The following is a 47240-nucleotide window of genomic DNA, read 5'->3' as shown; positions in this document are numbered from 1 at the left end:
CCTGATTGGAGCCAACCAGACAATGAGTTACGACGAAATTCGAACCGCACCTAACCGAGCAGGATGCTGTGGAAAACTTCCGGTATACTCCTCACACGAATTTTTAGCGTGTGTCTTGGCGCGTGTGTTTGAGACTATTTTTGAGCGTATCTGTAAGAGTATCTTTGAGGGTGTTTTGATGTACGGGATGATTCGCAACCTGCTGTTCAAATTGCCGCCAGAGCGGGCGCACAATCTTAGCTTGAAAGGGCTGGATATGGCCCATCGGTTGGGCGTGCTGAAGTATTTGGCGCCGGCTGTTCCTGCACACCCGGTAACGGTGATGGGTCTGGAGTTTCCCAACCCGGTGGGATTGGCGGCGGGGCTGGATAAAAATGCCGATCATATGGACGCTTTGGGCGATCTCGGCTTTGGTTTTATTGAAGTGGGCACGGTCACGCCCTTGGCTCAGCCCGGCAACCCCGAGCCCCGACTGTTTCGCTTGCCCGAACACCAGGCCATTATTAACCGCATGGGTTTTAATAACCAAGGCTTGGGGCGTTTACTGGCCCAGGTAGACCGCCGAAAATTTCGCGGGGTGCTGGGTATCAACGTGGGTAAGAATAAAAACACCCCGGACCAAGACTCGGCGCTGGATTACCGCAAGTGCATCACCGCCGTGTATAACCGCGCCGACTATATTGCGGTCAACGTTTCATCGCCCAATACACCAGGCCTGCGGGACCTGCAATTTGGTGATTCGCTGAAGCAGTTGTTGGCCGCTGTAAAAGATGAACAACTCAGCTGCCAAAAAGAGCATGGCCGTTATGTGCCCATCGCGGTGAAAATTGCGCCGGATATGGACGACGCCGGCATCCGGTTTGTGGCAACGGCGCTGGTGGAAAGCGGACTGGATGGGGTGATTGCGACTAACACAACTATTAGTCGCGAAGCCGTGGCCGGCCACAATCACTGTAACGAAGCCGGTGGCCTAAGCGGTGCGCCGGTACGCGAACCCTCATTACGCGTTATTCGCGGACTGCACGCCGAGTTGGGTGAACGGCTGCCGATTATCGGTGTGGGCGGAATTACTGATGGCGCCAGCGCGGCGGAGAAAATTCAGGCGGGTGCTAAATTGGTGCAAATCTATACCGGTTTTATATACAGGGGTCCTGGGCTGATTGGCGAAGCGGCAGCGGCGATTAAAGCGTTGGGTTGAGGGAATGCCCAAATGTTACCCATAAAAGAAGGGCCCGCTAAGCGAGCCCTTTTTGGGGAACTACAGTCCCCTGCGGTTTACCGCGATTTTACGGGGCGGGTGGCCCCGTTCGGTTTTATCGACTACTCATCCAGTTTTCAGATTGCTCCGATTAGTGGGTTGCGTACAAACACCGAACTTAATTATGTAATGTCGTTAATGATAAACTTAACCACTACGTCCATCACGCAGTGGTGACGGTGGCTAATCGATGGATGCCAGAGACACCGGTCAAACCATCCCATTGATCTGTGCGGCCTTCTCGCCACCCATTTAGCCATTCTTGACGAATTTCAGCTTGTTCAATGGGACAGCTGTCTTTTGATTTACCGGACACTCCTGCGAGATAACCCCGCTTGAATGCTCGAGCGACCATGTCTCTTTTCTGTCTTTTCATGCCGTTCCTCACTGATGGATTAACAGAAACAAGCGTGTACACATTCTGCAGAGGTATCGACAAACGGAGTGGCGAAATGGTTTTCGCTACAACCCACTATTGCCAGCTCACACCAGAGCAGTCAGGATCCTGTTACTGGGGGCAATTGCCCCGAAACGACGCGTCAAGTACAAGGTATGCCGAACTGACTGTTAAAGTACAACACTATTTCGATCTAAGAAGTTTATTTTTTAGATGCTATACGCATAAAAATTAACCCTAAAGTGGTTAATGAGCCCAATTCCAGAAACTTAGCCGTCCCGACAAAACCAGGAGTTCCACTTGTCCCTACCTCTCTTTTTTGTAACCTGCCCAAAAGGCGTTGAATATTTGCTGGCGGACGAGCTGGACGGCTTCGGTCTAAGCTTGGTTCGCCACGCGCCCGCTGGTGTGTGGGTGGAGGGCACGTTGGAAGGGGGATACCGCGCTTGCGTGTGGTCACGCCTGGCGAACCGGGTCATCCTGCACGTGGCGGAAGTCGCCGCAACCAGCGATGACGAGTTGTATGACGGCGTGGTGCATCTGGACTGGCAGCAGCACATTGCGGTTAGCGGCAGCTTCAAAGTGAATTTTATTGGCGAGAACGAAGCTATTCGCAATACCCAGTATGGCGCACAACGGGTGAAAGACGGCATTGTCGATCGCTTTACGGCCAACGGAGGTAAGCGCCCGGCGGTAGAGGCCAAAACGCCCGATGTGATTGTGTCGGCGCGCTTGCACCGCGGCCAATTGACTCTCGGCATTGATTTGAGTGGGCACAGTCTGCATCAGCGAGGCTATCGCGCCGAGCAGGGCCAGGCGCCGCTTAAGGAAAATCTGGCAGCTGCGCTGCTGATTCGGTCTGGCTGGCCCGAAACGGTCGCCGCCGGCGGTGATTTTATTGACCCAATGTGCGGCTCCGGCACGCTGTTGATTGAAGCTGCGCTGATGGCTCTGGACATTGCGCCGGGCCGCCGCCAAGACGGTTTTGGTTTCGAAAAATGGCTGGGCCACGATGCTGAACTGTGGATGTCGCTACGCCAGGAAGTGGAACGCCGTGCCCATGCCGGCAAACAAGGTCGCATACCGCGCATTGCCGGCTTTGACGAAGATCGCCGGGTATTGTCAACGGCACGCAACAACTTGCAGCGGGCGGGGCTGGACAGCATTGTTGAGCTCACAGAAATACCGCTGCAAGAGCTCGAACTCAGCGGTGACTGGGCCGAACAGGGCCTGGTAATGACCAACCCTCCTTACGGTGAACGCCTGAGTGAGCGTAAGTCACTGGCAGAGATTTATCAGGCCTTAGGCGCGGCGGTAAAACGGGTAACGCCAAACTGGCGGCTGGGAGTGTTTACCGGAGCGCCGGAATTCGGTAAATCCATTGGCTTGCGCAGTTTTAAACAGTACAAGCTGTTCAACGGTAAGCTGCCGGCCCAACTGCTGTTGTTCACGGTAGATGAGGCCAGCGCGCGTATTCCGAAAGATCCGGCAGCGCCGGGTGAAATCCTGCCGCGCATTGCCAACGAAGAGCGCGCGGCCATGCTGGCGAACCGCTTGAAAAAGAACGTCAAAAGCATTGGTCAGTGGGCACGCAAACAGAACATCAGCTGTTACCGCCTGTACGACGCCGACATGCCGGAATACGCATTGGCGATTGATATCTACAATGATTGGGTGCACGTGCAGGAATACATGGCGCCCAAAACCATCGACGAGCGTGCTGCTCGTGAGCGTCTGTCAGAAGCCCTGGCGGTGATCCCCGAAGCGCTGGGCATTGCGCGTGACCGCTTGGTGTGCAAGCAGCGCCTGCGTCAAACCGGCACCAGTCAGTATGAAAAGCAGGCGGCCAGCGGCGAGTTTTTCGAGGTACAGGAACACGGCTGTACGCTAAAAGTGAATTTGAAAGACTACCTGGATACCGGTTTGTTTCTAGACCACCGCCCGCTGCGCCAGTGGATTCAGCAGAATGCCCGCGGTAAGCGCTTTCTGAATCTTTTCTGTTACACAGGCGCGGCCACGGTGCACGCGATTGCCGGCGGTGCCAGCCGCTCTTTGAGCCTGGATATGTCGCACACCTACGTCAGCTGGGCCAAAGATAACCTGGAATTGAACCACGCTGATCCGCGCAAGCATCAGGTGGACGCCGTAGATTGTCTGGCGTGGCTCGCAAGCAAGCCCAAGCCAGACCAGCGTTTTGATTTGATTTTTATGGACCCACCCACTTTTTCCAACTCGGCGAAAATGATTGGGGTTCTGGATATTCAGAAAGATCATGCCAAGCTGATTCGCCAGGCCATGCAGCGCTTGACCAATGATGGCCTGCTGGTGTTCTCCAACAACTTCCGCCGTTTCAAGCTAGACGACGAAGTCAGCGCGGAGTTTGCGGTGGAGGAGATCAGCAAAAGCACCATCGACAAAGATTTTCAGCGCAACCCGCGTATTCACCGCTGCTGGAACATACGCCACCCGCTGCAAGCGCGAGATGCGAGCGCCTTTTACGTTGGCTAAGGCTGAGGGAACAGCGCCAGACCGGGGACAGACCGGGGACAGATTTCAAATCTGTCCCCTAGAGACCATGACCAGGACAGGGACAGATTTCAAATCTGTCCCTAAGGGATCAAGATCAGGACCGGGGACGGATTTCAAATCCGTCCCCTAGGAATCCGTCCCTTCGGTGAATCCGTCGTCGCCCAATACGCCGTAGTGTTGGGCCAACATTAGCAGCGCATACACGCCGTTTTCCGGCAGCTGCGGTTCCAGACCTTCCTCAATCAGCAGGGCGCGGCGTTCGTCTTCCAGGGTTTCGCTGTCTACGCCGATGATCAGGTCGGTGATCGGTGCGATTTCAAAAGGCGCATCCTGGCCGATCGCCGTGAAAATCCGGTCGATCAGAATTTCGTCCGGATCCAGACCGTCTACGTAAACCGTCTGGTCGGGCAAGTCCTGGTGCAGTTCGCGGGTCAGTTCTATCAGTGGTACTCCTTGTTCTTCAAGGTAGTTCAGGTCGATACCGCCGGTGTCGCCGTCTTCTGGCAGCCAGTCGTCTTCTGGTGCAATAACCACGGTTTTCATGGTGCCATCCACCAGCGACCAAGCCATGGCAGTGGGGAATAGGGTGTCGTCATCCTGATAGTATTCAATATCGAGAAAACACGGTTTGGCCAAGGGCTGGGCTCCTGTAGGATTGAGTATCTGGGGCTGCATAACATAGTGTTGGCGCTATTATTATTGAATTAAGGACACCATGGAACACATTGATTTCAACAACGATCTGCTTTCGTTTCTGAACCAGTCACCAACGCCGTGGCACGCTGTTGCTACCATGAAAAAGCAGCTGGACAGCGCGGGTTTTCATCCGCTGGATGAAAAAGATGACTGGTCACTGCAAGCCGGCACCGGTTATTACGTCATTCGCAACGGCTCGTCGATTGTGGCCTTTCGTACTGGCAATACGGACACAACCAAAGCCGGCGTGCGCATGGTTGGCGCTCACACTGACAGCCCGTGCCTGAAAGTAAAGCCCAATCCGGTACTCCGTCGCAAAGGCTTCTTGCAGCTGGGCGTTGAAGTCTACGGCGGTGCCTTGCTGAATCCGTGGTTTGATCGCGATCTTTCCCTGGCCGGGCGAGTCACTTACGTTGACGGCAACGGGCAAGTGCAAGATGCGCTGATCGACTTTCGCAAGCCGGTGGCGTTTATACCCAGCCTGGCCATTCATCTGGACCGCGAAGCCAACAGCAACCGCACGGTGAACCCGCAAACCGATTTGCCGCCGGTGCTGATGCAGGTGCCTGAAGACGACACCACCGATTTTTCCAGCCTGTTGATCACTCAGCTGAAAGCCGAGAAGGGCGTTACCGCAGAGCGTATTCTGGGCTACGAACTGAGCTTTTACGATGTGCAGCAAGCGGGCTTTGTAGGTCTGCGCAATAACTTTATTGCTTCAGCTCGGCTGGATAATTTGTTGAGCTGTTACATCGGCTTGCAAGCATTGCTGGAAGCAACCGGTGAACAGCCGGCGTTACTTGTGTGCAACGACCACGAAGAAGTGGGCAGTATGTCTGCCGAAGGTGCCCAGGGGCCTTTTTTAAGCTCGGTGCTGGAGCGCTGGTGTGGCGCCGGAAAAAACCGTGCGATTGCCCATTCAATGATGATTTCGGCGGACAACGCCCACGGCATCCATCCGAATTTTATGGACAAGCACGACGAGAATCACGGCCCGCAGCTAAACGCCGGCCCGGTAATCAAAGTAAATCACAATCAGCGTTATGCGACCAACAGCCGTTCGGCGGCGGTTTATCGTCACCTGAGTGACCAGTTGGGCCTGCCCCATCAAACTTTCGTTGTGCGCAGCGATATGGGCTGTGGCAGCACCATAGGACCGCTGACAGCCGCGAATCTGGGTGTGACCACCCTGGATATTGGCGTGCCCCAGTTTGGTATGCATTCCATTCGCGAGATGATTGGTGCCGACGACGCCTATACGTTGTTCAAAGTATTGACCGGTTTTTACCAAAGCCCCCAGGTTTTTTGAAGGCCAGAACGAAAAATGCCGCTGATTCTTTCGAATCAGCGGCATTTTAAAATAATTGGCTCCCCGAGCTGGGCTCGAACCAGCGACAAACGGATTAACAGTCCGTTGCTCTACCAACTGAGCTATCAGGGAACAGCATCAAGTCGGCGCGGATGTTATTCGCTTTGAGCCCCGGAGTCAACACCCTGAAATAAAAGGTTTGTTAGCGGTGGCTCAAAGCAAAGGTACCAGGTGGGGCCACACATTATCCAGCAAAATGCTTTGGGCCGGTTCCGTAGGGTGAATGCCATCGCTTTGCATTAAGCTGTCAACGTTGTAAATGTCGTCCAGAAAAAAGGGCACCAGTGCGGAATCGTAGCGTTGCGCCAAATCTCCGAAAATAGCGGCGAAAGCTTGGGTGTAACGGTCGCCGTAATTGGGGGGTATTTGCATACCCACCAGAAGGGTTTGGGCGCCGGCCTGCTGGCTGTTTTTAAGCATCAAGGCCAGGTTTTTTTCGATCACCTGCGGTGGAAAACCGCGCAGGCCATCGTTGCCACCCAGCTCCACAATCACCAGTTGCGGTTGGTGCTTGCTCAATAAACCCGGCAGCCGGCGGGCGCCGCCGTCGGCGGTTTCGCCACTGATGCTGGCATTCACCACGCTCCAGTCGCTGTGGCCATTATCGGCCAGGCGTTGGCGCAGCAAATTTACCCAGGCGGTTTCTTCCGGTACGCCGTAGGCCGCGCTTAGGCTGTCGCCCATTACCAGCAGGGTGTTGGCACTGATAAAACCAGGCGTCATAACCAGCACAAGCAGCAGTGCAAATGATCTGACCGCCGGTAAAACCGTATTCTTAAACACTGCGTAGTCTCCCAAATTTTTCGCCACAGGACAGGATTAACCAGAGCCGTGAATCAATCTAATGACCAGACGCCACCGAACCCCCACGTGATATTGCGGATCAGCAAGCTGACACACAAGGTGGACCTTGAATCCAATACGCTAACGATCTTGCAAGGAGTCAACCTGGAAATCAATCAGGGCGACTCCGTCGCTATTGTCGGGCGCTCCGGCTCCGGAAAAACCACCTTGCTGGGCTTGCTGGCCGGGCTGGACACGCCGAGCGAAGGCAGTATTGAACTGGATGGTGCAAACATCAGCGCTCTGGGCGAAGACGAACGCGCCGCGCTGCGGGCCCAAAGAGTTGGCTTTGTGTTTCAGTCATTTCAATTATTGCCGGCTCTGACCGCTCTTGAAAACGTGATGTTGCCGCTGGAACTGGCCGGTCGCCAAAATGCCGAAGCGCGAGCGCGGGAGCTTTTGCAACGGGTAGGCTTGGGCGAGCGTCTGACGCATACCCCGCGGCAGTTATCCGGTGGCGAGCAGCAGCGGGTGGCTATCGCCCGCGCCTTCGCTTGCGAACCTGCGATCCTATTCGCCGATGAACCTACCGGCAATCTCGATAACCGTACCGGCAAAGACGTATCGGATTTGCTGATGGCACTGAACCGCGAGCAGGGCACCACCCTGGTGATGGTTACTCATGACGAACAGCTGGCGGTCCGCTGTGGCCGACAGTTCCACATTGAGGGTGGCGTGTTGAGCGAGCCGGAAACCCGCCAGAAGGCAGTAAGCTGATGGCGGCTACCGGTAAATTGCAGTCGGTGCGCCGTGAATGGCGCGAGCGGGATGTTCGGGTGGTGCTGGCGGCGCTGATTATTGCCGTGGCCACGGTGGCCACCATCGCGCTGTTTGCCAGCCAGTTGCAACGCACTCTGGTGTCATCGGCCAGCTCGTTCCTGGCGGCTGACCGCCAGCTGGAATCGGAAAACGGCCAACCACTGCCGCCGGCCTGGCTCGTTGAGGCGCAGCAGCGTGGATTGGAAACGGCTGAAATGACCCAGTTTTCTACCATGGTGTTTGGCGGTGGCAACTTCCAACTGGTTTCGGTGAAAGCGGTGAGCGATGGTTATCCGCTGCGTGGCGAAGTCGAAATTCGCACGAGTTTGGATGAGCCACGGCAAACCCTGAAATCTGGCCCTGCTCCCGGTGAGGTTTGGATAAACCCGCGCTTGCTGCGCTTGCTGGAATTGAATGTGGGCGATGAACTTGAGTTGGGCACTCGCAAGTTGGTGATCGGCAGTCTGCTGGAGCGCGAGCCTGACGGTGGCTTCAGCATGGCAGCGTTGGCGCCACGGGTGATGATGCACCAAGCTGATGTAGCATCGACCAGCGTTCTGCAAGAAGGCAGCCGGGTCAGCTTTGTGTATCTGTTCGCCGGCGGTGCGGCTGAGCTATCGGGTTTTGAGCAGTGGCTAAAACCCCAGCTGCAATCCAGCCAGGAATGGCGCAGTGTGCGCGACGGTGAAACCCTGTCGGCCTCACTGGAGCGGGCCGAAAGCTTCCTGCTGCTGGGCGGCAGCCTGGCCGTACTCCTGGCCGCGGTGGCGGTGGCAGTGGCCAGTCGTCAATACGCCTTGTCGCAGCGCGATACGGTAGCTTTGCTGAAAACCTTGGGCGTCGGCAGCCCTCGCATCGGCCGTTTGTACCTGCGCCGACTGGCCGTTTGGGGCGTTGTCGGCATGGTCGGTGGTTTACTGGTGGCCTTACCGCTGTTCTGGGGCCTGAGTCGGATATTAGGTGATGTGCTGGATCAGCCTGTTGACGTTTACCTTGACCCAAAGGCTCTAACGCCGGCGGTTCTGACGGCCCTTGTGTCGCTGTTCGCTTTTGCTTACCCGCCCATACGCCGCCTGCGCAAAGTTCCCGCTATGCGGGTGCTGCGCAGCCAGCCAGGGGAATCCCGGCGCGAGCTGGTGCCCGACTTTATCATCGGTATCGTGGGTGTGTTTGGTTTGGTGTGGGCTTACGCCGGCGATGTGCAGTTGGTGCTGGCGTTATTAGTGGGCCTGGGCCTACTTCTGTCCACTTTGGTGTTGCTGGGCTGGATGTTGGTGCTGGGCTTGCGCACAGTGCGCGGCGGCGGCAACGCCTGGCGCCTGGCGTTGTTGGGTCTTTACCGACACCGTCAGGCGAGCTTGTCGCAAATTGCTGTATTCGCCATGACGCTGATGCTGGCCACCACCCTGATTTTGGTGCGCACCTCTTTGCTGGACGACTGGCGTGCGCAGCTGCCTGAAGGCGCGCCCAATCACTTTATGGTGAATATAAGCCCTCAGGCCGTGAACGATATCGACGAATTCTGGAACAGCCGCGGCCAGCCTCTGGACGCTATGTACCCCATGGTGCGTGGCCGCCTGACGTTGCTCAACGGCAAACCGATAAAAGAAGCGGTGAGTAAAGACGAACGGGTGAATGCGTTGAACCGCGAGCTGAATCTGACCTGGATGGATACGCTGCCAGAAAACAACCGCATTGTGGATGGTGAATGGTTCGCCCCGGGCAAAACGGATGGCGTATCGGTGGAATCTGAGCTGGCTGGCAAGCTTGGCATTACGCCGGGTGACGTACTGACCTTTACCATTGGTTCGGAGCAGATCACTGAAACCGTGACCAGTATCCGCAGCGTGCAGTGGGACAGTATGACACCCAACTTCTACGTAGCGTTTTCGCCAGATAGCAGTCTGCGCCAGTTGTCGGCAACCTGGATCACCAGTTTCTTTTTGCCGAAAACGGCGAAAAATGAACTGAACGCATTCTCCCGCCAATTCCCCACAGTATCGGTGCTTGAGGTTGACAATATTATCGAACGCATTCAGCTGATTGTGGTGCAAATTACCCAAGCCATCGAGGCTATTTTAGGGTTGATTTTAGCAGCTGCGCTGGTGGTGATGGCGGCGGTAGTCAGCGCCACCTTGCAGGATCGCCAGCGCGAAGGGGCGCTGCTGCGTACCTTGGGCGGTCGTCAGAGTTTGCTGGTGCGGGCAACCATGCTGGAATTCGCGTTGCTAGGAGGTTTTGCTGGTATTCTCGGCGTTGTTGCGGCTGAAGCCGCGGTCTTTGCGCTTCAGATGAAAATGTTTGAAAGGGATTTCCGTGTTCACTGGCTGGTCGTGCTACCAATTCCATTTATCAGTGCGGTGGTGCTGTCGCTGTTCGGACGCTGGCAGTTGCGTCCGGTGTTAACCGTGTCGCGATGCTGCTGTGCGGCGGCTGGAGTAGCTTTGCAACTTTAACGGCGCAGCCATTTGGCTGCGCGCAACCCAGTCACGTACCGTCATGGTAGAGTCTTCATAAAGCGTCCTGTATTACTGGGAGATTCTTTATGAACAGATCATCGGGAAAACTGATCGTTTTTTATGATGGCTCGTGTCCTGTCTGCATCCGCGATCGCCGCTGGTACGAAAAGCTGGCGGGTAGAACAGGAGAAGCCGTTGAGTGGCTGGATATTACCGGACGTGATGAGGAGCTTCTTCAGCAGGGTATTCATCCAGATAAAGCGTTGCGGGAATTACACGTTAAGGATGCACAAGGCCAAGTGCATCGCGAAATAGACGCCTACATCCTCTTAATGTCTCGAGTTACAATTTTAAAGCCATTGGCATGGTTAATCGCCTTGCCTGTGGTGCGCCCCATGTTGGCGTGGTTATACCATCGGTGGGTCGCGCAGAGGCTCCTGTCCCGTGCCTGACTTTCATTAATCCGCACCCCTCCCTTCGGGAACGACCATGTGTTTGGTGGAACGCGCCAACTTTTGGTCTTATGTCGGTGCCGACTGGCTACCGCACGTTGCAGATTCTGACACAATGATTTGGAGTCCGGTTGATGACACAAAACGTGCGGGAGGTTCTTGCCTCTGTAAAATCTCTTCTGGTTGGTACTGTTGCCTTCACTGCCGGCAACAGTCTACTGGGCGTTGTCCTGCCGCTCCGCATGGAGGCTGCAGGCTATCCGGTTGCGCTGATCGGTGCGATCATGGCGGAGCAGGGGTGGTTTTGATGGACTTCCTGCGCTGCCAAGCCGGTCACTCGTCAAATAGATCCGTGTGCCGGCCCGTGCGCTCGAAGCGCACATCATCACCATCGATCTTGTAGATGAGCAGCCAATCCGGTTCGATGTGGGCATCGCGGAAGCTGCGCCATTCCCCCTTGAGCGGATGGTCTTTGTACTCCGCTGGCAAGGGCTGACCCTCAAGCAGTAGTCGCATCGGCTGTTTGATCTTTTCCATATCCTTGCCGCGCTTCTTAGCGGCCTTCAGGTCACGCTTGAACTGGCCGGAATAGACGGGATTGAGCATCAGATGCCTAGCTCATCGAACAGTGACTCGGCGCTTTCGGCTCGGTGCAAATCCTCGCCGCGTTCGCTTTTGACGAGAGTCTCGGCGGTCAGCCGGTTGGGTACGCGCATCTCGAACGGCAAACCTTGCTCGCTGACCACTTTAGTCAGGCCGATGCGTACGAAATCAGACACGGTAAGCCCCATAGTGGCCAGTATCGCGGTGGCCTCATCTTTTAGGTGCCGATCAATTCGAGCGCGGACAACGTCGTTAGCAGCCATGATATTTTCTCTGTATAAGTGACTCTAATAATGTAGCTCAGATGAGCCACGCTATCAAGATCACTTCCTAAATGCCGCTCCCTCGGCTGCGCTGCTTCTGAGTCTGTGTGCAATTTTTTGTGTCAGTGGTGGGTTATTCAGGCTCAGGACACCGCTTGTTGTACAGCATCTTGTACGGAATAGTATTGAAAGTGTGACAGTCTTACAGTCTTACAGTCTTACAGTCTTACCGTCTTACCGTCTTGGCGTCTTGGCGTCTTGGCGTCTTGGCGTAGCGTGGGTAGAGGTTTGCCAAGTTTTGCGGGGCCGAACATGGCGTTTAGATGAACAAGGATGAAATCATTGGATACGGGGTTTAGATTTTGCCCGGTAAGGAATGCATTGATCGCTGGGAAGATGAGGGGGGTGCGACATTGACGCATCTGGTCGATAAGCACCGCCTTGAGAGAAGAAAATAAATCTTTCGCAGTTCTCAACGTTGCAGCCTTTCGACTGCATCGCCGATTTCCATGAAACGCCCGGGCTTATCCGGCCCAAGCGTTTTCCAATACTGCACGCACGTCTTTCAAATCGGCTTCTTTCGGGTTGAACATGATGGCGCCGTCGTCCAGCGCCATTTGGGCAATGGCTTCCAGCTGGTCGTGGGTCACCTTGCCGCTTTCTTTCAGGGTGCGCGGCAATTCACACTGCTGATACAGGGTGTTGCGCATCTTGCGAAGGGCGGCAATGCTGGCTTCGGCTCGGCGACTGGAAGGCGTGGCGGAATACACTTCCGGGCCATCCAAATAGAGCAACAGCTCACCCAAAGGCTGGCGAATGGTTTCCAGGTTGTATTCCAGCACGTAGGGCAGGTACAGGCTCATGCACAGGCCGTGGGGCAGGTGGCAGATAGCGCCCGTGGCGTGGCCAAGCGCGTGTACCAGGCCCACCATGGAGTTGGAAAATGCGATGCCCGCCATAGTAGATGCCTGCGCCAACTCCAGGCGGCCGTCGACGTCTTTGGGGTTGTCCATCACCTTGGGCAGAAACTGGCTGACCTTTTTGATGGCTGCTGTGGCATAAGCGTCGCTGAGCGGGTTCTTCGCCATGCAGGTGAAGGCTTCCACCGAGTGAGTCATGGCGTCCATGGCCGTGGCTGCAGTGATGTGCGGCGGCAGGGTGACGGTCATTCGTGGGTCGATAATTGCGGCGTTGGGCAGCAAAAATGACGAGGTAAAGGGCAGCTTTACGCCTTTTACCTCGTCGGTGATCACCGCCACAGACGTCACTTCCGAGCCGGTGCCTGCCGTGGTAGGCACCACAAAAAACGGATTCAACGGTTTCTTGATCACACCGGCACCGCTGTATTTGGCCAGGTCATCGCCGCCTGCGGACACCAGAATGTTCACCGCTTTACCGGTATCAATGGCCGAGCCACCGCCTACGGCGATGATCGAGTCGCACTTCTCTTTGCGGTAAAGCGCGGCAATGGTACGCACCACGCTGATAGACGAATCGGGTGGCACGTCATCAAAAATGCAGACGATTTCTAAACCGCTGTCTTCGCAGGCGGCAATTACCGGGTCTAGCAAGCCGGCCGCGCGCACGCCCTTGTCGGTCACAATCATCGGGCGCTTGGCTCCAATGCTGGTCAGCTCGTAGGGGATGTGTTCCAGAGCGGCTTTACCGGCAATAACTTTGACCGGGCAGAAGAACTCGTAATATTGGCGGCTCATGATGCTCTCGCTGTTTTGATGAAATGGGTCGCAACTTTCAGGTAAATCCGTGCTGCGCTGATGAGTTTCTCAGGCAGCTGCAAATTTGGGGGATAGGCTTTCACCGCGCGTTTGGCCACCAATTTTGGCAGAATAAAGGCTTCCAAGCGGTTCAGAATGCGGGTCATACGCACCGCGTAACTAATGTCGCCATCCACCAGCATGCGATCGTTGGCGAAGGCCACTGAGGTTTTTTCCTGGAAAGAAAGCGCCAGAAATGCGTGTTCCAGGTGTTTGAATTTTATCGATAAGTCGATTGGCCGTGGCGCTTCTCCTCTGTGGTATTTAAAACGTCCGTCGCCGACGTGCTCAATCAACAGGCTGGCGCCCTTGGGCATCACCATCATCTGAAATAGAAAACCGGTGGGCAGTGGGCGCGCTTCATTGCACACCTCGTCGTCCACTTCGCTGACCGCCTGCAAGGCTCGGCCCATTACCTGAAACATAATGTTTACGTATAACCGCTTGGCTTTTGAGCCCAGTGGCCGAAGGTGCTTTGTTGCCATGGTTATTACCCACTGTGAATGTCACTGTGCGTATTTTTAGAGTGATTACTCTATAAAGTCAATCGGCCTTACCGAGCTGTCGCTCAAAGCCGTGACAATGATCATTTTTTGCCATAAAAAAAGCCGCAGGCGTGTAAGTCTGCGGCTGTAGAAACTGTGATTAACGGGCTATTGGGTCAGGCGCGTCAACTTGGCCTGAGCTTCCTGGCCGATTTCGCCACCGGCCTGCGCAGCGGTGCGGTAGTTCGCAATGGCCTCACCACGGTCGTTCTGTTTCACCGCAATGTCTCCCAGGCGCAGAAACGCGATGGATGTAGGCACCGACTGGTTGGCCTGGGTCAGATTGTCTTTGGCCTTGCTCAGGTTATTCTGTTCCAGTGCGTTCAAGCCGCTGTAGATACGGTACACATACATTTCCGGGTAAAGCTCAACTGCCTTGTCAAAATCTTTAGCGGCTTTGTCCAGATTTTCCTGCTGCTGGTACAAACGCCCGCGCAGGTTATAGAACATAGCTTCTCGCGGGGCCAGCTTGATTGCCTGGTTCACTTTGTCGATGGCTGCCGCGTATTCTTTTTTACCAGCCAATTCCACCGCCTTGTCGTGGGCGTCGTAAGCGGGCTGCAGCTTTCTTAGCAGGGCGGTTTTCTTCTGGTATACGTCCTCACCGCGATAGCCGCCGCCACCGATTTCGCTCACCAGCTTACGGTTCTCGGCCACCCTTTTGGCGGATGGCGGGTGAGTAGCAAACAGTCCGTCGATGAATCCGGCGCTGCGGCCCTTGGACATTTCCAGAAAAATCTGCTGCAGCTCTACAGCGGCCTGGGGGTCATAGCCGGCCGCTTTCATATAGCGAATGCCGTAATAGTCGGACTCCAGTTCGTCGCCCTGGCTGTACTGCGCCAGCGCAAGTTGTGCGCCAACGGCCGCGCCGCCCATCACCATGCCCGCCCATTCGTTATCCGTCAGCGCCAGGCCCAGAGCACCCACTCCTAAGCCTATAATCTGCGCCTGCTGCATACGCTGCACACTGTGGCGGGCAGCGGCGTGCACAATCTCGTGGCTCAGCACCGAGGCCAGCTGGGCTTCGTCGCTGAACTCGGTCAACAGGCCACGGTTAATGGCAATCTTGCCGCCGGGCAGGGCCCAGGCGTTGGGCACGCTGCTGTTCAGCACCACAAAATCGTAGGGCAGGTCAGGCCGGTCGCTCACAGCCGCCAGTTTCATGCCCACTTCGCGAACGTAAACGGTCAGCTCAGGGTCGAGATAAAACTGCCCATCCTGGGTTTGCTGGGTGGGTTTGTACTGCTCGGCACCCATGCTCAATTCCTGATTTTCTGGAATAATGGACAGTTGGCGTTCCCCGGTGACCGGATTGACTGAGCAGCCGGCCAACGTAAAAGCCAGCGTTAGCGCCGTAAGTAGGACTTTCAACATCTGGGATTTGGTGATTGGGTTCACTGCGAGCTCCTGCTGATTCACAAGTTATGAGGGCTTTATAGCATAGGTGGCGTTCCGCCTTGCTACTCACTGACGTTAAATCCGCTGATTCGTTAGCCTTGAAATGCCTCCGGGTGGCCCCATTTCTGCTTCCATGATCCATGGCGTCGCACGAATCGCCACTTATTTTACGTTCCACAGTAGTCAGGAGAGATACGCACCATGACGGTTGAATCGCATAAAGAAACTCTGGGTTTTCAGACCGAAGTAAAGCAGCTGCTACAGCTGATGATTCACTCCTTGTATTCCAACAAGGAAATTTTCCTTCGTGAGCTGGTTTCCAACGCTTCTGACGCAGAAGACAAGCTGCGCTTCGCCGCTCTGAAAGACGACGGCCTGTACGAAGGCGATTCCGAACTCAAAATTCGCCTGGCGTACGATGCCGAAGCCAATACCGTCACCTTGAGTGATAACGGCATTGGTATGGCCCGCGAAGACGTGATCAGCAATCTGGGGACTATTGCCCGTTCCGGCACCGCGGATTTCCTAAAGCAGTTGTCTGGTGATGAGAAAAAAGACAGCAAGCTGATCGGCCAGTTTGGTGTAGGCTTTTACTCGTCATTCATTGTGGCTGACCAGGTTGACGTGTTTACCCGCCGCGCCGGTGCACCCGCATCCGAAGGCGTACATTGGGCGTCTAAAGGCGACGGTGAATTCACCATCGAAACCGTTGAACGCGCCGAGCGTGGCACCGAAATTGTGTTGCAGCTGAAGCCGGAAGCCAAAGAATTTGCCGATGGCATGCGCCTGCGCAACCTGGTAAAGAAGTACTCTGACCACATTTCGTTCCCGGTGGTCATGGCGTCTGAATCCGAGGAAGAAGAGCAAAAGGGCAAAGACGAAACGGTCAACGATGCCACTGCGCTCTGGACACTGCCGCGCACGGAAATTAAAGACCAGGAATACAAAGAGTTCTACAAGCACATCTCCCACGATTTTGAAGACCCTTTGAGCTGGTCTCACAATAAAGTGGAAGGCAAGCTGGAATACACCAGCCTGCTGTACCTTCCGGCCCGCGCGCCGTTTGATCTGTACAACCGCGAAACACCCCGTGGCTTGAAACTCTACGTTCAACGCGTGTTCATTATGGACGACGCCGAACAGTTCCTGCCGCTGTACCTGCGTTTCACCAAGGGTGTAATTGATTCCAGCGATCTGTCGCTGAACGTGTCCCGTGAAATTCTGCAGAACGATAGCATCGTCGCCAGCATTCGCACCGCGGTTACCAAGCGAGTTCTGGACATGCTGTCGAAGCTGTCTAAGAAAGAAGGCGACGAATACCAGAAATTCTGGAACGAATTTGGTGCAGTACTAAAAGAAGGCCCGGCGGAAGACTTCGGTAACCGCGAAAAAATTGCGGGTCTGCTGCGTTTTGCCTCTACCCACACCGGTGAAGAAGCCCAGAATGTATCTTTGGAGCACTACATCGGCCGCATGAAAGAAGGCCAGAAAAAGATTTACTACATCACTGCTGACAACTTCATGGCCGCCAAGAGCAGCCCGCACCTGGAAGTGTTCCGCAAGAAAGGCATTGAAGTGCTGATTCTATCTGACCGCATTGACGAATGGATGATGGGCTACCTCAATGACTTCGACAGCAAGCAGTTTCAGGACGTGGCTCGCGGCGAGCTGGATCTGGGTGATGTAGAAACCGAAGAAGACAAAAAGCACCAGGAAGAAGCCACCAAAGAACATCAAGGCCTGCTCGAGCGCATAAAAAAGGCTTTGGAAGAACGGGTTCAAGAAGTGCGCGTAACCAACCGGCTGACCGATTCACCAGCTTGCCTGGTAGTGGCGGATTTCGACATGGGCGCCCAGATGAAAAAGATTATGGAAGCCGCTGGCCAGAGCGTGCCAGACAGCAAGCCGATCTTCGAAATCAACGTGGACCACCCGCTGGTGCAGCGCTTGGAGCGTGAGCAGAGCGAAGATCGCTTTGGCGAGCTGTCTGCGGTTCTGCTTGACCAGGCTACCCTGGCCAGTGGCGAACAGCTGAAAGACCCGGGCGCCTACGTAACACGCCTGAACCGTCTGCTGTTGGAGCTGGCTAACTAAGCCAGACCGGATACGAGCCATGCAACGCATTGTGGTGGACATCAGCATTGGCCCTGACGAGTGGATAAAGCTCTACCAGGGCCTTGCACAAGATGTGACCGCACGGGCCCGGGACGGACGCTCTGTCCGTTTCCCGGCTCGAATTCTTTCTCGTTTTTATCTGAACGATGGCGTTCGTGGCAGTTTTTGCATCAGCTTCAACGACCAAGGCAAGTTTGAAACCATAGAACGCGTATAATCCCTTCTTCTCTATCTCCTGATTTTTTGGCATCCTCAGTGCCACTTTTGTTATCACTTTTTCACCGCTGTTTTGACCTGCTCTGGAGCGCTCATGCGAATTATTCTGGCCCCGATGGAAGGGCTGGTGGATGCACCTATCCGTGAAACTCTCACCAAAGTGGGCGGTATTGACCGGTGCGTAACCGAATTTATTCGCGTAACCCACGGCATGCTGCCGCCGCGGATTTTCTACAAATACGCGCCCGAACTTCATAACAACTCGCTGACCCGGGTGGGCGTGCCAGTGGCGGTTCAGCTGCTGGGTTCCGACCCGCACATGATGGCCCGCCATGGTGCTAAAGCCGCAGAACTGGGCGCCACCCAGGTGGACATCAACTTTGGCTGCCCGGCCAAAACCGTGAACAAGCATAAAGGCGGTTGTGTGTTGATGCGTGAGCCTGAGCTAATGCATGAAATTACCGCGGCCGTGCGCCAGGCCGTGCCAGCCGATATCTTGGTGACGGCCAAAATGCGTCTGGGTTACGACGACCGCTCTATGGGCGTGGCCTGCGCGCAAGCCCTGGACGCCGCAGGCGCCGGGGAAATCGTTATTCACGCCCGCAGCAAAACCGACGGCTATAAGCCACCTGCTTACTGGGAAGAAATTGCCAAGGCGCGGGAAGCGGTAAAGGCCAAGGTAATCGCTAACGGTGATATTTTTACGGTGGCTGACTACTGGCGCTGTCGTGAAGTGTCTGGCTGTGACGATGTAATGATTGGCCGTGGCCTGGTGGCGCGGCCGGATTTGGCACGCCAAATTCGCGCCAGCCAGCGCGGTGAAAGCATCGAGCTGATGACCTGGCCGGAAGCACTGGCTCTGGTGCAAGAATACGGGTACGCGCTTCAGGGCTGGCTGGAGGACAAATACGTAACCGGGCGCATCAAACAATGGATGAACTATTTACGCCAGGGTTTTAGCGAAGCCGAGGCCCTTTGGCCCCAGGCACGAAAAATTCGTGAAGTGGCACCTATGTTCGAGTTCCTTAATCAGGCCACAGCCGTCGATCAACGCTTAATTGATTTCTGCCAACAGCAGAATGTTGCGAACAGTCTAAACTAAGGCAGACGCGCCTGCACAGTCATAGGTAAAAGCTAACTGCCGCGGTAGTCAAAGAAAATTATATTAATGCTAGTTTGTTGGCCTATAGTCAGGTATAGCCACATCAGAGAAGCACAACACAATTGTCATGCAGTCTTTGAGTGAAGCCAACACCCCCTAAGAATAGTGGAGAAAAAACATGGCTGATAGCAATCCAACGGCGGGCAAATGCCCGGTCATGCACGGCGGCAATACCTCCTCCGGCAGCAGCAACATGAAATGGTGGCCCAGCGCCTTGAACCTGGCCATCCTTAATCAGCACGACAGCAAAACCAAGCCGCTGGGTGCTGTTTTCAATTATCGCGAAGAGTTGAAAAAACTTGACGTAGACGCCCTGAAAAAAGACCTGAACGACCTGATGACCGACAGCCAGGATTGGTGGCCGGCGGATTGGGGCCATTACGGCGGTCTGATGATTCGTCTGGCATGGCACGCAGCCGGTTCCTACCGCGTTACCGATGGCCGCGGTGGCGCAGGCACCGGCAACCAGCGTTTCGCTCCGCTAAACTCCTGGCCGGATAACGGCAACCTCGACAAAGCCCGCCGCCTGCTGTGGCCGGTCAAGCGCAAGTACGGCAACAAGCTGAGCTGGGCCGACCTGATTGTGCTGGCGGGTAACGTGGCTTATGAATCCATGGGCTTCAAAACCTTTGGCTTCGCCTTTGGCCGCGAAGACATCTGGCACCCGGAAGAAGACATCTACTGGGGAGCGGAAGACGAGTGGCTGGCTACCAGCGACAACGAAAAGAGCCGTTACAGTGGTGATCGTGATCTGGAAGACCCGCTGGCCGCGGTGATGATGGGCTTGATCTACGTGAACCCCGAAGGCGTTGACGGCAACCCGGACCCGCTTGCAACGGCCCGCGACGTGCGCGAAACGTTCAAGCGTATGGCCATGAACGACGAAGAAACGGTCGCGTTGACCGCAGGTGGTCACACCGTGGGTAAATGCCACGGTAATGGCGATCCGGCAAACTTGGGCGAAGCACCGGAAGGCGCTGAAGTAGAAGAGCAGGGCCTGGGCTGGAATAAAAAGACCGGTACGGTCGGTAATCATACGGTCACCAGCGGTCTTGAAGGTGCCTGGACCACCAATCCCACCCAATGGGACGACGGCTACTTTAAATCGCTGATGAACTACGACTGGGAGCTGACCAAGAGCCCGGCCGGCGCTTGGCAGTGGCAACCGGTGGACATGAAAGAAGAAGACAAGCCGGTGGATGCAGAGAACCCGTCCGTGCGTCGCAACCCGATCATGACCGACGCCGACATGGCCATGAAAATGGACCCGGAGTACCGCAAGATCTCCGAGAAGTTCGCCAAAGATCAAGCCTCCTTTGAAGACGTGTTTGCTCGCGCCTGGTTCAAATTGACTCACCGCGACCTTGGGCCAAAAGTGCGCTATGTCGGCCCGGAAGTACCTCAGGAAGATCTGATCTGGCAAGACCCGACGCCTGCCGGCAACACCGGTTATAACGTCGATGCCGTTAAAGCGAAGATTGCTGCCAGTGGCCTGAACGCTACCGACATGATCAACACCGCTTGGGACAGCGCCCGTACCTACCGTGGTTCGGATATGCGCGGTGGCGCCAACGGATCGCGAATTCGTCTTGCCCCCCAGAAAGACTGGGAAGGTAACGAACCCGAGCGCCTGGCCCGTGTATTAAGCGTGCTGGAAGCTATTGCCGCAGACGCCGGTGCCAGTGTGGCCGATGTGATTGTGCTGGCGGGTAATGTTGGCTTAGAGCGGGCGGCTAAAGCCGCGGGTGTAAGCGTAAACGTGCCATTCTCAGCCGGCCGTGGCGATGCCACCGACGAGATGACTGATGTGGAATCTTTCGAACCGCTGGAGCCCATTCACGATGGCTTCCGTAACTGGGTGAAAAAAGATTACACGGCTACCCCGGAAAAACTGTTGCTGGACCGTGCTCAGCTGATGGGCCTGACTGCGCCGGAGATGACGGTGTTACTAGGCGGAATGCGTGTGCTTGGCACCAACCACGGTGGCAGCAAGCCCGGCGTATTCACCAACAGGGAAGGGCAACTGACCAACGACTTCTTTGTGAACCTGACCGACATGGGGAACAGCTGGAAGCCGACGGGGAAAAACTCTTACGAGATTCGCGATCGCAAAACCGACGCAGTGAAGTGGACCGCCACCCGAGTAGATCTGGTGTTCGGCTCCAACTCGATCTTGCGCTCCTACGCGGAATTTTATGCTCAGGACGACAACAAAGAGCGCTTTGCGCATGACTTTGTGACCGCCTGGACCAAAGTCATGAATGCTGACCGGTTTGATCTCGCGTAAGCGTAAAGGGTATTTAAAAAGGCGCTTCAGCGAGAGTTGAAGCGCCTTTTTTTATTAAAAATGACTCCTTCTAAACCAACGTGCTTCATGTAAACATGAATATATTATGAATTAATCGCAACGCCATCATTATTGTTAAATTTTGGAAACAACTCAAAGGCACGATGCGTGAAAACTGGGGCAAACTGACTGACGATGAGGTAGATGAGATGGGTGGCCGCAAAGATCATTTCTTGGGCAAAGTTCAAGAAAAATACGGCGCAACACACTGGCATTGGTTTTTAAGGATTATTAATGCACATGACTTCGGATTTTATTGAAAAACTGGGCATTCGTTTCCCAATTATTCAGGCACCAATGGCTGGCGTATCTACGCCGGAGTTGGCCGCCGCGGTGTCGAACGCGGGCGGGCTCGGTTCACTGGGGATTGGCGCTAGCACAATTGACCAAGCTCGAAACATGATTGAACAGACGCATCGGCTAACCGGACAACCGTTCAATGTGAACGTCTTTTGCCACGCCCCTGCAACGCGTGACCCTGACAGAGAAAAAGCGTGGCTTGCGTATCTTGCTCCACTGTTCAGCGAAGCCGGGCTGGATCCGCCCGATCAACTCGACGAAATTTACACTTCATTCCTTGTCGAAGACGAACAATTCGAGATGTTGCTTGAGCTGCGCCCGGCTGTCGTCAGTTTTCATTTCGGCATACCTTCTGCTGACTGTATTGCCTGTTTGCGTGAGGCCGGCATTTACACCATGGCAACGGCGACCAATCTTTACGAGGCAACACTGATCGAGCAAGCGGGAATAGATGCCATTGTCGCCCAGGGTATTGAAGCCGGCGGGCACCGGGGTATGTTTAACCCGGAAACAACGGATGAGTGTTTGAGTACGATGGTGCTTGTGTGTTTGCTGGCAAAGCACACAACACTGCCTATCATCGCGGCGGGCGGCATTATGGACGGCCATGCCGTCAACTCGGTGCTGAAACTTGGAGCGGTAGCTGCCCAGCTAGGAACGGCATTTGTTCTGTGTCCCGAATCTGCGGCCAATAGCGCCTATCGCGAAAATCTGAAAAGCCAACGTGCAACGCAGACACGATTGACGGATGTCCTATCCGGCCGGCCGGCACGGGGAATGGTTAATCGATTGATTACATTTGGCGAAGCAGAAGGCAGCCCGTTTCCCGCGGATTACCCGCTCGCTTACGCTGCAGCTAAACGACTTAGTGGGGCAGCATCCAAACTGGGAAACAACGAATTTGCCGCGCAATGGGCAGGGCGCACCGCTGGCGCGTGAGCTACCGGCGTCGGAGTTGATGAGCGTGCTGATGGCTGAAACTCGTATCGAATAGTAGGCTTGTCTCGATTTTAATCGCGCTTTTAAGCCCGATTTTAATTGAAACTCAATAAGCCGCAACACCTCAATTTTGTTCAATATACTATGCTGCCGGGCGTGTCAGAATCCACTCCTGATTTGACCGGAGAGTGTATGACTATGTCTTTGATTCTACCCATGTGCGCGTTTGCCTTAGCGGCATCCATTTCACCTGGGCCCGTAAATCTTGTGTGCCTGAGCACTGGTACCCGCTATCCGGTTGCCACCGGCTTAACGTTTGTCACTGGTGCCACGCTGAGTTTTATTGTGCTTTTCATTGCGGTAGGACTGGGTCTTTATTCACTACTGACGATGGTTCCGGGGCTGCAAAGTGTGTTGCGTTGGGTGGGTATTGCATTTTTGCTTTATCTGAGTATCAAGTTAGCCCTGGACAGCGGTCAATTGCCAGACGCTGGCAGCAAAAAGGCACCGGGCTTCATTACAGGCGCCTTGATGCAGTGGTTGAACCCCAAAGCCTGGCTTGCCTCCGCTTCTGGCATCGGGGCGTTCACTAACGCAAACGATCTGAACCAGATCCTGCTGTTTGCCGCTCTTTATCTGCCAATCTGCTGGTTGTCACTGGCTTGCTGGGTTTACGCCGGCGCATTCCTGCGCCGATATGTTCAAAAGCCCATCATCCTGATGACCATCAACCGCACACTGGCGTTATTACTTGCTGTCAGCTGCGTGTATCTTCTCGTTAGCTGAACCGAGACGGTACTGGTTTGGAGTTGCGGCCACTCGTAACTTGAAGGCACGCTGAAAGTGAGGCTGATCGGCAAAGCCGGCATTCAGGGCTGCCTCGGCAATGGGCGTGCCTTTTTTTAGCTCATTCTGGCCGATTTGCACGCGTCGATTCACCAGGTATGCATGGGGCGTGAAACCGAACGCCTGTTTAAAGGAGCGGATCAAATGGCTCTCGCTAAAACCTGAAAGGGCGCAAAGGGTCTCCAGCGAAACATCGTCCGTCGCATGCTGATCTATATAGCGAGCCAGCTGTGTTAAAACATCTGCGGTAGCTGGCTGCTGAGTGATTGGCTGAGTTGCCAGCTCGTGCATGAGAGCTGACAGAAACGCCTCTAATTCTCTCTGCTTGTCTGTCACCGCAGACTGGGTATCCAAAAGGCAATCTGCGAGATGGCGGTAACGATCGAACCAGCGGTTATCGGATAGCACAGCCGTGTGTAGATCCTGCCAGGCTGGGGTAGGGAGTAAACCCGCCTGGTATCGCAGATTTGTTAACCACTGAGTATCAACATACATCATCAGATATGACCAGGGATGGTTATCTATAGGATTACACGCGTGCGCCCATTCCGGGTTCATTACCACCAAGTCTCCGGCACTGACCGCAAAGCTGTCGTCGCGATAACGAAACGTGCTTTTGCCGTTAGTAATTGCGCCAAGGGACCAATGTGAATGGCTGTGGAGGGCATAACAGACTGGGCGACCATCCGCGACCTTACGCAGTTCTACGAAAGGCATGCGCTTGTCACGCCAGAAAACGGGGGCATACGGAGGCGTAGTCATTGCTGGTCATCCTGATGAAGTCACAGATAACTTACTTCACGCTTACGCTTTTTGAAAGAAAACCGGGGCCGATCTATTTTCCTGAGAAAACAATCGGCCCCGGTTTTAAGGCCATTCCTTGAAAACTGACGGTTAGGCCTTCTGGACCCACGTCTGACACCAGCCGTTCGATTCCACGCTATTCTGCGGGAACAGCGAACAGCCATTGTTGGCTTCCAGGAAGAACATACAGCTTGCGCAGTGTTCACCTGCCGCATAAGCCGGGTGGCCGGCAGCCTCTTCGGCCACTTTAACGTAGTTCAACCCCTTGGCTTGGGGGGTTGTTGGGTCGAGCGGTGGAAGGCTTTGGGCGAAAGCGCGCTGAGATAGAATGCCCATACCAAGAGGTAGAGCAGCCATACCGAGCAAGCTGTGACGCATAAATTTGCGGCGACTTTGATTAGCCATGATAGTTCCTTATGTGTGTATATCTTCAGTATATTAAATGGTTAGTAATAGTTGCGGGTAGTAATACGTTTCGAACGTAGAATAGATCGAAATGAACCAATGTTCAATATGCGCAACATGAAGGCGTTAATCATCTTTCCGAAAGTTAAAGATATTGATAATTAAAACGTTTATCAAATAACAATCGTTATCGAAAACTCATTAATGGTTATCATTATCTTTCATGGCTTCGCCTGCGTATCTCTAACAGCGCGCTAACAGTCAGGGTGATTACAGTAAGCGGTATTAAGAAGTAAAGCGCCACTGTACCAAACTCGGGCAAAGCATCATGCTGAGTCGCAACCAGGATGATATACATCGTATACATCACGTAGTATCCAAGGAAAAGACTGCCTTCCGGCCGGCTGATTCCGCCACCCGTAAAGAATATGGGCAAACAGGCAAATGCAACCGCTATCATTACCGGAAGATCAAAACCGATAACGGCAGGCGGCACGTTAATTCCGGAGGGCGCAACAATACCTGCAACCCCCAGCACGCCCATCAGGTTGAAAATATTGCTGCCGATCACATTGCCAACGGCGATGTCACGTTGACCGCGTATAGCCGCAATAACTGAGGTAACCACTTCTGGCAGGGATGTACCTGCTGCAACAATCGTTAGGCCGATAATCAGTTCGCTGACACCCATATATTGGGCAAACGAGACAGCGCCATCAACCAGCCAGCGTGAGCCGAGAACCAACAGAACAAGGCCGCCGAGGACAAGGAGACTATTTCTGAGAGTGCTACTGCCAGAGCGATTCACATCTCCGGACTCTTTGCTGCCTTCGTTATTACGTTCGGTACGTTCTTTATTGCGATCGGTACTGGCTTTGCGGCTCAGGTAAATCAAAACCCCGATATAACCGGCGAGACCTAATACCAGTATTGTGCCGTCAGCGCGACTGACGCTTCCATCCAGCGAAAGAAGCAAAACAAACATCGAGAGCGCAATCATTACCGGCACATCAAGTCGCAGGAGTTGTTTTGACACAACAAGTGGCACAATTAACGCAGAAAGGCCCAGGATAAAAAGAACGTTGAAGATATTGCTGCCGATGACGTTGCCCACAGCAACACCCGATTGGCCCGATAGAGCCGCTTTAACACTGACTGCAAGTTCTGGCGAACTGGTGCCGAATGCGACAACAGTCAACCCGATAATTAATGGCGATATACCGAAGCCCAATGCAAAACGGGATGCGCCTCTGACTAATGCTTCGGCACCTACGATCAAAAAAACCAACCCAGCACTGAAGAAAACAAAGGCCATACGCTTCTCGCAAGTTTGCTTAATGACCGCACAAAGCGCATTAAGCCGGCACGAGTATACGCTTGGCATGCCAGAAAAATTGCACGGATTTATTTTTCTTTTAAAGCAGGCGCAGCGAGAAATGATACTTGCTTAATGACTCATAAATTCAGGATATTAAAAAGAATAACACTGGGCGGTCGTCCGCTCCAAGTGCAACACTTGGTTCAATGAACGCGCGCTTTTTTTCGTCTAGCGATGCCAAATAACGCTAAACTCAAACCCAACAATAAGGCTGTTGAAGGTTCAGGTAGGCGGGCTAAATTATTGTAAGCGGTAGCTGCGCCGGTTTTGCAACCGTCCGCTCCCAATATGGCATTTGCGCCTAAAGTGACATAATTTGTCGCTGAAAAAGCGCCGCCACAATAGTCACCTACGCCTAACATTACAGCACTGTCCCCAGCGGAAACGTAGCTTTTCGATAGAACAAGGCCTCTGAATTTCGCTCCTGCGCCTAGTGTTGTGTAACCTTCGCCGGCCCCGACAGTTTTGTCGCCCAAGATATTCCAGATAATGCTGCTCTCATCAGTTACGTTCAAAAGCTCTATATTTGCGAGCGCACCAAAGGTCATGTAGTTCGAGATGTTGAAAACCCAAGAGGCATCTACACCTCCGCCATCAAGGGTGATGGTTGTGCTGGCAGCAACCGTTAGATAATCTGCGACACTGTAGATGCCGGCTCCGAGCAGTTCGTCGTTTGTCCCGAAACCGACTGCTAGTTGCGTCCCTTTTCCCAGATCTTTGAGCGTTTGTTGGGCAGACTTAATATTTTCCGTCTGACTGATTACTTCGGGAGCGCTATACCCAGGTTCCAACATACGGTCTTGCTTCACGATCACTACGGTAGCGGTGAGATCTATTCTTGTATCCGTTCCGCTCTCAACACTGCCCGCGACAACGGCCGAATTGCCGAAGCTGGCGTAGGTTCTTGTTTTAACGTCGCCGTCGAGCCCGGCACCTGCGCCGGCGCTTGTGTATGTGCCACTTTTAATATTGCCTTTGACCGCTCCCGAAGCACCGATGGCTGCGAAGGTTCCAGCCTCAATATTACCACCAGCAATTGAACCCGCACCTGTTGATATCGCGCCGGGGCTCTGCATATTGCCACCGGCGGTTGCCAGTGCACCTACGGTTATGTAAACGTTGGCATAAATGGACTGGTTATTTAGCTCAGCATTTAACAAGGGCATTGCTTGTGCGCTAGACGCCGCAGCGATGATCGAAACAAAGAGTAGTGATTTAGTGTGTTTCATTGAAGTCCTTTTTCGTAATATCCATTTAGAATGAACACGAGTAACTGCTACGTTATAAGCAGTATCGCCATCACCAGAATCTTCGTTTGAGCTATTGCGCGTATAGCAAGTGTGAGCGTTTTTTCTTATGCTCTCTCGCTTATCCGAGCCTGATCGACGATTAATAATTGAAGCGCGCCGTTACTAAACCTATTTCAAACCAGTGATCATTAAGATTGGCTTTACCAACGGTAGAACCAAAAATCTAAGAGGCAATAATTAATGCTTTTTTGAAACTAATAGAATTTTCATCTATTTGGTTCTGTTTTAAATTTAAGCATTTATCATGCCATTATATATAATATCAATATAAATCATAAGCATGCATTATGTATTAAATTTACCGCCAATGAATGTGTAAAATAAACTGACGTTATTCTGGTGTGTCTGATTACTGCACGTCGTTATAGCTACTCCACCAAAAGTTCTACCTGCACCCAATTTTGAGTAATCGCAGAAGAGCAGATACCTTTTAATATTAGGTGTGTTCGTTATGGGGCACTAAGAAGATGTAGATAGGCTATTAATGCTACCTGAGCATAATAAAAAGCGCCTCAAACTAGGTCTGTCTCTTTGCTGTCAGCCTGCTTGGTTCGAATCAATGTTGCGTGGCCCGTATCCAGAGCTTCAGTCAGCCGCCTCTGTTTCTCCTGAATCGCGTGTGTGGCCTGCTCGCGTACCGGGCCATAGCCCCGAACTTCACTCGTTAGCTCCGCCAGTTGTAAAAAAGTGTCGTAGTTGCTGGGATCCAGCCCACTGACAATCCGCTCCACCAGTTGCTGGTAGTCTTTCAACTGCGCCCGATCCATCTTGCGGTCGGCGGAATAGCTGAACGGATCGATAGCCGTGCCGCGCAGCACCCGGAATTTTGCCAGCAGCTTGAACGCCTGGAACATCCAGGGGCCGAACTGGCGTTTTCTGGGCCGGCCCTGGGCGTCGGTACCTCGGTTCATGATGGGCGGGGCCAAATGAAAGTAAACCTTAAAGTCCCCTTCGAAGGTATTGTTCACCTCTTTCATAAAGTCGGTTTCAGCAAACAGGCGGGCCACTTCGTATTCGTCCTTGTAGGCCATAAGCCGATACAGTTGTTGGGCGATGGTCCGCGTCAACAAATGGTTGTTCTGGCCCAAGGTGTCCTCTGCGTCGTGTACTTGCTTTACCAGCGAGGTATAGCGATCAGCCCAGCGCCGATGCTGATAGTTCACTAGATGCTGATAACGAATGTTGATCAGCTCGTCCAAGCCTTGGGTCGGTTTCACGTCGTCTACCCGAGCCTCGCCGGTGTTCAGCAGGTCGGTAATGGCCTTCAAGTCTGTTGCGGCTACGCGGCCCCAGCCAAAGGCTTCCTTATTGCGGTCAATCGCGACGCCATTCAGCTCAATGGCTTTTATCAACGAGGCCTGTGACAGAGGCAGAAGCCCTCTCTGCCAGGCAAAGCCCAGCATCATCACGTTGGAAAACACGGTGTCTCCCATCAGCTTCTCAGCAATGCCATTGGCATTCAATCGCGCGAAATTGTCATCGCCAACGGCGTTACGAATCAGGTCCAGGCGCGTGTCGGCCTGCATGTCCGCATCCCGAAACAACACGTAATCCGCGGTGGGCAGTTCGGCTTCGTTGGCTACTACACGGGTGTAAAGGGGTTTCAGAACGTTCAGTGCCTTCTGGGAAGAAGCCACCACCAGGTCGCAAGCGATCACCGCATCGGCCTCAGCGTTACTGATGCGAACCTGGTGCAGTTTGTCTGGCGACGGCGCCATGCGAACATAACTGAGTACCGTGCCACCCTTCTGCGCGAAGCCGGTGAAGTCCAGCACCGAGGTACCCCGGCCTTCAAGATGGGCTGCCATAGTGATGAGCTGGCCCACGGTTACGACGCCAGTGCCGCCCACACCACCCACCAACAGATCGTAGGAACCGGTCAACGCAGGCAAAACTGGCTCGGGAATAGTAGTAAGTTTGCTCGTGAGCACAGAGCCTGTGTCTGTGCCGCGAGATTTGCGCAGTTGGCCACCCTCGATGGTTACAAAGCTAGGACAAAAGCCATTCAGGCAGGAGAAATCCTTGTTACAGGAAGACTGGTCAATCTTGCGTTTGCGGCCCAGCTCTGTCTGGCGCGGCACCACCGAAAGACAGTTCGATTGCACAGAACAGTCTCCGCAACCTTCACACACGTGATGATTGATAAACACCCGCTTGGCGGGATCCGGGTACAGGTTGCGCTTACGCCGGCGACGCTTCTCTGCGGCGCAGGTCTGATCGTAAATCAGCACGGTGCAGCCCGGAATGTCACGCAGCTCCTTTTGAACGTTATCCAGCTCTGAGCGATCATGAAAGCTTACATCCGCGGGGAAAAGATGCTTTTTACCATCGTACTTTTCGGGTTCATCACTGAGCACAACAACCCGGCGAACGCCCTCCGCTGCAACCTGCTGCGCGATCATCGGCACGCTGATATTGCCGTCAACAGGTTGCCCGCCGGTCATGGCTACTGCGTCATTGAACAGAATCTTATAGGTGATGTTGATGCCGGCCGCCACGGCCTGGCGGATGGCCATAGAGCCAGAATGAAAATAGGTGCCCTCACCCAGGTTCTGAAATATATGGGGATTGCCGATATACCTGCTCTTGCCAACCCAATTAACCCCTTCGCCACCCATCTGAATCAGCGATTCCGTGTTACGGCCCATCCAGGATGCCATAAAGTGACAGCCGATCCCGGCCAGTGCCTTGCTGCCTTCCGGCACTTTGGTCGAGGTGTTGTGGGGGCAGCCCGAACAGAAATAGGGCAGGCGCTTAACACCTCCTGGATCCTGGGCATTGCTTATGCTGTTGATGGTCGCCAGGCGTGCGCTGAAATCCGCCCCAAAGAAGCGGCCAAGGCGGGCGGCGAGAAAACCGGCTACTAACTTGGGGCTCAGTTCGCCGACGTAAGGAATCAACGGGCGGCCCAGCTCATCCTGCTTGCCAGTGATTAGAACGTCGCCGGGGTGATCCGGTTCCGACATGGCTTCTTTGATCTGACTTTCGATAATGCCGCGCTTTTCCTCGACAACAAGCACTTCTTCCTTGTCGTGAACAAACTTGAGAATACCGCGTCGTTCAAGTGGCCAGACCATGCCCACTTTATAGATATCGAGCCCCATCTCCCTGGCATGACATTCATCAATGCCCAGCAGATCAAGCGCTTCCAGCAGATCCAGATGTCCTTTTCCGGTGGTGACTATTCCAAACCGTGCGTTTGGCTCATTAAACAGGCAGCGGTCGATAGGATTCGCTCGGGCAAAAGCTTGCACCGCCGCCAGTTTATGTTCAATACGGGTTTCCAGCTGAGGCCCCGGAAGGTCTGGCCAGCGATAGTGAAGGCCGGTCTCCGGCGGCGTGAAATCATCCGGCGTTACAAAATCCGGCAGTGGCGCCAGCTCCACCGAAGCAGCACTTTCCACCGTTTCGGACACCGCTTTGAATCCAACCCAGCAGCCGCTGTAACGCGACAAGGCATAGCCCCAAAGGCCAAACTCCAAATACTCGGCAATGTTGGCTGGATTAATAGTGGGCATGAAAAAGCTCATGAACGCCACATCAGACTGGTGGGGCATAGACGAAGACACGCAGCCGTGATCATCACCGGCAACGACCAGAACGCCACCGTGAGGAGAACTACCGTAAGTGGTGCCGTGTTTCAGTGCGTCTCCGGCTCGGTCAACGCCGGGCCCTTTGCCGTACCAGAGCCCGAACACGCCATCCACCTGGCGGTCATCGTCGGTCTCCACTTGTTGGGTACCCAATATAATGGTGGCCGCAAGATCCTCGTTGATTGCGGGCACAAAATCTACGCGGTTTTGATCAAGCAACGTTTTAGCCTGCCACAGTGCAAAGTCCACTGCGCCCAGTGGTGAACCACGATAGCCACTCGCCAAACCGGCCGTTTTGAGCCCAAGTTTGCGATCCAGCGCTGCCTGGGTCAGAAGTATGCGCACCAGGGCCTGGGTTCCGGTAAGGAATACCCGCCCGGACTCTCGCAGGTAGCGGTCTTCAAGTTGGTAATTGTCGAGCTTCGGGCCGCCGGTTTCGGTGCGCTTGCCTTGAGAGGCTTGGGGGCGAGAATTGTCAGCAGGCATACGATCCTCTTCTTCTATTTAACTTATGATCAAAAGTATAGAAGGGAATTCAGCAAATGAGTTGGTAAATAGACGTCTTTTACGTACTTAAGACCGAGGAATATGGGTTTGCCGATCGTGTTTGTCGGGCCGTTCGTGTAAATTCAGGTACGAATTACATCAAAGGGAAAGGTTATGGGTCTGGCTATTGCGTTGCATGCGTTATCCGCCGTCATTTGGGTTGGCGGTATGTTTTTTGCCTACATGGCGATGCGCCCGGCCGTGGGTGAGGTGATCGAAGCGGGACAGCGTGGTGAACTTTGGTGTCAAACGCTTACCCGGTTTTTCCGCTGGGTTTGGTTGGCGATTGTACTTTTGCTGATCACCGGCTATTGGATGATTTTCAAAGGATTTGGTGGCATGGCTGGGGCAGGGTGGCACATTCATGCCATGCAGACGCTTGGCCTGATTATGATGTTGCTGTTTTTTCACCTCTACTTTGCCCCGTTCCGCCGTTTGAAACTGGCCGTTGCCGCCAGCGATCCCCAGGAAGGCGGGCGTCAGGTCGGCAAAATTCGCCGGCTCGTTGGCATTAATCTGATTATTGGGCTGGTCGTTGTGGCTGTCGGTTCTGCCGGGCGCTATCTGTAAATAGAGACAAAAAAGGCTGGAAACCGTGACACTGTGATGGATGCCACACAACTGATTATGGGGCTGGTTTTCAGCTCCATTGGCGTCGGCTATTTCATTTACGGCCGCAAGCAATCGAATATCGTAACGCGATATTGTGGTATCGCTTTGATTCTATACCCCTATCTGGTGGCGGACACGCTTGCGCTGGTGGCGGTGGGTATTGGGTTGATGCTGGTTCCAAGATTCGTTGAGGTTTGATTGAGGCTAACGCATTCGTAAAATTTAATGCGCAGTTGCGTTGGAAAACACATTAATAACAACCACCCCAGCCACAATAAGCCCCATCCCGAACACGCTTGCCATGTCTAATTTCTGACCAAACGCCAACCAGCCGATCAGTGATATCAGAACGATTCCTGAACCAGACCAGATGGCATAGGCTATGCCGACCGGAATCGTTTTCAGGGTCAGCGACAAAAAATAGAAAGCGACGCCGTATCCGACAACCACCATCACACTTGGAAGCACTTTGGTAAAGCCTTCGCTCGACTTCAGGCTTGAAGTCGCAATCACTTCCGCAATAATGGCGATGCTTAGAAACAGCCAGTTTTTCATTTAAATACTCTTTTTGAACACATTGGATTAGAAAACCACTTGCAGGAGGCTGAAAAAAACGAACTCTTGTCTCAATTATCAGCGTTTGTTCAAAACAGCGGCGTTTGCGTTTTACGTTATACTTATATTACTCAGGCTGCATTTTATTCCATTAAAAAAATGAATTTATCACGGTTTCTTTATCTCTGAGTTCAAGTAACAGCCCTTTGCGAATGCACTTACAGAAGACGACATCCAAAGCGTTACTGCCTATTACCAGAGCCTTAATCCAATGGTTTTTGCCATTACCCAGAAAGCGCCTGGGTGATCACGACAACTACGGTGAAAACCCTGGGATTGCTAGCCAGTAAATACAAAACGCCGTCAATCACAACAGTTGACGGCGTTTTGTATTGGGCTTTAGCTACGGCTATTAGTTTTTCTTTTCAAGCGCTTCTTTCAGGCCAGCAAACGGATTGTGCGTAGCCGCCTCCCGCCTTTTTTCACCGCCGCCGCCGTAGCGCACGAAATCCTCGAATTTACTGTGTTCGTTGTCGTGGCAGTAAACGCACAATAATTCCCAGTTACTGCCATCGGCGGGATTGTTGCCGTGGTCATGGTCGCGATGATGCACCGTCAGTTCTCGCAAATTGGCGCGGGTAAACTCACGGGTGCAGCGCCCGCATATCCACGGGTACATTTTCAGTGATTTTTCGCGATAGCCGCCTTCGCGCTTCGCGATGTACTCACGCTGCTCAGCCAGAATCTTATCCAGTTTGCTCGTATCGCCAACGTTCTGACTCATCAGTGCTTCCCTCGGAAAGTAGATCTGTCCCGGTTTTCAGTTCCGGTTCTAAATGTCATTCAAACTCTGGTCGCCCGCGCTGCATGCAGCTTCTTATAGCTTTCAATAAGCCGCAGGTGTTTGTCCAAGCCTTCCAACTGCATGTTGGTTGGGGTGAGGCCGTAAAAGCGCACATCGCCATTCACCGACCCCACCACCGCGTCCATAGTCTGTTCACCGTACAGTCGCTTGAAATTAAACAGATAATCACTCAGTTCAAGTTCGTCATCGATAATAATTTCCAGTACTGCATTCACCGCCCGATAAAACAACCCGCGTTCCACGGTATTGTCATTGAACTGGATAAAGGTTTCGACTCGCTCAAGGGCGTCTTCGTGCTGTTCCAGAGCCAGGTTGATCAGCAGCTTTAACTCCAGAATGGTGAGCTGGCCCCAGACCGTGTTCTCGTCGAATTCAATACCGATCAAGGTAATGATGTCTGTGTAATCGTCGATCTGGCTTTCTTCCAGGCGCTCCACCAGGGCATTCAGCTGGCCGTCATTCAAAGAGTGGAGGTTAAGAATGTCTTCGCGATAATCCAGGGCCCGATTGGTGTTGTCCCAGATCAGATCTTCTATCTGGTAAACCTCGGAATAGTCAGGCACCAGCATGCGGCAGACTGGGGCGCCCAAGTCGTCATAAACCGCTGTATACACTTCTTTGCCCAGGTCTTTGAGGATGTTGAACAGGCCGGTGACTTCTTCTTCGTTGGTGCCCGAGAAATCCCACTCGCTAAACTCGAAATCCGCCTTGGCGCTGAAGAAACGCCAGGAGATTACACCGCTGGAATCAATGAAGTGCTCTACGTAATTGTTGGGCTCGGTGATCGCAAGGCTGTTGAACGTCGGGGGCGGAAAATCGTTCAGGCCTTCAAAGCTGCGGCCCTGCATCAACTCGGTGAGGCTTCGTTCCAGCGCCACTTCCAGAGTCGGATGCGCGCCGAAAGAGGCAAAAACGCCGGAGGTTTTCGGATTCATCAACGCGACACAAGCCACCGGAAACTGGCCTCCAAGCGAGGCGTCTTTGACCAACACAGGATATCCCTGTGCTTCCAACGCCCGAATGCCTTCCAGAATGTTGGGATATTTTTCCAATACGTGCAGGGGAACGTCTGGCAGCGTAAGTTCTTCCTGAATGATCTGCTTTTTGACCGCCCGCTCAAAAATTTCTGACAGGCACTGAACTTGCGCCTCAAACAGCGTGTTACCCGCACTCATGCCGTTGCTCAGGAACAGGTTTTCAATCAGATTGCTGGGGAAGTACACCGTCTCGCCGTCTGAATGGCGTACAAATGGCAGCGTGCAGATTCCGCGCTTTACATTGCCAGAATTGGTGTCGATCAGGTTAGAACCACCCAGTTCATCATCCGGGTTGTAGATCGCCAGGCAGTGGTCATCCAGAATGCCCTGGGGCAGTTCGTCGTTGGGCCCTGGCTTGAACCAGCGTTCATTGGGGTAATGAACAAACTCGCTGTTGGCAATTTTTTCGCCAAAAAACTGATCGTTATAGAAAAAGTTGCAGTTCAGACGCTCAATAAATTCGCCCAGCGCCGAGCACAGGGCGCTTTCTTTTGTCGAGCCTTTACCATTGGTGAAGCACATGGGCGAGGCCGCGTCGCGAATGTGCAGTGACCAAACGTGAGGCACGATATTGCGCCAGGATGCGATCTCGATCTTCATGCCCAGATCCGCCAGAATGGCGGTCATGTTGGCGATGGTCTGCTCCACCGGCAGGTCTTTACCCAAAATATAGGTGCTGGCGTCGCCTTCTGGCTTGGTCATCAGCAGGGCTTGAGCGTCTTCATCCAGGCTGTCTACGATTTCAATCTGGAATTCAGGGCCGGTTTGGACCACCTTCTTGACTGTACAGCGGTCGATGGACCGCACAATGCCCTGTCGGTCTTTGTCAGAAATGTCTTCTGGCAACTCAACCTGAATTTTGAAAATCTGGTTATAGCGGTTCTCGGGATCAACAATGTTGTTCTGCGACAGGCGGATATTGTCGGTTGGAATATTCCGTGCTATGCAATAAACCCGCACAAAATAGGCCGCACACAACGCTGATGACGCTAAAAAATAGTCAAAAGGGCCGGGCGCTGAACCGTCACCTTTGTAGCGTATCGGTTGGTCGGAAATCACCGAGAAGTCGTCAAACTTGGCTTCAATTCGGAGGTTGTCGAGAAAATTGACGTTGATTTCCATTGCGAGGGTACCGATTTGTAGAATTTGGCGCTTTGTGGCCTTAGATTGCGACTATTATCCAGTTTTTGACGCCGAACGTCTTTCAATTCGGTAAAATTTAACCATAGCTAACACAGGATGGGAGGACACAAGATCATAGGGCGGACTAAAAAATGGCGCATGACCGTATTAGCGCGACGATAAAAGGGCCGGATGGAAAACCGCGTTGCCGTTGGTGCGGCACTGTACCGGAGCTGCGTGTTTATCACGACACCGAATGGGGCTTTCCCGTGAGTGATGACTTTCGCTTGTTTGAGAAGCTGAGTCTTGAAGGCTTTCAGTCCGGATTGAGTTGGCGCACCATTTTGGCGAAGCGCGAGAATTTCCGTGCGGCCTTCCATTATTTTGATTTCAACAAAATCGCATGCTTCGACGAGCGCAGTGTCGAACGTTTAATGATGGATGAGGGCATTATTCGGCATCGTGGCAAGATTGAAGCCGTGATCAACAATGCGCGACTGGCCAAGAATCTCGTCGAGCAGGGTGGTTCCTTGGCAGCTTTCGTGTGGCGTTTTGAGCCTGACGCAAAGCCGCCCGCGGATCTACAAACAGTATCGACTTCTGCGGAATCCATTGCCTTGTCGAAGGCGTTTAAGAAGCTGGGGTGGCAGTTCATCGGGCCAACCACGGCTTACGCCTTCATGCAGTCGATGGGGTTGATCAACGACCACGCCGCGGATTGCGTCATTCGGGCCGGCGTAGAGCAAGCGCGTAAACGTTTTACCCTTCGCCACATTCAATAATGCTTACCGAGTCCGGTAGTCCATCCCGTTGCTGATTGGGCATAACGTCGGTGTATAAGCGATCAACATACTTGAACGAGGCGACTTTACAGTATGAACTCAGAGTCCATTTGCTGTGATCGGCCACCAGCAGACGGCCCCGGGTATTGCTTATAATGGCCCGGCTGACTTCGGCCTCACGGATATCGTGATCCATCAAGCCGTGTTGAAGATCCATACTGCCAGTACTGATGATGCCAAAGTCGGTGACGAAAGAACTGAAGAAATGGGTGACTTCCGGCCCGACCACGTCTTGGTCTTTATGCCGATACTGTCCGCCAGACACGATAACGTCGATATTGGGATTCACTGAAAGCGCTGCGGCCACGCGGAGGTTGTTGGTCAAAATCTTGAGCGACTGGTGATGGATCAGCGCTTGCGCCACCCATTCGATGGTACTGCCCACCCCAAGGCTGACGGTGGCCCCTTCCGGAATATCCGCTGCGACACGCTCGGCCATGCGCTGTTTGGCCTTTGAATTAGGCACCTGATGGTTGTCAATGGGATTTGCGGCAGCGCTGGCGGGTAAACTGACGCCACCGTAACGACGGCGCAACAAGCCTTGCTCGCAAAGCTTATTGATGTCGCGACGAATGGTCTGAGTCGTAACGCCAAAGCGCTTTGCAATGTCGTCAACTTCGACATGCTCCTGCTCGTGCACCCATTCAATTATGCTGTGTTGCCGCTCTTTGGCGCCCATCAGTTTACAGTCACGGTCAGTTGATTCACGTTGTTGCTACGCGCGGCGAATGTCGGCCTGGCTTAGCCCAGACTCAGTGCGTTGCTGCAGCCAGGCATCTGCCATTTCAGCAAACCCCAGTCCAGAAGGCTGGCTGGCGATCGCGGCTGGTTGATGGGTCATTACCGGCAGGTGCTTGCGAATGTTTGCCACACCGATACTCAGCGGGAAATTGCCGAACATACATTCGTCATTGGGCGCATCTCCAATAAACACAGAGCGCTGCCGCAATGCCTGCGGATCCAGGCCCAGTAAATCACGGCCTACCCGCATTGCCATGGTGGATTTATCGAAGTCTCCCTGCCAGATGTTGATATGAATCGAGCTTTCCCGAACATTGAATCCCTGTACTTTAAGGGCGTCGTGAATCTCCGCCACCTGTTGCGGACTTAAAGATTCTTGCTGATTATAGTCAACCGCCACATCCACAGTGCGAAAGGCCTGGTCGCCAGCCAGTTTGGGTTCAAAGTCTAGCTTCAATGCAGCAACAGCCGCCAAAATGCGAGCCTGGTCTTCGCGATGGGACGATTCATTATCCCAATAGTGCCAACGAACGGTCATGGGTGCCGTGCGTTCTGCGTAAAAGGCACCGCCTTCACCAATCACGGCGGCTACCGGCCAGGTTCGAATGATCTGATCACACCAGCCGGCGCAGCCACCGGTGACCGGAATTACGCGGATGCCTGCCGCCGCCAGGCGACAAATCGCGAGATAGGTTTCGGGCAGCAGCTGGCCGGCGGTGGTCAGTGTATCGTCGACATCGGTGAACAGAATATCTGCGTCACCAAACTCAAAATTATTCAACATAGTCTCTGCTTTCCCGTTCATCGCAGGTGTAAATACCGCCGGCAAAAGCCGGGCGGCATAGAAATCAGCTTTCGACAGTACTTTGCGTTAGATAGCACTCTGCGTTAGAGAGCACTCTGCGTCAGATTACTTTTTTGCGCAGAACACTGGTAATCGCTTCGCCCAGAATAACCAGAACAATGATGGCCAACAGGATTGTTGCAACTGTCTGCCAGGCGAACAGGTCGATCGACCCCTGCAGCAACACCCCGATACCGCCGGCGCCCACCAGGCCCAAAACGGTAGACTCACGGATATTGATGTCCCAGCGCAAAATAATGATGGCAAAAAATGCCGGCATTACCTGGGGTACAATCGCGTAAAGCACCACCTTCATTTTACTGGCGCCCGTTGCCTGCATGGCTTCTACCGGGTTGCGATCAATCTCTTCAATGGCCTCGCCCATCAGCTTGCCAATGAATCCGATGGACCGAAACATAACCGCCAGAATACCGGCCAGCACGCCCGGGCCAAAAATGGCCACAAACAGCAGTGCCCATATAATGGTGTTCACTGAGCGGCTGGATACCAGAATAAACCGGCCAAGCCACAGCGTTGCCTTGTTCGGCGTTGTATTCTGCGCCGCAATATAGGACACCGGTAAGGCGATGAATATCGTCAGCATGGTCGACAGCGTGGCAATATGAACGGTTTCCAACATGGCATTGAAAATCGCATCCCAACGACTGAACTCCGGTGGCCACATGCGTGAACCCAGGCTTTGAATCTGATTAGGGGCGTCCCATACCCAGGGCCAGAAAATGTCGATGTCTTTTATCGCCCAGACAACGGCCACTACAGTCACCAGGTAGATCCCGTAACGGATCAACTGTTCTTTCCGGTCATAGCGTGACCAGACGTGGTCTTTCAGTTTTGCAGCGTGATCTACCATACTTTTTTCCTCACCCAACCGCTGAAACCTTCACTGATCAAAATGATCCCGATAATCATCAGCAGAATGGCAAATGCGAAATCGTAATCGTAACGTCCGAAGGCGTTCATCAGCGTGCCACCAATACCGCCTGCACCTACAATACCGACCACTGCTGAAGCGCGAAGGTTGCTGTCCAGCTGGTACATAGACAGACCTATCTGGCGTGGCATAATCTGTGGAAAAACCCCAAAGACCAGTATTTTAAAGTAACCGGCACCCACCGAGCGCATGGCTTCAACCTGACCCCAGTCGATCTCTTCGATTTCCTCAGCCAATAACTTGGCCACAAAGCCGATAGAATACAGGGTTAGGGTGAGAATGCCCGCCAGCGGGCCAAAACCGACCGCGGCCACAAAAAGAATGGCCACTATGACCGGATGAAAGCTGCGGGATATTACGATCAGCGCACGTCCCAACAGATAAATAGGCAAGGGCGCCACATTTTTAGCGGCCATCACTGCGATGGGCAGCGACAGACCAACACCCATCAGGGTCGCCAGAAAGGCAATCTGGAAACTTTCCTTGAACCCGGTCCATAACAAACTTCCGCGCTCGAAACTGGGCGGAAAAGCGCCACCGAAAATTCGAGCGGCACGGGGCAATCCCTCAGAAACCCGCTCCCAATTGAACGGCAAGGTTGAGAATGCCCAGTACAGGTAGGTTAGGGCTATGGCAATCAAGCCATAGCGAACCCAAGGGTTTGCTATGAACGGTGGCTTTTTCCAGACCCTGCCTGACGGGGCGTCGGCTCCGGTTTTGACGCGTGTCATGCCGAAGCCTCCTGATCCTGAGATGCCTGCGTTCCTGAGTCCTCACCATCTTCTTCCGGTGATTCGATACCACCGTATATGGCGTCTAGCGCATCCTGGTTGAAATCTTTGGGCTCACCGTCAAAAATCATCTGGCCGTGGCGCATACCCACAATGCGGTCTGTATACATCCGCGCCTGGGTCACGTTGTGAATATTGATCAACACCGGCAGTGACATTTCACTCGCCAGGCTTTGCAACAAACTCATGATTTGCTGCGACGTTTTTGGGTCCAGCGAGGCGGTTGGCTCGTCGGCTAGCAAAATCTCCGGCTCTTGCATCAGCGCACGTACCACTGCAACACGCTGCCGCTCGCCACCCGATAGCTGGTCTGCGCGTTTGTCGGCGTATTGGGCAATACCGACACGCTCCATAAAGTTGAAGGCACGATCGATGTCAGTTTGCGGAAAGCGGCGGGTTAAAGCCTGGAAAAAAGACACGTAACCTAAGCGCCCGGACAGCACGTTCTCCATAACCGTTAAACGATCAATCAGGTTAAAACCCTGAAAAACCATACCGATGCGTCGGCGGGAATGACGCAATGCACTTCCGCGAAGATTGACCAACTCGTGGCCGTTTAGCTTGATCGAACCCGATGTCGGTTCGACCAACCGGTTGATGCAGCGCAACAGGGTACTTTTCCCGGCGCCTGAAGCGCCAACAATGGAAACAACACTGCTGCCATCGACCGTCAAATCAAGACCTTTGAGCACGGGGTCGTTCTGCCCGTATCGCTTGACGAGGTTGGTAATCTCTAACATGTGATTAACTCCGGAGAGAGCCTCTGACAGGCTAGCCAGAGGCTCCGGTTTTCTTATTGAAGATTATCGGGGGTGTACTGAACGCCATTGGACGCCTGAATGGTGCGAATGACGCGCCAGTTGTCCTTGTAGGTGATCGGAATGAACGTTTCGACGCCTTCAAACTCGTCACCCAGCTCGGTGCCGGCGAATTTAAAGGTGTAGAAGGCCTCGCGAACTTTTTCAACCAGGTCAGGGTGCAGGTTGTGTGCATAGTTATAAGACGTTGTCGGGAAACGATCTGATTCCCACACTAAGCGCACATCGTCTACGTCATACAGCCCACGAGCGGCCATGCGTTCTACCACTTCTGAGGCAACTGGAGCGGCATCGTAGTCGCGAGCGACCACACCAAGCATGGATTGATCGTGGCTGCCCGAAAATGAAATCTCGTAGTCTTCGCCCGGTACTATCCCCATTTCCGGAAACAGCGCCCGGGGTGCCTGGTTGCCTGAGTTAGACGTTGGTGACGTGTGTGCAACCCGCTTGCCCTTCAGGTCTTTCATTTCATAAATGTCAGAATCGCTGTGGGTGAAAACCTGCAAAGTATAGCCAAACTGGCCCGTGTCTGACCCCATCAGCGCAAAGGGAACCGCACCGGCAAGGTTAACGGCGAAAGGCGTTGGGCCAGTGGAAAAGCCGGCGATGTGCAAGCGTCCACTGCGCATGGCTTCTACCTGGGCAGAATTGGATTGCACGGCGAAGAAGCGAACATCTTTACCGGTAACTTTCGCCAGGTGATCAATGAACGGCTGCCAGATATCCGAATAAATGGCCGGATCTTCAACGGGCGTGTAGGCGAAAATCAAGGTATCGGGATTAACCCACTCTGACTCATCCGCTGGCAAGTCGGCTACCATGTCGCCGTTTGCATCGCAGTACATGGCGTCGAGTGCGCCTCGTTCACAGTCCGCCAGAACCGGGCTGCTGAAAGCAAACAGTAAAGCCGAGGCCGCCAGGGTGACGGAAGGCAAGGTGCCGGAAAACAACTTTTTCTGCATATTCATCGAGATGCTCCACTGGAAACGGTCCCTGCATGAGAGCCTCATGCCTTGAATTGAACATCCTGAAAGGACCCGTTTCGCTAAGTTGTTGTTATAAGATGTTCAATTGAACCTTCATAGTAGCAGCAAAGCACCATTAGGCAAGGCACGTATGTCCGCAATGAAAGTGTTTGGCGGAGAAGTCCCCCCGCGGAAGGTGTTCAATTGAATGTTGAGGTGCCTTTCTGGGCGCGTGAGCATTGGGCAATGTGGTCTGCCAGGCCTGTGAATTGCGTATTCTTTACCCTAAGCTTGCACTAATACATTGGCAGAATAAGGCGGTTTGCAAAAGCGTATGTCTGACAAAGAGCTCCGTAAAAAATCCGATAAACAATCGATTGACCAGTTTATCCACCAAGTCCGTAAGTTGCCTGAGCAAGGTGGAGGGCCGAGTGGTGAGCAGGGCCGGCTGATTTTTGCTCTGGATGCCACCGCCAGCAGAGAGGCTACCTGGGATCAGGCTTGCCACTTGCAGAGCGAGCTTTTTCTGGCGACCCGGGATTTGGGCGGCCTGGCCATCCAGCTTTGTTACTACCGCGGTTATGGGGAATTTAAGGCCACGGGGTTTGTTAACCAGACCAGTCAACTACTTAAGCTGATGAACGGCGTGTCCTGCTTGGGCGGCCGTACTCAGATTCACCGGGTTTTGGCGCACGCCAGGGAAGAAACCCGGGCAAAGGCCGTAAAAGCCGTGGTGTTTATCGGAGATTGTTGTGAGGAGCCGGTAGACGAGCTTTGCCACATCGCCGGGGAGCTGGGCATGCTGCGCACCCCGGTGTTCATGTTCCTTGAGGGTGCCGATGCACACGCCAAGGCGGTGTTTCAGCAGGTGGCCAAACTGTCGGGTGGCGCCTATGCTCCCTTTAACAGCAACAGCCCGCAAATGCTAAAGGATCTTATGGCCGCTGTGGCGGTCTATGCTTCCGGGGGAACCAAAGCGCTGCAAGACTATTCCAGCCGCAGTTCGCCAGAAGTTAAGCGCTTGACTCAACAAATCCGTTAGCGCCTATTTCAATTAACCGGTGGGTCAATCGGCCCGAGGTATCCGAGTGCTATTAGTGCTTTTGATTGCTGTGATGACCGTTGTTGCCTGGGTCTGGCTGCGTAACCAGCCGCCCGGCCAGCAGAAACCGGCTATTCTCAAGTTGGTAATAATTGCCGGTGTTGTGACGGTGGTCCTAATGGCCATTACCGGTCGCCTGCCCATTTTGTTTGCGATGCTGGCTTTCCTTTTCCCCCTGTTACGCCGGGTGTTACCTTCGCTATTGATGGGGCGTTTGTCGGGCTTGGGAAGTGGCCAGGCAAAGGCACAGCCGGGCAACCAATCCCATGTTTCCAGCGATATCCTCAAGATGACCCTGGACCACGACTCCGGAGATATGACCGGTGAAATATTGAAAGGCCCTATGGCCGGGCGGGCGCTGGCGGATTTGGCCGAGAGTGAATTCATCGGGTTGCTGCAGTATTGCCGGGGCCAGGATGAGGACTCTGCCCGGCTTTTAGAAACCTATTTAGACCGCCGCTTCGGAGACTCCTGGCGCATTGACGATCCGGCTAGCGATGACAGGGCCCAAAACGGTGCGCAAGACAGTGAACGCGAGAGGTCGAACAGCAGCGGCACTCTGACCGACAGCGAGGCTCTGGACATTCTGGGGTTGGAGGCCGGTGCCAACCGGGACGAGATCGTCCAGGCTCATCGTAGGATGATGCAGAAAATGCATCCGGACCGTGGCGGAAGTAACTACCTGGCTGCCCGTGTTAATGAAGCCAAAGAGCGTCTTTTGAGTTAAAGAGCCTTAAGGCAACTTCTGAATCGGCTCTTCCCTACGCCGACCAGAGCTCGTTCACATTGCGCATCAACCCTTTCACAGCGGCGGTGCCGGAACCCGGCACTCTTGCGCCGTTTGCAACGGGGCTAGGTGTAATGCTGGTCAGCCAAAGTAAGGGCATGACTGCCTGAGCAAACGGCATAAGCACGGTTTAACAGAAACCGCTAGCGACGTAGTTCGTTGCCAGCGGTTTTTTATTGAGCAGCGTCTTTACCACCAAACCTTCACCACCGCGCCTAGCTCCTTGGCTTCTCAGAAGCTCAGTAGGTCCACGAATTGGCCAGACGGGACAATACCCGGAACCCTCAGTGCCAAGCCGTAGAGTGACGAATTAGCCAGTTGGGACATCAGGCGTCAGGTATTGTCGTTAAAAGAATAAAATAACAGATAGGATATGCTAGCAATATGTATAACCTTGAAAAGAATGAATCTGACTTATCATCTCTGTTAAGGTTTTTAAAGAACACAATGGCAGGAAAATCCCAAATGGCAGTGCCAATAGAACCAGAATGTTCCAGCTTTGATGCCAGAATGACCAGAGGTTTCTGCTGCTATTGGATTGAGCAACAGACGATCCACCCTGTAAAAAAACATAACTAAAATAGATGAATGTATATAAAGGAAAGCTACTTGAAAACAAAGACATTTTCACCAGAGAGTTTCCTTGCCCCGGTGAATTCCGAAAATGTCTCTGAGCATAAAAATAATACAGTGCTAATAAAGCAAACAAAGTGAATACAATTGGATATAGCATAATGACGTCTAATCGTTGAAGTTTGCCACTTCGGCCAGAGGCCGGGAGTCATGATCAGTATCGAAGATCGCCAAAAAGCCGTGACACTGATCGCTGAAGCCTGCCAACACGGCGCCTCTTGTACCGCCGCGTGTGGAATCCTGGGTATCTCCATTCGCACGCACCAACGCTGGACCCGGGAGGGTGGCGTCAACGCAGACCAGCGCCCTGTTGTCGAGCGCCCCAGGCCTGCGAACGCGCTGACCGCCGAGGAAGAAGCGGACAGACTTGCACCGTGCCATCGGCCTGAGTTTGCGGACCTGCCCCCGGATCAAATCGTGGTGCGACTGATGGATGAAGAGCGGCTCTATCTCGCCTCGGTCTCCAGTTTTTATCGAGTGTTGAGAAAACATGGCGACCTGCAGATCGCCCCCTCATTTAGCCGGCCCCGCGTCAGCAATGACAATGCTTTTTCTGAGGTGTTGTTCAAAACCTGTAAATACGTGCCGGGTTATCTTGCCAGTGGGTTCACCGGCCTGACCGAAGCCAGACAATGGGTTCATAGCTTTGCCCAGTGGTATAACTATACGCACCGCCACAGCGCTCTGCGTTACGTCACACCGGCACAGCGCCACTCCGGTGAGGACACGGCGATTCTGGCACACCGGCACAATCTGAATCAGGCCGCACGAGCCGCAAAACCAGAGCGCTGGAGTGGCAACACACGCAACGGGACACCGGCAGCGGTGGTCACCTTAAACCCGGAGCGAAAAGAGGCGCTGGTTGCCATGGAGGTTGCAGCTTAAGAATTGAGCATAGGCGACAGATAGCTTGACAGTTACCGGCAGTGGTCAACTAATTCCGGACAGTATGTTAAGTTTTTCTTCAGCCATAACCGGCGATATCCCGCCATTGAACGTATGAGGCCGCTGTCGGTTGTAGTAGTCCATTAGATAAATCCCAACATCTTTTGTGGCATCCGGCAGACTGCGATAACCTAAATCCGGTACCCACTCGCTTTTGAGGCTTCGGAACACCCGTTCCATTGGCGAATTGACGCTCCTATGTCAAGGAACGCCTGCTAATGCCCCAAGATCTTCCGTAATTAACGGGAACAATTCTCTGACGATGTATCGTTTTAGGTACCTGTGAATCTCTTTCGTACTCAGACCTTCATGGGTTCTCCGCTCGACGTAGATCTTGGTGCGAGGATCGCTCCGCATTCGCACCATGGCGATGGTCCACAGAGCATTGTTAGCGGTCCTGCTGCCACCACGATTCAAGCGATGTCTTGTGGTTTTTCCGGATGATGCGGGTAAAGGATTTACGCCACACAATGACGCCAAGGCTGCTTCACTTTTCAGTCGGTTAGGGTTATCGCCGGCAACGGTTAAAAGGATTGCGGCTGTTTGAGGGCCCTGACTCGTGCATAACTTATGATCATAAAACGACGTAAAAACGGGATTTCTTAAGGGGTTAGGTTAGCCTCCAGAAAACGACCGATTGTTTTAGAGCTTTGAGAAAGCGAGGGTTTATGAACAGAGAGAAAGTTCTACGCGCTTAGGTCTGTGCGGGTATTTTTGAAGCAGATCTTCGTGCGTATTCTTGTAATTCTCGGTGGTCTACCGGCCTCGGGGGGGTGGCAGCGATTGACGATACTTATCAAAAAGCCTTCGCCAACTTTGCTCATATTATTGTCGCGTTAATTTGAGCGCCAGACTGGTAGCTTCAGTTTTGACCGGAAAGCAGGTGAAAATAGCCGCTGAGGGTGAGTTACCAACTTTATTATGATTTCACATTCGAACTATTTTTACACACGCAATTACACAGTATGTAAAAATAAAGAAACGCCGTGAACACAATGCCCACGGCGCTTTCAGTCAGTCACGCAACTACACAATTTTTACTATATTTTTCATCTGGCCCCTTGAAGGTATTACAGGGTCCTAATTTTCAGAACGCTTAGAACTTGACGCGTGCACCCAAGAGCGCAACTAGATTATCTTCATAATCAACGCCGGTGCGGTCCAGGGAAATGGAACGCACGCCACCGTAAACTTCGGTACCAATTGAGTTAATCTTTTGCAGAGCCTGAAAACCAACCACTTCGGCGGTATCATCTTTGAGTTGGAGATCATCCGTGTTGGAAAAATCAACTGAGAAGTGAGTGGTGCCTGCGTCGATCAACTTGGTCTGGTAACCCAACTTGGTATAATAGAAGGTGACGTCTTCCAATGAAGAGTCATTCTTGCTCGCCTGACCAAGAGCTACCGTAGCGCTGAACCCAGAGGTATCCAGCACAGAGATAGAACCTGACACCTGATCATCCAGCGCCGTTACGCCGTCGTTACCGGTGGCTTCGTTACTGTTTGCCCAGCCTATACCTGCAGCAATTTTCAAGCGGTCAACATTGCCTGAATAAAACAGGGCAACGTCAACGCCACCCTGATTTACAGCCGATGTACGAAGCTGAAAACCATTGAATTCCGGCGTGTCATAACGGATACGGCTGTTGCGTGACAGGCCATCAAGGTTGGTAGCCACATCCCGGAGGGCAATGCCGCCACCGCTTCGCGGAGACAATTCGCCATCAAAGCCTTTTTCCCGGAAAAGAATACCACCACTGGTGGTGTTAACTTCCGAGTAACCGGCGATAGCGGTGCCGGACAGGTCATTTTCAGACACGCCCTCACTGGCCGTCCAGCCTTGGCCGAGCCAAACCTTACCCAAATCTTTATTGGCAAAATAGACTTCAATCCGGCGATTACGGAACGCAGACGAATCGTCCTGGTTTTCTTCCAACTGACTGATGGTGTAACTGTTGTTCAGCCGAAATTCAGTTTCCAGAGCTGCGCCGGCTGACCACGGGCCGCTGGCAGTGGACTCAGCAATGAATCGAACTCGTGAAGAGCTGGCGTTGTTATCAACATTCAGCAGCGTGGTGTCTTCGCCGTCCTCGACCAGCAGAGCAGCACGGTTGATTTGTCCAGAGATAGAAAGCTTAACCGCATCTGAGCCAGACAGGATATTGCGGCTTGCTGATTCAGCCTGAGCGTATGAAAGGCTAGAGCACATACTCAAGGCAACCGCAGTAGCCAGTGCAGCCTTGTGAGTGGTTATTCTGAATCCAGAGGAGATTTTTGTATCGTTGCTATTTTTCATATTGTTCCCAGACGTTGCGTTGTTGT

At 53.4% G+C, this 47240-nt stretch carries 43 protein-coding genes, 1 tRNA gene and 3 pseudogenes; 21 read left to right on the top strand and 26 right to left on the bottom strand.

Annotated elements, in window-relative coordinates; genetic code table 11:
• Positions 1 to 178: 178 nt before the first annotated feature.
• The gene (locus MELB17_RS14465) at positions 179 to 1198 is read left to right on the top strand and encodes a quinone-dependent dihydroorotate dehydrogenase (protein WP_036184883.1); all 1020 of its coding nucleotides are present in this window, start codon (positions 179 to 181) and stop codon (positions 1196 to 1198) included.
• Between the two features lie 223 nt (positions 1199 to 1421).
• Here the strand turns inward: MELB17_RS14465 and rmf are convergent, their stop codons facing one another.
• The gene (gene rmf / locus MELB17_RS23910; RefSeq protein ID WP_007351027.1) at positions 1422 to 1634 is read right to left on the bottom strand and encodes a ribosome modulation factor; all 213 of its coding nucleotides are present in this window, start codon (positions 1632 to 1634) and stop codon (positions 1422 to 1424) included.
• A gap of 321 nt (positions 1635 to 1955) precedes the next feature.
• Between rmf and rlmKL the strand changes: the two genes are divergently transcribed.
• Entirely contained in the window at positions 1956 to 4163 is a 2208-nt protein-coding gene (gene rlmKL, locus MELB17_RS14455; RefSeq protein WP_036184881.1) for a bifunctional 23S rRNA (guanine(2069)-N(7))-methyltransferase RlmK/23S rRNA (guanine(2445)-N(2))-methyltransferase RlmL, read from the top strand.
• A 147-nt stretch (positions 4164 to 4310) separates the two neighbouring features.
• Here the strand turns inward: rlmKL and MELB17_RS14450 are convergent, their stop codons facing one another.
• On the bottom strand, positions 4311 to 4820 hold the full coding sequence (locus tag MELB17_RS14450) for a hypothetical protein (protein WP_007351025.1): 510 nt from the start codon (positions 4818 to 4820) through the stop codon (positions 4311 to 4313).
• Between the two features lie 79 nt (positions 4821 to 4899).
• Between MELB17_RS14450 and MELB17_RS14445 the strand changes: the two genes are divergently transcribed.
• Entirely contained in the window at positions 4900 to 6189 is a 1290-nt protein-coding gene (locus MELB17_RS14445; protein ID WP_007351024.1) for a M18 family aminopeptidase, read from the top strand.
• A 56-nt stretch (positions 6190 to 6245) separates the two neighbouring features.
• Here MELB17_RS14445 and MELB17_RS14440 read toward each other — a convergent pair.
• Positions 6246 to 6321 (bottom strand) — tRNA-Asn (locus MELB17_RS14440).
• 81 nt (positions 6322 to 6402) lie between these two features.
• The gene (locus tag MELB17_RS14435) at positions 6403 to 7032 is read right to left on the bottom strand and encodes an arylesterase (protein ID WP_007351023.1); all 630 of its coding nucleotides are present in this window, start codon (positions 7030 to 7032) and stop codon (positions 6403 to 6405) included.
• 48 nt (positions 7033 to 7080) lie between these two features.
• Between MELB17_RS14435 and MELB17_RS14430 the strand changes: the two genes are divergently transcribed.
• The 4 genes from MELB17_RS14430 to MELB17_RS24640 all read left to right on the top strand — a co-directional run bounded on the left by MELB17_RS14430 (position 7081) and on the right by MELB17_RS24640 (position 11070).
• A complete protein-coding gene (locus MELB17_RS14430; RefSeq protein ID WP_007351021.1) occupies positions 7081 to 7809 on the top strand; it encodes an ABC transporter ATP-binding protein in 729 nt (242 codons plus the stop codon).
• Positions 7809 to 10307: an ABC transporter permease gene (locus MELB17_RS14425; RefSeq protein ID WP_007351020.1), complete on the top strand. Its 2499-nt coding sequence runs from the start codon at positions 7809 to 7811 to the stop codon at positions 10305 to 10307. Before MELB17_RS14430 ends, MELB17_RS14425 begins: the two co-directional genes overlap by 1 nt.
• 89 nt (positions 10308 to 10396) lie before the next feature.
• Positions 10397 to 10762: a thiol-disulfide oxidoreductase DCC family protein gene (locus MELB17_RS14420; protein ID WP_007351019.1), complete on the top strand. Its 366-nt coding sequence runs from the start codon at positions 10397 to 10399 to the stop codon at positions 10760 to 10762.
• A gap of 134 nt (positions 10763 to 10896) precedes the next feature.
• Positions 10897 to 11070, top strand: coding sequence for a hypothetical protein (locus tag MELB17_RS24640; protein ID WP_007351018.1), 174 nt, complete (start codon positions 10897 to 10899; stop codon positions 11068 to 11070).
• A 25-nt stretch (positions 11071 to 11095) separates the two neighbouring features.
• Here MELB17_RS24640 and MELB17_RS14415 read toward each other — a convergent pair whose 3' ends face one another.
• The 5 genes from MELB17_RS14415 to MELB17_RS14390 form a co-directional block, all read right to left on the bottom strand.
• The gene (locus MELB17_RS14415) at positions 11096 to 11368 is read right to left on the bottom strand and encodes a type II toxin-antitoxin system mRNA interferase toxin, RelE/StbE family (RefSeq protein ID WP_007351017.1); all 273 of its coding nucleotides are present in this window, start codon (positions 11366 to 11368) and stop codon (positions 11096 to 11098) included.
• Positions 11368 to 11628 (bottom strand): type II toxin-antitoxin system RelB/DinJ family antitoxin, encoded by a 261-nt coding sequence (locus tag MELB17_RS14410; RefSeq protein ID WP_007351016.1) that lies wholly within the window; start codon positions 11626 to 11628, stop codon positions 11368 to 11370. The genes MELB17_RS14415 and MELB17_RS14410 overlap by 1 nt, the downstream gene beginning before the upstream one ends.
• Positions 11629 to 12152: 524 nt before the next feature.
• Complete coding sequence (locus MELB17_RS14400) at positions 12153 to 13343, bottom strand: iron-containing alcohol dehydrogenase (protein ID WP_007351014.1); 1191 nt, start codon at positions 13341 to 13343, stop codon at positions 12153 to 12155.
• Positions 13340 to 13888 carry a hypothetical protein gene (locus MELB17_RS14395; RefSeq protein ID WP_007351013.1) on the bottom strand — a complete coding sequence of 183 codons (549 nt, stop codon included), beginning with the start codon at positions 13886 to 13888 and terminating at the stop codon, positions 13340 to 13342. Before MELB17_RS14395 ends, MELB17_RS14400 begins: the two co-directional genes overlap by 4 nt.
• Before the next feature lie 168 nt (positions 13889 to 14056).
• Positions 14057 to 15346: a M48 family metalloprotease gene (locus MELB17_RS14390; RefSeq protein ID WP_007351012.1), complete on the bottom strand. Its 1290-nt coding sequence runs from the start codon at positions 15344 to 15346 to the stop codon at positions 14057 to 14059.
• Positions 15347 to 15547: 201 nt separating this feature from the next.
• Between MELB17_RS14390 and htpG the strand changes: the two genes are divergently transcribed.
• The 7 genes and pseudogenes from htpG (at position 15548) to MELB17_RS14360 (ending at position 23211) form a co-directional block, all read left to right on the top strand.
• Complete coding sequence (htpG, locus tag MELB17_RS14385) at positions 15548 to 17440, top strand: molecular chaperone HtpG (RefSeq protein ID WP_007351011.1); 1893 nt, start codon at positions 15548 to 15550, stop codon at positions 17438 to 17440.
• Positions 17441 to 17459: 19 nt separating this feature from the next.
• The gene (locus tag MELB17_RS14380; RefSeq protein WP_007351010.1) at positions 17460 to 17678 is read left to right on the top strand and encodes a DUF2835 domain-containing protein; all 219 of its coding nucleotides are present in this window, start codon (positions 17460 to 17462) and stop codon (positions 17676 to 17678) included.
• A 93-nt stretch (positions 17679 to 17771) separates the two neighbouring features.
• A complete protein-coding gene (locus MELB17_RS14375; RefSeq protein ID WP_007351009.1) occupies positions 17772 to 18779 on the top strand; it encodes a tRNA dihydrouridine synthase in 1008 nt (335 codons plus the stop codon).
• Positions 18780 to 18957: 178 nt separating this feature from the next.
• The gene (gene katG / locus MELB17_RS14370) at positions 18958 to 21126 is read left to right on the top strand and encodes a catalase/peroxidase HPI (RefSeq protein ID WP_007351008.1); all 2169 of its coding nucleotides are present in this window, start codon (positions 18958 to 18960) and stop codon (positions 21124 to 21126) included.
• A 110-nt stretch (positions 21127 to 21236) separates the two neighbouring features.
• Positions 21237 to 21446: a CsbD family protein gene (locus MELB17_RS23905; RefSeq protein ID WP_319795886.1), complete on the top strand. Its 210-nt coding sequence runs from the start codon at positions 21237 to 21239 to the stop codon at positions 21444 to 21446.
• Positions 21427 to 22480 (top strand): annotated as a pseudogene (locus tag MELB17_RS14365) (NAD(P)H-dependent flavin oxidoreductase). Before MELB17_RS23905 ends, MELB17_RS14365 begins: the two are co-directional and overlap by 20 nt.
• Before the next feature lie 143 nt (positions 22481 to 22623).
• Positions 22624 to 23211 carry a LysE family translocator gene (locus MELB17_RS14360; protein ID WP_007351004.1) on the top strand — a complete coding sequence of 196 codons (588 nt, stop codon included), beginning with the start codon at positions 22624 to 22626 and terminating at the stop codon, positions 23209 to 23211.
• Here MELB17_RS14360 and MELB17_RS14355 read toward each other — a convergent pair.
• From MELB17_RS14355 to MELB17_RS14335, 5 genes are all read right to left on the bottom strand, one after another.
• Positions 23173 to 23988, bottom strand: a complete 816-nt coding sequence (locus tag MELB17_RS14355) for an AraC family transcriptional regulator (protein WP_227498919.1) — start codon at positions 23986 to 23988, stop codon at positions 23173 to 23175. The two genes, MELB17_RS14360 and MELB17_RS14355, sit on opposite strands and share 39 nt — an antisense overlap.
• A 177-nt stretch (positions 23989 to 24165) precedes the next feature.
• Complete coding sequence (locus tag MELB17_RS14350) at positions 24166 to 24480, bottom strand: high-potential iron-sulfur protein (RefSeq protein ID WP_007351002.1); 315 nt, start codon at positions 24478 to 24480, stop codon at positions 24166 to 24168.
• Between the two features lie 214 nt (positions 24481 to 24694).
• Positions 24695 to 25795 (bottom strand): calcium/sodium antiporter, encoded by a 1101-nt coding sequence (locus MELB17_RS14345; RefSeq protein WP_007351001.1) that lies wholly within the window; start codon positions 25793 to 25795, stop codon positions 24695 to 24697.
• 206 nt (positions 25796 to 26001) lie between these two features.
• Positions 26002 to 27087, bottom strand: coding sequence for an ice-binding family protein (locus tag MELB17_RS14340; RefSeq protein ID WP_007351000.1), 1086 nt, complete (start codon positions 27085 to 27087; stop codon positions 26002 to 26004).
• Positions 27088 to 27680: 593 nt separating this feature from the next.
• Positions 27681 to 31247, bottom strand: coding sequence for an indolepyruvate ferredoxin oxidoreductase family protein (locus tag MELB17_RS14335; protein ID WP_007350999.1), 3567 nt, complete (start codon positions 31245 to 31247; stop codon positions 27681 to 27683).
• Positions 31248 to 31421: 174 nt separating this feature from the next.
• Between MELB17_RS14335 and MELB17_RS14330 the strand changes: the two genes are divergently transcribed.
• Both MELB17_RS14330 and MELB17_RS14325 read left to right on the top strand, forming a co-directional pair.
• A complete protein-coding gene (locus MELB17_RS14330; RefSeq protein ID WP_007350998.1) occupies positions 31422 to 31877 on the top strand; it encodes a CopD family protein in 456 nt (151 codons plus the stop codon).
• Between the two features lie 36 nt (positions 31878 to 31913).
• Positions 31914 to 32117: a hypothetical protein gene (locus tag MELB17_RS14325; protein WP_007350997.1), complete on the top strand. Its 204-nt coding sequence runs from the start codon at positions 31914 to 31916 to the stop codon at positions 32115 to 32117.
• 24 nt (positions 32118 to 32141) lie between these two features.
• Here the strand turns inward: MELB17_RS14325 and MELB17_RS14320 are convergent, their stop codons facing one another.
• From MELB17_RS14320 to MELB17_RS14310, 3 genes are all read right to left on the bottom strand, one after another.
• Positions 32142 to 32474: an SMR family transporter gene (locus MELB17_RS14320; RefSeq protein WP_007350996.1), complete on the bottom strand. Its 333-nt coding sequence runs from the start codon at positions 32472 to 32474 to the stop codon at positions 32142 to 32144.
• Between the two features lie 412 nt (positions 32475 to 32886).
• Positions 32887 to 33258 carry a YajD family HNH nuclease gene (locus tag MELB17_RS14315; protein WP_007350995.1) on the bottom strand — a complete coding sequence of 124 codons (372 nt, stop codon included), beginning with the start codon at positions 33256 to 33258 and terminating at the stop codon, positions 32887 to 32889.
• A 59-nt stretch (positions 33259 to 33317) separates the two neighbouring features.
• Positions 33318 to 35498: an OsmC domain/YcaO domain-containing protein gene (locus tag MELB17_RS14310; protein ID WP_007350994.1), complete on the bottom strand. Its 2181-nt coding sequence runs from the start codon at positions 35496 to 35498 to the stop codon at positions 33318 to 33320.
• Positions 35499 to 35650: 152 nt separating this feature from the next.
• On the opposite strand from MELB17_RS14310, the gene MELB17_RS14305 reads away from it, so the two are divergent.
• Entirely contained in the window at positions 35651 to 36280 is a 630-nt protein-coding gene (locus tag MELB17_RS14305) for a DNA-3-methyladenine glycosylase I (protein WP_007350993.1), read from the top strand.
• Here MELB17_RS14305 and MELB17_RS14300 read toward each other — a convergent pair.
• The 6 genes from MELB17_RS14300 to phnD form a co-directional block, all read right to left on the bottom strand.
• On the bottom strand, positions 36258 to 37019 hold the full coding sequence (locus MELB17_RS14300; RefSeq protein WP_007350992.1) for a DeoR/GlpR family DNA-binding transcription regulator: 762 nt from the start codon (positions 37017 to 37019) through the stop codon (positions 36258 to 36260). The genes MELB17_RS14305 and MELB17_RS14300 overlap by 23 nt on opposite strands.
• A gap of 36 nt (positions 37020 to 37055) precedes the next feature.
• Positions 37056 to 37865, bottom strand: coding sequence for an HAD-IIB family hydrolase (locus MELB17_RS14295; RefSeq protein WP_007350991.1), 810 nt, complete (start codon positions 37863 to 37865; stop codon positions 37056 to 37058).
• 121 nt (positions 37866 to 37986) lie between these two features.
• On the bottom strand, positions 37987 to 38796 hold the full coding sequence (phnE, locus tag MELB17_RS14290) for a phosphonate ABC transporter, permease protein PhnE (RefSeq protein WP_007350990.1): 810 nt from the start codon (positions 38794 to 38796) through the stop codon (positions 37987 to 37989).
• Positions 38790 to 39608 carry a phosphonate ABC transporter, permease protein PhnE gene (phnE, locus tag MELB17_RS14285; protein ID WP_007350989.1) on the bottom strand — a complete coding sequence of 273 codons (819 nt, stop codon included), beginning with the start codon at positions 39606 to 39608 and terminating at the stop codon, positions 38790 to 38792. Before phnE (MELB17_RS14285) ends, phnE (MELB17_RS14290) begins: the two co-directional genes overlap by 7 nt.
• Positions 39605 to 40408, bottom strand: a complete 804-nt coding sequence (gene phnC, locus MELB17_RS14280) for a phosphonate ABC transporter ATP-binding protein (RefSeq protein ID WP_007350988.1) — start codon at positions 40406 to 40408, stop codon at positions 39605 to 39607. The genes phnE (MELB17_RS14285) and phnC overlap by 4 nt, the downstream gene beginning before the upstream one ends.
• A gap of 53 nt (positions 40409 to 40461) precedes the next feature.
• Positions 40462 to 41454, bottom strand: a complete 993-nt coding sequence (gene phnD, locus MELB17_RS14275) for a phosphate/phosphite/phosphonate ABC transporter substrate-binding protein (RefSeq protein ID WP_007350987.1) — start codon at positions 41452 to 41454, stop codon at positions 40462 to 40464.
• A gap of 331 nt (positions 41455 to 41785) precedes the next feature.
• Between phnD and MELB17_RS14270 the strand changes: the two genes are divergently transcribed.
• From MELB17_RS14270 to MELB17_RS14260, 4 genes are all read left to right on the top strand, one after another.
• Complete coding sequence (locus MELB17_RS14270) at positions 41786 to 42493, top strand: hypothetical protein (RefSeq protein ID WP_007350986.1); 708 nt, start codon at positions 41786 to 41788, stop codon at positions 42491 to 42493.
• 46 nt (positions 42494 to 42539) lie between these two features.
• Entirely contained in the window at positions 42540 to 43280 is a 741-nt protein-coding gene (locus MELB17_RS14265; protein WP_007350985.1) for a hypothetical protein, read from the top strand.
• A gap of 86 nt (positions 43281 to 43366) precedes the next feature.
• Entirely contained in the window at positions 43367 to 43450 is an 84-nt protein-coding gene (locus tag MELB17_RS26510; protein WP_227498918.1) for a PEP-CTERM sorting domain-containing protein, read from the top strand.
• Between the two features lie 673 nt (positions 43451 to 44123).
• A complete protein-coding gene (locus MELB17_RS14260) occupies positions 44124 to 44858 on the top strand; it encodes an integrase core domain-containing protein (protein WP_007350984.1) in 735 nt (244 codons plus the stop codon).
• A gap of 45 nt (positions 44859 to 44903) precedes the next feature.
• Here the strand turns inward: MELB17_RS14260 and MELB17_RS14255 are convergent.
• The 3 genes and pseudogenes from MELB17_RS14255 to MELB17_RS14250 form a co-directional block, all read right to left on the bottom strand.
• Positions 44904 to 45107 (bottom strand): annotated as a pseudogene (locus MELB17_RS14255) (IS3 family transposase); the annotation flags it as partial.
• A 12-nt stretch (positions 45108 to 45119) separates the two neighbouring features.
• Positions 45120 to 45476: pseudogene (locus tag MELB17_RS23895) on the bottom strand (transposase); the annotation flags it as partial.
• A 538-nt stretch (positions 45477 to 46014) separates the two neighbouring features.
• Entirely contained in the window at positions 46015 to 47214 is a 1200-nt protein-coding gene (locus MELB17_RS14250) for a hypothetical protein (protein ID WP_007350982.1), read from the bottom strand.
• Between the last annotated feature and the right edge of the window lie 26 nt (positions 47215 to 47240).

It is taken from the genome of Marinobacter sp. ELB17 (genome assembly GCF_000169375.1).
Classification (GTDB): Bacteria; Pseudomonadota; Gammaproteobacteria; order Pseudomonadales; family Oleiphilaceae; genus Marinobacter.
This window is presented reverse-complemented; position numbering and strand designations above follow the sequence as displayed.

Excerpts from the sequence above, each read along its gene's own strand:
- MELB17_RS14465 (WP_036184883.1), top strand. The coding sequence starts at position 179 with ATGTACGGGATGATTCGCAACCTGCTGTTCAAATTGCCGCCAGAGCGG.
- rmf (WP_007351027.1), bottom strand. The coding sequence starts at position 1,634 with ATGAAAAGACAGAAAAGAGACATGGTCGCTCGAGCATTCAAGCGGGGT.
- MELB17_RS14445 (WP_007351024.1), top strand. The coding sequence starts at position 4,900 with ATGGAACACATTGATTTCAACAACGATCTGCTTTCGTTTCTGAACCAG.
- MELB17_RS14425 (WP_007351020.1), top strand. The coding sequence starts at position 7,809 with ATGGCGGCTACCGGTAAATTGCAGTCGGTGCGCCGTGAATGGCGCGAG.
- MELB17_RS14420 (WP_007351019.1), top strand. The coding sequence starts at position 10,397 with ATGAACAGATCATCGGGAAAACTGATCGTTTTTTATGATGGCTCGTGT.
- MELB17_RS24640 (WP_007351018.1), top strand. The coding sequence starts at position 10,897 with ATGACACAAAACGTGCGGGAGGTTCTTGCCTCTGTAAAATCTCTTCTG.
- MELB17_RS14415 (WP_007351017.1), bottom strand. The coding sequence starts at position 11,368 with ATGCTCAATCCCGTCTATTCCGGCCAGTTCAAGCGTGACCTGAAGGCC.
- MELB17_RS14410 (WP_007351016.1), bottom strand. The coding sequence starts at position 11,628 with ATGGCTGCTAACGACGTTGTCCGCGCTCGAATTGATCGGCACCTAAAA.
- MELB17_RS14400 (WP_007351014.1), bottom strand. The coding sequence starts at position 13,343 with ATGAGCCGCCAATATTACGAGTTCTTCTGCCCGGTCAAAGTTATTGCC.
- MELB17_RS14395 (WP_007351013.1), bottom strand. The coding sequence starts at position 13,888 with ATGGCAACAAAGCACCTTCGGCCACTGGGCTCAAAAGCCAAGCGGTTA.
- htpG (WP_007351011.1), top strand. The coding sequence starts at position 15,548 with ATGACGGTTGAATCGCATAAAGAAACTCTGGGTTTTCAGACCGAAGTA.
- MELB17_RS14380 (WP_007351010.1), top strand. The coding sequence starts at position 17,460 with ATGCAACGCATTGTGGTGGACATCAGCATTGGCCCTGACGAGTGGATA.
- MELB17_RS14375 (WP_007351009.1), top strand. The coding sequence starts at position 17,772 with ATGCGAATTATTCTGGCCCCGATGGAAGGGCTGGTGGATGCACCTATC.
- katG (WP_007351008.1), top strand. The coding sequence starts at position 18,958 with ATGGCTGATAGCAATCCAACGGCGGGCAAATGCCCGGTCATGCACGGC.
- MELB17_RS14360 (WP_007351004.1), top strand. The coding sequence starts at position 22,624 with ATGTCTTTGATTCTACCCATGTGCGCGTTTGCCTTAGCGGCATCCATT.
- MELB17_RS14355 (WP_227498919.1), bottom strand. The coding sequence starts at position 23,988 with ATGCCTTTCGTAGAACTGCGTAAGGTCGCGGATGGTCGCCCAGTCTGT.
- MELB17_RS14350 (WP_007351002.1), bottom strand. The coding sequence starts at position 24,480 with ATGGCTAATCAAAGTCGCCGCAAATTTATGCGTCACAGCTTGCTCGGT.
- MELB17_RS14345 (WP_007351001.1), bottom strand. The coding sequence starts at position 25,795 with ATGGCCTTTGTTTTCTTCAGTGCTGGGTTGGTTTTTTTGATCGTAGGT.
- MELB17_RS14340 (WP_007351000.1), bottom strand. The coding sequence starts at position 27,087 with ATGAAACACACTAAATCACTACTCTTTGTTTCGATCATCGCTGCGGCG.
- MELB17_RS14335 (WP_007350999.1), bottom strand. The coding sequence starts at position 31,247 with ATGCCTGCTGACAATTCTCGCCCCCAAGCCTCTCAAGGCAAGCGCACC.
- MELB17_RS14330 (WP_007350998.1), top strand. The coding sequence starts at position 31,422 with ATGGGTCTGGCTATTGCGTTGCATGCGTTATCCGCCGTCATTTGGGTT.
- MELB17_RS14325 (WP_007350997.1), top strand. The coding sequence starts at position 31,914 with ATGGATGCCACACAACTGATTATGGGGCTGGTTTTCAGCTCCATTGGC.
- MELB17_RS14320 (WP_007350996.1), bottom strand. The coding sequence starts at position 32,474 with ATGAAAAACTGGCTGTTTCTAAGCATCGCCATTATTGCGGAAGTGATT.
- MELB17_RS14315 (WP_007350995.1), bottom strand. The coding sequence starts at position 33,258 with ATGAGTCAGAACGTTGGCGATACGAGCAAACTGGATAAGATTCTGGCT.
- MELB17_RS14310 (WP_007350994.1), bottom strand. The coding sequence starts at position 35,498 with ATGGAAATCAACGTCAATTTTCTCGACAACCTCCGAATTGAAGCCAAG.
- MELB17_RS14305 (WP_007350993.1), top strand. The coding sequence starts at position 35,651 with ATGGCGCATGACCGTATTAGCGCGACGATAAAAGGGCCGGATGGAAAA.
- MELB17_RS14300 (WP_007350992.1), bottom strand. The coding sequence starts at position 37,019 with ATGGGCGCCAAAGAGCGGCAACACAGCATAATTGAATGGGTGCACGAG.
- MELB17_RS14295 (WP_007350991.1), bottom strand. The coding sequence starts at position 37,865 with ATGTTGAATAATTTTGAGTTTGGTGACGCAGATATTCTGTTCACCGAT.
- phnE (WP_007350990.1), bottom strand. The coding sequence starts at position 38,796 with ATGGTAGATCACGCTGCAAAACTGAAAGACCACGTCTGGTCACGCTAT.
- phnE (WP_007350989.1), bottom strand. The coding sequence starts at position 39,608 with ATGACACGCGTCAAAACCGGAGCCGACGCCCCGTCAGGCAGGGTCTGG.
- phnC (WP_007350988.1), bottom strand. The coding sequence starts at position 40,408 with ATGTTAGAGATTACCAACCTCGTCAAGCGATACGGGCAGAACGACCCC.
- phnD (WP_007350987.1), bottom strand. The coding sequence starts at position 41,454 with ATGAATATGCAGAAAAAGTTGTTTTCCGGCACCTTGCCTTCCGTCACC.
- MELB17_RS14270 (WP_007350986.1), top strand. The coding sequence starts at position 41,786 with ATGTCTGACAAAGAGCTCCGTAAAAAATCCGATAAACAATCGATTGAC.
- MELB17_RS14260 (WP_007350984.1), top strand. The coding sequence starts at position 44,124 with ATGATCAGTATCGAAGATCGCCAAAAAGCCGTGACACTGATCGCTGAA.
- MELB17_RS14250 (WP_007350982.1), bottom strand. The coding sequence starts at position 47,214 with ATGAAAAATAGCAACGATACAAAAATCTCCTCTGGATTCAGAATAACC.